The sequence below is a fragment of the Pseudomonas sp. 22515 genome (genome assembly GCF_052044625.1).
Taxonomy (GTDB): Bacteria; Pseudomonadota; Gammaproteobacteria; order Pseudomonadales; family Pseudomonadaceae; genus Aquipseudomonas; species Aquipseudomonas alloputida.
On sequence record NZ_JBQENN010000014.1, the window covers coordinates 22,938 to 76,938 of the forward strand.

Genomic DNA, 54,001 nt, shown 5'->3' on the forward strand with positions numbered 1-54,001 from the left:
CGCGAAGAGGCCCTGACAGGCTAGACGCGAAACTGCTCCATCAGCGCCTGCTGCTGGTTGGCCAGCCGGTTCAGGGCTTGGCTGATGCGTGCTGATTCATCGGCCTGCCCGGCCAGCGATTCTGTCACGTCTCGAATGCCGGCCACGTTACGGTTCACTTCCTCGGCTACCGCGCTCTGCTCTTCCGCCGCCGAGGCTATCTGCAGGTTCATGTCGCTGATCACCGCCACGGCCTCGCCAATACGCTGCAGTGCCGGTAATGCCTGCTCCATGCGTGCGGCGCTGTCCTGGGCCTGGCGTTGGCCTGCATGCATGGCCCCCACCACGTCCTGGGTGCCTTGCTGAAGGCCTTCGATGACCTGGCGAATTTCCTCTACCGAAACCTGCGTGCGCTGGGCCAGGCCGCGCACCTCATCGGCAACCACGGCGAAGCCACGCCCGGCTTCGCCTGCGCGGGCCGCTTCGATGGCGGCATTCAGTGCCAGCAGGTTGGTTTGCTCGGCAATGGTGCGGATCACTTCAAGCACCGAGCCGATTTGCCCGCTGCGGTCTTCCAGTGCACGGGCCTCGTCCATGGCAGTGTTCATGCCGGCGGCCAGGCGGTCGATGCCCTGGCGCGTGCTGTCCACCAGTTGCAAGCCTTCCTGGCTGGCCTGATCCGCAGCGCGTGCGGCCTGGGCCGCCTGCGAGGCGTTGTGGGCGACATCCAGAGCGGTGGCGCTCATTTCATTGGCCGCTGTGGCCACCTGTTCGATTTCGCGATGCTGTTGCTGCATGCCGTTGCTGGTCTGGCTGGCGATGGCGGCCGATTGGTCGGCGGTGTCGCGGGCCTCCTGCAGCGACCCTTTGACCTGGGCAATGACCGGTTGCAACTTGTCGAGGAAGCGGTTGAACCAGCCGGTGAGCAGGCCCAGTTCATCCTGGCGGGCGTAGTCCAGGCGACGGGTAAGGTCGCCTTCGCCACTGGCAATGTCTTCCAGGCGTGCCGCCACGGCCAGGATTGGCCGGCTAACGCCGCGAGCGGTCAGCCACACCAGCAGCAACCCCACGATTGCCGTGCCAAGGCCTATCAGCAGGCTGGTGAGGTTGGCATTCTGGTTATGGGCATCAAGGCGCTGGTTGAGGGCTACGGCAGGGGCCTGCAGCACGCTTTCCGGCACTTCCAGCCATACCTGCCACGGGGCTGTGTCAGGGATTGGCGTGAAGGGGTGGGCCACGCGCAGCAGACCGTCGGCTACCGCATTTGCCATGGGCTTGCCGAGCGTGCTGTCGTCGCGACTGTTGCCCGCCAGCAGGCCGGCGGCGGTGGCGATACTCACCTGGCCCTGGCCGTCGAACAGGTCGCGGCGGCCGTCCACACTCAGTTGCTGCAGGTTGGCCAGGCCGATGTCCAGGCCGACCACGCCGACTACCTTGCCGTGTTCCAGCAATGGCAGAGCGATGCTGGTCATCAGCACCTGACGGCCGTTGACCTCGTCGAGGTACGGTTCGAGCATGCAGGTCCTGGCGGTGTCCTGCGGGCAGGTCAGCCAGCGGTTCTTCGCCGCGCCGTTGCTGCCGATGCTGATGTCGCCGAGCATCGTTTCCGGCATGGCTTCAAGTTCCAGGGTGCCGGGGCTTGGTTGGGACCAGTACAGCGAGAAACGCCCGCTCTCATTGCTGCCCAAGGCGTCCTGCCCGAGGTAGTGGCTGTCCTGCTGGTCCAGGGCATTGGGTTGGAACACCAGGTAAAGGCCAATCACATCCGGGTTGCCGGCCAGGCTGGCACGCGCCTGGCGGGTCAGTTCGGCGCGCAGGTCGCTACCACCACGGTCTTTCAGCACCTGTACCAGGCGGGCAAAGCCATTGCCGTACTGGTAGGCGTCCATGAAGTAGCGCTGGATACGCAAGGCCTGGGTTTCGGCGTGGGCCTGCAGGCGCTGGCGGGCGCTGTCTTCGAGCATGGCAGTGTTGGCCTGGTTGACCAGGGCGGCGCTGCGATGGGCCTGGGTCAGCGAGGTGGCTACCAGCAAGGCGACAATGGCCAGCAGGCACAGGCCGGCGAGGAGTGTGATCTTCCACTGGATGGAGAGGCGACGCAGCGGCATGAGGGCTTTCCTTTTCAAACAAATGCAACGCCCGCGATCAGGCGCGGGCGTTGTTGGCAGCGTGGGTCATTCGGCGACGTAGTTGGGCGGTGCCGCGCGGAAGGCTTTGGTCAGCCAGCCCAGGTAGACCAGCCCGAGCGCAGCCCAGATGCCGCCAAACATCAGCGAATGTGCGTTCAGGTCCAGCCACAGCGAGACGATGATGCAGAAGCCGATGGTAGGCAGAACCAGGTACTTAAACTGGTTGCTCAGGCCTTTGCGATTGCCTTCACGCAGGTAGCAGTGGTTGATGACCGACAGGTTGACGAAGCTGAACGCGACCAGGGCGCCGAAGTTGATGATGGAAGTGGCGGTAACCAGGTCGAAGAAGATCGCCGATAGCGAAATCAGCCCTACGACTGCAATGTTCAGCACTGGCGTCTTGTAGCGCGAATGCAGGCGGGCGAAGACGCTGGCCGGGATCACGTTGTCGCGGCCCATTACATACAGCAGGCGTGACACGCTGGTTTGCGAGGCCAGGCCCGAGGCGATGGTGTTGATCACGGTGCAGGCAATGAAGATCGACTGGAAGAGCTTGCCGCCAACGTACAGGGCAATTTCCGGCAGGGCTGCTTCATGGTCGTGGAAGCGGGCCATGGTCGGGAAGTAGGCCTGGATGAAGTACGACACGGTGATGAACACCACGCCGCCAATCAGTGCGGTGAGGAAGATTGCCCGGGGAATGGTCTTGGCCGGATCGCGGGTTTCCTCGGACAGGCAGGTGACCGCATCAAAGCCCAGGAACGAGAAGCACAGGATGGTTGCACCGGCGGCCAGGGCACTGAACTGGGTCTGGCTGTCGGCGAACGGTATCAGGCTCCAGGTGGTACCCAGCCCTTCGCCCTGGTCCAGGCCGCGCACGCACAGGTAGATGAACACGGCGATGATCGCCACCTGTACACCCACGAACAGCAGGTTGAAGTGGGCCACCAGGTTTACGCTGCGCATGTTGATCAGGCTGATCAGGGTGACGAAGCCGGCGACCCACATCCACTCAGGTACTTCCGGGAACATGGCCGAAAGGTACAGCTTGGCCAGTAGCGCGTTGACCATCGGCAGCAGCAGGTAGTCCAGCAGTGAAGACCAGCCCACCAGGAAGCCCACGTGCGGGTTGATCGCGCGCTGGGTGTAGGTGTAGGCCGAGCCCGACTGCGGGAAGCGTTTTACCAGGGTGCCATAGCTCACCGCGGTGAACAGGATGCCGGCCAATGCCAGGATGTAGGCGCTGGGTACATGGCCAGCGGTGATCCCGCTGACGATGCCGAAGGTGTCGAACACGGTCATCGGGGTCAGGTAAGCCAGGCCGATGATGATCACGTGCCAGAGGCGCAGGGTTTTGCGAAGTTGGCCGTTGCCGGAAGCGCTGTGGTCAGGCTGCATGCTGGCATGGCTCCTGCTGCTGAGCGTAAACGACGGGCACGGTGTATTGCGCATGCGGCAAGGGCGAGCGGGTGGGCTCCATATTGTTCACCTTTTATGTTGGAGCGGCGGAAGGCGCGGTGGGGCGCGCAAAGTGGTGAAAATAAAAAACGATGGGTAGGTGGGTGTCAAGTTAAACATGACAAGATGTTGCAAAATTGAAATATTTATCGATTAAATACGGGATTTGTTCGGTTGTTGCGCGTTTTTTTGCGATTCTGATCAATTTGAGTGTTCGTAAAAATTAACGAGTCCTTTGCTTGTTTCACCTGGCTGTCGGATGTGTCCGAAAAATGGCATTTCTCGAGCTGGGCCAGCGCTCGGCCCAATCGGGGGTGGTACTCTTCGATTTCTGCGTGGCCTCTGGCCGCCTTCGAAGCCCTTACGGACAGCAATCGGTTCTATTCATGAAGAAATCAGTTGGCATCCTTTCCGGCCTGGCTATCGCCATTGCCGTCGCAACCACCGCAGGCGCCTGGTACACCGGCAAGCAGCTGCCGGCAGAGCTGGACAACGCCCTTGCACGCAGCAACGCCGAACTCAAAAAGGCCCTGGTCAGTACCGGTGGTAGCATGAGCATCGAGCGTGTGTCGCTGGAGCAGCATCTCTTCAGCAGCACTGCCCAGTACCGGCTCAAGGCTCGCGACATCAACGTGGGGCAGGGCGAGGTGATCAATTTTGACGTGGGCGTGACCGACCAGATCGAGCACGGCCCGTTTCCCTGGTCGAGGGTCAGGGCACTGAAGCTGATGCCGGTAATGGCGGTCAGCAACAGCACGCTGCAGAAGGATGAAGCCGTCGCGCCATTGTTCGCCGCTGCGGGTGAAAAGGCCCCGATCAGCGCACAGACCAGCCTGGGTTACGGCGGCAGTGTGGTCAGCCAGGTTCAGCTGGCGCCGCTCAAGTTTGACGAAGCGGATGGCAACACCTTCGACTTCTCGGGTATGCAGTTCGAAGTCAGTGGGGACAAGGAGGGCAAGGCCTCCAAGTTCCGCGGCCAGGCCGACAGGCTGGTGATGAAGCGTGTGCATGACGACCAGCCGCCGGCCACGTTCGAGCTCAAAGGGCTGACGTTTGGCGGTAACCTCGCAGCCACCGCGCACGATGCCATCTATGTCGGTAACGTCGATCTGGCGTTGGCTGAAGCCAAGGTCACACTTGGGCCGAAACAGCAGGTGCTGTTGATCAAGGGCCTGGAACAGAGCGCCTTGCAAACCCTTGAAGGCACGGACACCGTAGGTGGCCGCGCGGCGTACAAGGTCGGCGACATCAGCTGGGATGGCCGCGCGGTAGGCAAGGCGCAGATGGCGGTGAGCGTGACTTCGGTAAACGCCCCGGCGCTGCAGGCCTTGTCGAAGTGGTACCAGTCGCACTTGCCGGAGTTCGAGGCCGCCAGTGCGGCTGGCCAGCCGGTGCCGCAGATCCAGATGGACGACGCCGAAAAGGCCCGCTTCCAGGGTGACTTGCAGAAATTGCTGGCCGCCAAGCCCAAGCTGGCGGTGGAAAACCTGTCGTTCAAGACCGCCAATGGCGAGAGCCGCTTCAACCTGTCGATGGACCTCGCCGCGCCGGCCAGCTTCGACCTGCCGCCGGATCAGCTGAGCAAGCAGATCATCACGGAGGTGAAAGGCAAGCTGTCACTGTCCAAGCCGATGATCGGTGACCTGGCGACCTTGCAGGCCTTGCTGGATGGCCAGACCGATGCGCAAGCGATTGCCATGCAGTCGAGCCAGGCGGGGGAGATGGTCGGTATGATGGCGCTGCAGAGCGGCATGGCCACCGTGCAGGGCGATGATGTGGTCAGCAGCCTGCACTATGCCGATGGCATGGTCGATTTCAATGGCCGAAAAATGACCGTGGAAGAATTTGCCATGTTCATGGCGGCGCATCTGGGGGGCCTGTCGCCGCAGGGGTGATGGTTTCTCCTGTTGCGGCCTCTTCGCGGGTGAACCCGCTCCTACCAGGATTTCACAGTGTAGGAGCGGGTTTGCCCGCGAAGAGGTCAGCACAGGCAACACAAAAACCCCTTTAGTAATCGCTGGATTGTCTGTAGCCTTCGGCCTCCGATAATAATCCGCGCCCGCAGAGGGCCGTGGCGGTCACCCTGCCGTCCGGCACCCTTAGCCGATCTGCCAGGGCCGGGTGGTACACTCGATTTGACGCGCAAGCGCGCCTGCAGGTCCAGCGATCATGACCCAGATTTCCGAACGCCTTTTGGTTCAGGCCCACCTCGACGCCAAGCAGCCCAACCCGCTGACAGCCGAGCAGGAGGCCGAATACCGTGCGGCCATCGCTGCCGAGCTCAAAGCCCAGAATGCCGTGCTGGTTGCCCATTACTACTGCGACCCGGTCATCCAGGCGCTGGCTGAAGAAACCGGCGGCTGCGTGTCCGACTCGTTGGAAATGGCCCGTTTCGGCAAGAACCACCCGGCCGAAACGGTCATCGTGGCCGGTGTGCGCTTCATGGGCGAGACGGCAAAAATCCTCACCCCGGAAAAGCGCGTGCTAATGCCGACACTGGAGGCCACTTGCTCGCTCGACCTGGGCTGCCCGGTAGAAGAGTTCTCGGCCTTCTGCGACCAGCACCCTGAACGCACCGTGGTGGTCTACGCCAACACGTCCGCAGCGGTAAAGGCGCGCGCCGATTGGGTGGTGACTTCGAGCTGCGCGCTGGAAATTGTCGAAAGCCTGATGGACAACGGCGAAACCATCATCTGGGGCCCGGACCAGCACCTGGGCCGTTACATCCAGAAGCAGACCGGTGCCGACATGCTGCTGTGGGACGGTGCCTGCATCGTTCACGAAGAGTTCAAGTCGCGCCAGTTGGCTGACATGAAGGCGCTGTACCCGGATGCTGCGATCCTGGTGCACCCCGAGTCGCCGGAAGCGGTGATCGAGTTGGCCGACGCGGTGGGTTCCACCAGCCAGCTGATCAAGGCTGCCCAGACCCTGCCGAACAAAACCTTCATCGTCGCCACCGACCGCGGCATCTTCTACAAGATGCAGCAGCTGTGCCCGGACAAGGAATTCGTCGAAGCCCCCACCGCCGGCAACGGCGCGGCATGCCGCAGCTGTGCGCACTGCCCGTGGATGGCGATGAACACCCTGGAGCGGGTGCTGGATTGCCTGCGTAATGGCACCAACGAGATTTTTGTTGACCCGGCGCTGGTACCCAAGGCGATCAAACCGCTTAATCGCATGCTGGACTTTACCCAGGCGGCGCGGCTGAAGCTTTCCGGTAACGCTTGAGGTTGCCGGGGCCGCTTTGCGCCCCAATCGCGACACAAGGCCGCTCCCACAGGGATCGCGCCAGCTTTTAGAAATTGAGCAAGACAGTTGCTCCCGCATGACCCTGCATACGCCGATCATTGTGGGAGCGGCCTTGTGTCGCGATTGGGGCGCAACGCGCCCCCAAAATCCTCAGCGCCCCATCATTTCCTGAACCATGCGCCGTTGCTCCATGATCTCGCGCTGGCGCTGGTCAATCTGTGAGGCCAGCGGGAAATTCCCACCCGCCCGGCGCTTGGCGTAATCCAGCTGCTGGATTGCCTGATCAAAGTCGCCGACCAGCGTGAAGTACTCGGCACGCGCCCGGTGCAAGCCAATGGTATTGCCCGACAAGCCACGCACCTCGGCCATGTCGTACCACACATCCGGGTCATCCGGCCGACTCTTCACCAGCTCGTTCAACACCTTCTCGGCCTCAGCCGGCTTGTTCTGTTTCACCAGCAGGTCGGCACGCACCTGTTTCAACGGGTAGTTGCCCGGGTACAGCCCCTGCATCCGTTCGGCGCGCTGCTGGGCGTCGGCAAGACGGTTGTTGGTGATGTCCAGGTCGATCTGCGCCAGGTTGTAGGTGATGTCGTTGGGCGCCTTGGCCAGCAGCGGCTTGAGCATTTCACGGGCCTCGTTCAATTGCCCGCCCTTGATCTGTGCCAAGGCCAGGCCATAACGTGCGGCATCCAGTTTTGGGTCTTCGTCCAGCTGGGCGCGGAAGCGCTTGGCGGCAAGCCCCGGCGTGCCTTCGTAGGTCAGTGCCACCCGGGCGCGGATCAGCTGGTAGCGCATGCTGTCTTCAATACCACCCTGGGGCGCCTGGTCGGCGCGGTTACGGGTGTCGGCAATACGTGATTCGGTCACCGGGTGGGTCAGCAGGAACTCCGGCGGTTTGGCGTCATAGCGATACTGGCGTGCCAGGCGCTCGAACATGGTCGGCATGTTGCGCGGATCGTAGCCGGCCTTTTCCAGGTTCTGGATACCGATGCGGTCGGCTTCCTGTTCATTCTGGCGCGAGAAGCGCCGTTGCTCCTGAATGGCCGCCGCCTGGGTGCCGGCAATCATGCCGATGCCCGCATCGCCGGCGCCACCTGCGGCCAGCACGATGCCGGCCAGCAGCGCCGCCATCATCGGCAACTGCATACGCTGCTGGGCCTCGACACCCCGCGCGAAGTGGCGTTGCGACAAGTGCGCCAGTTCGTGGGCCAGTACCGAGGCATATTCACCCTCGGTCTGAGCGTTGAGGAACAGCCCGCCGTTGACCCCGACAATGCCACCCGGGGCGGCAAAGGCGTTCAGCTCGCGGCTGTCGATCAGGATGAACTCCAGGCGCCGGTCCTGCAGCTGGCTGGTTTCGGCCAGCTTGTACACGCTGGTTTCGACGTAGTCCTTGAGCTGTGGGTCGTTGAGCTGATTGACCTGGCCGCGCAGCAGGCTGAGCCAGGCGCGGCCCAGTTGGTGCTCCTGTTGCGGCGAGACGATCGCAGAACTGGCATCACCCAGTGATGGCAGGTCGTCAGCATGGCCGGGAAGGGCCATCAGGCAGGCCAGCGTCAGCAGGGTAGGGCGCAGTAGATTCATGCATGAAGCTCGCGTCGGATCAAAGATACCTACTGTAGCGGGCTCACACGTTGGCGACCAGTGGCGCTATCCTAGCCAGCCATGCCAAGAAGCACCCTGGCGATGCCTTTGGAGACCCTGCGATGAGTAACACCCTGACCTGCGACGCCGAACTGGACGCCAGCGGGCTGAATTGCCCTTTGCCACTGCTCAAGGCCAAGATGGAGCTCAATCGCCTGGCCAGTGGCGCGGTGCTCAAGGTTATCGCCACGGACGCAGGCTCCCAGCGCGACTTCCGCACTTTCGCCCAGTTGGCCGGTCATACCCTGCTGCAAGAAACGGCCGAGGCCGGTACCTATACTTACTGGCTGCGCAAGGCCTGAGTCTTTTCCAAGGATCGTCAATGTTCAAAGTGCTTCGCGACTGGGTGCAGCGCTACTTCTCCGATGAGGAAGCGGTGGTGCTGGCGGTCCTGTTGTTCCTGGCTTTTACCGCCGTGCTCACCCTGGGCGGCATGCTCGCGCCGGTGCTGGCGGGCATGGTGCTGGCGTTTCTGATGCAGGGGCTGGTCAACGCCCTGGAGCGCGTGCGCGTACCTACACGGCTGGCGGTGATGCTGGTGTTCGCCTTGTTCATGGGCGCACTGGCGGTGTTCATGCTGGTGCTGGTACCGCTGCTGTGGCACCAGCTGATCACGCTGTTCAACGAGCTGCCGGGCATGCTCGGCAAGTGGCAGTCGTTGTTGTTGCTGCTGCCGGAGCGCTATCCGCACCTGGTGTCGGACGAGCAGGTGTTGCATGCCATCGAATCGGTGCGCGGTGAAATTGGCAAGTTTGGTCAATGGGCGCTGACCTTCTCGTTGTCCAGCCTGCCACTGCTGGTCAATGCCATGATCTATCTGGTGCTGGTGCCGATTCTGGTGTTCTTCTTCCTGAAGGATCGCGAACTCATTGGCCGCTGGGTCAGTGGCTACCTGCCGCGCCAGCGCACCTTGCTGAACCGGGTGGGCAGCGAGATGAACCGGCAGATCGCCAACTACATCCGCGGCAAGGGTATCGAGATTCTGATCTGCGGCATTGCCACTTACATCGCCTTCATCAGCCTGGGGCTCAATTACGCAGCGCTATTGGCGTTGCTGGTGGGGTTGTCGGTGGTGGTGCCTTACGTGGGCGCGGTGGTCGTGACCGTGCCGGTGACCCTGATTGCGTTGTTCCAGTGGGGCTGGGGCGACCAGTTCATCTACCTGATGACGGTGTACGCGATCATCCAGGCGCTGGATGGCAACGTGCTGGTACCGCTGCTGTTCTCCGAGGCGGTGAGCCTGCACCCTGTGGCGATTATTTGTGCAGTGCTGCTGTTTGGCGGGCTATGGGGGTTCTGGGGGATATTTTTCGCCATCCCGCTGGCGACGCTGATCAAGGCCGTGCTGGATGCGTGGCCCAAGCAGGAGCCTAGCGTTTCACCGATGCTTTGAATGTCATTGGGGCCGCTCTGCGGCCCTTCGCGGGCACGCCCGCTCCCACTGGGCCCTGCACAATTCCTGTGGGAGCGGGCGTGCTCGCGAAGGGCTGCAAGGCAGCCCCATTCAATTTCAAGCCTTGTTCAAGGTCTGAGCAGCAGCCAGAACTGCATCCACATGCCCGGGCACTTTCACGCCACGCCATTCCTGGCGCAGCACCCCGTCCTTGTCGATCAGGAAGGTGCTGCGGTCAACGCCCATGTACTCCTTGCCATACAGCTTCTTCAGCTTGATCACGTCGAACAGCTGGCACAGGGCCTCGTCCTTGTCGCTGATCAGCTCGAACGGGAAGCCTTGCTTGGCCTTGAAGTTCTCGTGCGACTTGATGCCATCACGCGACACACCGAATACCACGGTATTGGCCGCGGCGAAGGCGTCGTGCTGGTCGCGGAAGCCCTGGCCCTCGGTGGTGCAGCCTGGGGTGCTGTCCTTGGGGTAGAAGTACACCACCACCTGCTGGCCCTTTAGTTCGGCAAGGCTGACGGTTTGCCCGCTGGTGGCCTGGGCCTGGAAGTCGGCGACAGGTTGGTCGAGTGCTACAGCCATGATCGGTTTCCTTACATTGGGTTCTGGGGACGCCATGGCTCGATCAGTGCGTCGAGGTTCAGGGCATCGGCAAAGTCCAGGAACTGGTCGCGTAGCCAGCTGATCTGCGTGCCGGCCGGCAGAATCACGGTGAACTGGGCGTTGAGCATGCTGCTACCGGTTTGCGGCGCCAGGTAGGTGTCGCAGGTCATGGCTTCCAGCTCGACGCGGTGGTCAAGGAAGAACTGGCACAGCTCGTTGATGATGTCCGGGCGGTAGGCAGCGCTGACGTAGGCTACATACGGAAGGGCCTGCGGGCGCACTTCCTGGTCCGCGCTGCGGACCACGTCGAGGGTCAGGCCGTGCTTCTTGCCCAAGCCTGGCAGGGTGGACTCGAGACGTGCCAGGGCGTCCCAGCTGCCGCCCACCTGCAGCACCAGGGCGCTGGTCTCGCCGTGGCGGCTCAGGCGCGAGGTGACCACCGCGCAGCGGTTTTCGAAGGCAGCGCGGCTGAGGACGTTGGCCAGCTCCATGGGGTTCGGGCCCAGGGCACTGATGACAAGGAATTGTTCGCGGACGGTGGGGGTGGACATGCAGCATTCCTAAAGCGATGAGCGGTCGGCACAGGACGGGCAAAAGCCTCCTGTCGGCAGGGCCCGGGGCTCGCATGCGAGGTCTTGGACGCTGGCGGGGAGCAAGGTCGACGGCCCGGCGGGCCGCGCTGCACCGATCAAAGGGCCAAGGGTAGCGAAATAAGCCGCCGAGGGGAATGCTCCACCCGCCTGCTTCGCTTGTGCAAGGTCGATGCCCCCAGTACCATTACCGCTCTCTTTTTCCGGCAGGAGCAGTTACATGATTGCGGGCAGTATGGTGGCATTGGTCACACCCATGGATGCACAAGGGCGTGTTGACTGGGGCAGCCTCGACAAACTTGTAGACTTCCACCTGGAAAACGGCACCCATGCGATCGTCGCTGTCGGCACCACCGGTGAGTCGGCCACGCTGGATGTCGAAGAACACATCCTGGTCATCAAGCACGTGGTCGAGCGCGTCAAACGCAGCGCCAAACCGATTCCGGTCATCGCCGGCACCGGTGCCAACTCCACCGCCGAAGCCGTGCACCTGACCCAGAACGCCAAGAATGCTGGCGCCGACGCCTGCCTGCTGGTTGTGCCGTACTACAACAAGCCAACGCAAGAAGGCCTGTACCAGCACTTCAAGCACATTGCCGAAGCCGTCGACATCCCGCAGATCCTCTACAACGTTCCCGGCCGTACCTCCTGCGACATGCAGGCCGAGACCGTGATCCGCCTGTCGACCGTGCCGAACATCATCGGCATCAAGGAAGCCACGGGCGACCTGGCCCGCGCCAAGGCCATTCTCGATGGCGTCAGCAAGGACTTCATCGTCATGTCCGGCGACGACCCGACTGCCGTCGAGCTGATCCTGATGGGCGGCAAGGGCAACATCTCCGTCACCGCCAACGTCGCTCCGCGCGAAATGGCGGACCTGTGCGAGGCCGCCCTTGAGGGCAATGCCGAGAAGGCCCGCGCAATCAACGAAAAACTCATGCCGCTGCACAAAGACCTGTTCTGCGAGTCCAACCCGATCCCGGTGAAATGGGCGCTCGTCGAAATGGGCCTGATGCAAAAAGGTATTCGCCTGCCACTGACCTGGCTGAGCGAAGGCTGCCACGAAAAAGTCCGTACTGCCTTGCGCCAGTCCGGCGTACTGGTTTAAGAGGAAGTACACCGCATGAAGCGACTGGCTGGTCTTTCCGCCCTTGCCCTGATTATCTCCACCACCAGTGGGTGTGGCTGGCTGTGGGGCGAGGATGGCTATTTCCGCGACCGCGGCAGTGACTACCTGCAGGCGCACCCGACCGCGCCGATGCAGCTGCCGCCGGACGCCAGCAACGTCAAACGCCTTGACCCGCTGCTGCCGATTCCGCGTAACGTCGCTGACGATACCGTCAAGGGTGAGTTTGAAGTGCCTCGCCCGCAACCGTTGACGGGCGGTGCCGCCCAGGTCACCGACTACAGCCTGCAGCGCAGCGGCAGCAGCCGTTGGGTGCTGGCCCAGCATTCGCCAGCCGAAGTGTGGCCGGTAGCCCGGCAGTTCTTCGAGGATAACGGCTTCCGCATTGCTGAAGAGCGCCCGCAGACGGGTGAGTTCAACACCACCTGGCAGCGTTTCGACGAACTGTCGGCATCGCTTGGCCAGCGTCTGGCCAGCACTGCCAGCAGCGGCGACAGCGAGGTGCGTGTCCGTGTGCGCATGGAGCCTGGCGTGCAGCGCAACACCTCCGAAGTGTATGTGGTCAGCGTCGAGCGCCCGGCCGGCAGCACTGCCGAGCCTGCGTTCCCGTCCAGCTCCAGCAATACCGGCACCGATGCCCTGCTGGTCGACGAAATGCTTGCCAGCATGAACCGCAGCGCCGAGAAGGGCGGTTCGGTGTCGCTGCTGGCCGCGCGCGATTTCGACGCCCCAAGCCGCGTCAGCCTGAGCGAAGACGGCAGCGGCAACCCGGTGCTGTACCTGGGCTCCGACCTGGACCGCGCCTGGTCTGGCGTGGGTCGTGCGCTGGAGCAGGGCGGCGAATGGCGTGTTGAGGACATCAACCGCAGCCTGGGTCTGTATTACATCAACCTGTCCGAAAAGCCTGACGACAAGCAGAACCAGCCTGGCTTCTTCAGCCGCCTGTTCGGCAGCGAGCCGACCAAGGAAGAGCGTGAAGCCCGTGCCGAGCGTTACCAGGTTCGCCTGAGCAAGGTGGGTGAGAGCGTGCAGGTCACGGTCGAGAAAAACATCAACACCGTGGCTCCGGCCGATGTCGCCCGCCGTGTGCTGAGCGCCATTCAGGACCACCTGGGCTAAGTGCGCTTCGCGGTAATCGGAAGCGGCAGCCAAGGGAACGGCACGCTGATCGCCAGTGGTGACACGTTCATCCTGGTCGATTGCGGCTTTTCCCTGCGTGAAACCGAGCGGCGCCTGGCGCTGCTCGGGGTTTCTGCCGCTCAGCTCAGTGCAGTGCTGGTCACCCACGAACATGCCGACCACGTGCATGGGGTCGGCTTGCTGTCACGGCGCTACAATGTACCGGTCTACCTCAGCCAAGGGACTTTGCGCGGCATGCGCAAGCCGGTGGAGGTGGCCGGTTTTCTCGCGTGTGGCCAAAGCCTGCGTATCGGCAGCCTGGAAGTAACCGCAGCGCGGGTCGAGCACGACGCCTACGAGCCGTTGCAGTACGTGGTCAGCGACGGCAAGCGGCGCTTTGGCATGCTGACCGACCTGGGCTCTTACGACGCGCTGTTGCTGGAGCGTTACCAGGGCCTGGATGCACTGCTGATCGAGGCTAACCACTGCCGCGACCTGCTGGCACGTGGTCACTACCCGGCTTTTCTGAAGCAGCGGGTGGGTGGCATGCAAGGGCATTTGAACAACCACCAGGCTGCGCGCCTGGTGCACGAGTTGGGCTGGAGCAACCTGCAACACCTGGTGCTGGCCCACCTCAGCAGCAAGAACAACCTGCCACACTTGGCCCGCCAGTGTTTTGTCGACACCCTTGGGTGCGACCCGGACTGGCTCCAGGTGGCGAATCAGGAACACGGGCTCGACTGGCGCGAAATCGCCTAGCCCAACACCTCAAGCAAGCGGAGCCCAATCATGGAAAAACGCGAAGAACTTTACCGCGGCAAGGCCAAATCGGTTTACAAGACCGACGACGCCGACCGCTTGATCCTGCTGTTCCGTAACGACACTTCGGCGTTCGACGGCAAGCGTATCGAACAACTCGACCGCAAAGGCATGGTGAACAACAAGTTCAACGCCTTCATCATGCAGAAACTGGAAGAAGCCGGCGTGCCGACCCAGTTCGACAAGCTGCTTGGCGACAACGAGTGCCTGGTGAAGAAGCTGGACATGATTCCGGTCGAGTGCGTGGTGCGCAACTACGCTGCCGGCAGCCTGGTCAAGCGCCTGGGCGTGGAGGAGGGCATCAAGCTGGAGCCGTCCACCTTCGAGCTGTTCCTGAAGAACGACGAGAAGGGCGACCCCTTCATCAACGAATCCCACGTTGTCGCGTTCGGCTGGGGCACCGCCGAGCAACTGGTAGAAATGAAGAAGCTGTCGTTGAAGGTCAACGAAGTGCTGAGCAAGCTGTTCGATGACGCCGGCCTGCTGCTGGTCGACTTCAAGCTGGAGTTCGGCGTATTCCACGGCCAGATCGTGCTGGGCGACGAGTTCAGCCCGGACGGCTGCCGCCTGTGGGACAAAGAAACCCGCAAGAAGATGGACAAGGACCGCTTCCGTCAGGGCCTGGGCGACGTGATCGAAGCCTACGAAGAAGTTGCCAAGCGCCTGGGCGTGCCGCTGTAAGCGACGCGTTCACGCAAGCGCCTGATACCACGTGGTTTTTTTGAAAAAAAGATTTGCGTTTTAAAAGAACGCTGGTATGATGCGCGGCATTGGAGAGATGCCGGAGTGGTCGAACGGGACGGATTCGAAATCCGTTGTACTGGCAACAGTACCTAGGGTTCAAATCCCTATCTCTCCGCCATACAAGATCAAGCCCCTGGAAGCGAAAGCTTTCGGGGGCTTTTTCGTTGCGCCTTACTTTTTCATCATCCCCAACTCAGCATCATCCAACAGCGCCTTGGCCATCGCGCTCAGGTAATGCGAGGCCCAGATCAGTTTCTGGTCGCCGTCCATCAGGCCGGTGATGATCAGGTCGCGCACGTAACCCATCAGTTCGGACGCCTGTTCGCGGGCGTCCTGGCAGGGGATGCCGGGTTCGATGCGGAACAGCGGGTGGGTGTTGTTTTCGCCTTGGTAGAAGCAGGTCTTGCCGACTGTGGTGGGTTCTGTTGTGTTGTCGGTGGGCATTGTTTTGTTTCCCTGGATTCTGGGTTGCCTGGGCTGGCCTCTTCGCGGGCACGCCCGCTCCNGCGGGCGTGCCCGCGAAGAGGCCTGACCTGCTAATGCAAGGTGTGAGGCTCTGTGGGTAAATGCGGCCGCATCTGCAACTGCATCAACGCCGACTCGACCAGCCCCTGTACCGCTTCCATTTCATGGATCACGGCCTGCATCACGATCGAGCTGTGGGCGGTGGGTTTGAGTTGCACGGATTGGCGGGCCACGGACAGGGCGCAGAGTACGTATTCTGAGGACTGGACCAGGGTGTCTTGCAGGATCTGGGTGGGATGGGGGGAGTAGGGTGGATCGGGGACTGTCTTGCGCATGTAAGCTCCTTGGGTAGTGGAGCCGCCTGGCAACGCTGTCAAACGAATGGAGGCAGCTATACATGGGTTGACAGACCGGTACCCAAGGACCCGGCGCACACGAATGTGCCCCATGCACAGCTGCCATCAAGCGCTGCAACGGAAACTTGAGTAGTCGGCCTGTCAAAGCCGGTCGCTGATTTCACAACGACGAGCCGAGACTAGAGCGCGACCGAATCCGTCGCAACCGTTTGAGCGGGTTGGCAGTATGTTTGGGAAACGCCCTACAAGGAAGGGGATAATTCTGAGTAGAAGTTGTAGGACGGATTTCTACTAATCAATCAGACAGGCTTCCTGCAACATTTTGTCTTGAACTGACAATGGCACCTTGGGCTACAATGCGGCGCTCTGATACGCCTCTCACGCCCAGGCCACACGCCGTAATGATTACGCGCGCTGGGCGATGAACTCTTCCTGACATGGATTCGTTGGATGCTTTGCGCCGTACTGGTCTCCCCCTGCGCCCCTCGCTGGACGGCTGAATTGTCGTCTGCGGCCAGTGCTGCACAATTTCTGAAAACCCCGCACAAACTCGAATGCTGCCGCCAACCATTGGCTGCGGTACGCGGCTGTGCGCCCCACCGAAAATGGAGTGCTCCACTTGCGTAAGAAATTCGTCGCGTCCCTTCTGGCGGTCGCCATCGCCTCTACCACGGCCTGTGCACAGCTCGGGATCAGCAAAGAGCAAGCGGGCACCGTGATCGGTGGCCTGGCCGGTGTGGCCATCGGCTCGACCATGGGCAGTGGCAACGGCAAGATCGCCGCCGCGCTGATCGCAGGTGGCATTGGCGCCTACGTGGGCAACCGCATCGGCCACATGCTCGATGAAAAGGACCAGCAAGCCCTGGCGCTGCGTACGCAGGAAGTGCTGAGCCAGCAGCAAACTACTGCCAGTGCCCAGCCAGTGACCTGGAAGTCCGACCATTCCGGCGCCACCGCGCAGATCGTGCCGGGCAAGGAATACACCAAGACCAAGCAGGTCGAGGTCAAGCGCGCGCCGAAGATCCAGGCGGTGCCGTCGATGAAGCTGATCAACGAGCCGTATGTGACCATCAGCGACAACCTCAACGTGCGCGCCGCGCCTAACCAGGCTGGCGAGAAAGTCGGCAGCCTGAAGAACCACACCGAATTCACCGCCGTGGGCTCCACCGGTGACTGGATTCTGGTCGGCCGCAAGGGTGTGACCGTGGGCTATGTGCACAAGAACTACGTCGAGCCCAAGGCGCAAGCGGTTGCCAAGCGTGTAACGCCAGCCGTCAACCTGGACGAGCTGGACGTTGCCGCCAGCAAGGAAACCCAAGGCTTCGACCTGGACTCGGTGCAGTCGCTGCCGACCCAGACAGTTGCCGCCGAAGCGGCCTGCCGCCCGGTCACCGTCAGCCTGAAATCGCAAAGCGGCCAGACCGAACAAGAGCAGAACACCTTCTGCAAACAAGCCAACGGCACCTGGGAACTGATCTGAGGAACTCCATGAAAAAGCACGCGCTCGCGCTGGCTGTGATCGGCGCTTGTGGTCTGGTACCGCAGGCGTTCGCCCACGAGCTGGCCTTTTCCAAGAAAGACAACATCAAGGTCGAAGTGCCCGGGGATGCCACCACCTGGTGCAAACCCCAGGTCGACCTGACCATCACCCGCCCGGCCTGGGATAACCAGGAACTGCTGTCAGGCCTGCTGACCAAGCTGCCGTTCGTGTTCGCCAAGGACTGCTCGACTGCCAAGGTGAGCTGGAAGGCGGTCGATGCCAAGGGCAACCTGTACGCCAGCGGCTCGGGCAATGCCAGCAACCTGGGGCTGGTAACTCTGGCTGCTGCGCCTGCCACTGCCGCCCCGGCGCCGGCTGCAGCAGTTGCCCCCGCTCCGGCACCTGCACAGCCAGAAGCACCGGCTGCTGCTGCACCGACACCGGCACCTGCTCCGGCCCCAGCCCCAGCCCCTGCTGCTGCAGCGGCGCCGGCAGTGGTCGAAGCCGCACCTGCGCAGGCAAAACCCGCTCCGGCCCCCGCGCCCGCGCCAGCCGTAGCCGCAGAGCCAGCTCCAACCCCCGAAGCCCCTGCAGCAGCCCCTGTTGTGCCGCCCGCTCCGGCACCTGCCACAGCAGTCGCCGCAGCCCCCACTTCGGACTTCGGTCGCTCGGTGGTCCTGGAAAACCGCAACCTGATGCAGGTAACGGACGGCACCGGCTGCAAATGGGTGCTCAGTACCTCGATCATCGGCGATGGCGATACCCTGTCGTTCGGCACCACCCCGGCCATGCCGTGCCCAGCGTCCGGCTTTGGTGAAGGCAGCTTCGACAAAATCAGCTGGAAGGCTGTGGGTACCTACCGGGGTGATAACTGGACCCGCGTTTATGCTCACCCGAGTGGTTTGATCTTCAACAAGCACCTTGAGCCTGCGGTAAAGGGCAAGGCCGTTTCTTATCTCACGCCGCAAGCTGACCAGGCCGCGTTCCTGGTCGGCGAGATCCCAGGCCGGCAGATGAAGGTGTACCTGACGTTCACCCGCTCCAGCTACGGCGTGCTCCGCCCGTTCGGCAGCGACCCTTACTACGTCGCGGTCACCCCGGACGAGTCGTTTGCCCTGGACGCGACCAAGTACAAGGAAGCTGCGCTGGAAATCTTCGACCTGATCAAGACCACCTCGCCGACCACCACCGATGTGGCCAACCTGTTCATCGTCAAAGACCTGTCGGCGATCTCGAACAACATCTGGGGCAACGACGCGCAGAAAATCACCCGCAACCGCATCGGCATCAACCGCCAAGGCCTGTTCTTCGATGTGCGCGACGGAGCCAACTGGGCGGTACAGCGCGAGCAGCAGCGTGTGCGTGAGCAGCGTCAGCGCCAACAGGAACTGGCCCGCGTGCACACCCGTGTGCTGGAACGTTACCAGCAGTTGCAGGACGGCATGAGCGACTTCAAGGGGCGCGAAACCGAGGCGTTGGCGCAGATGGCCGGTATCAAGGTGCGCTTCGCTTCGCCACTGGAGCAGCAAAACCCTGCGACCTCGGCCAGCGTAGTGCCGATGATGGTGCACGTTACCGGCAAGAAAGGTGACTTCTACAGCATCGACTTCCCGAGCAACGGCCGCCTGGTTGCGGACGAGGAATACAGCGAAGGCTGGTACGTGACCCAGGTGGCCAACGCCACGCCGTACTACCCGCTGGACGACGGCCGCGCCGTGCCTACCTACCGTGCCTACAGCGCCGGTGAGCCGGAGGCCTGCAAACAGGACCACTGTGCCGACCGCGTGTCGTTCGGCGCCGTGCTGGCCAAGGAATTCCCCAACGCCGGTATCGATTTCAGCTGGACCCCCGAGGTCTCCCAACAGTACGTGAACGACTGGAACAACGCTTCCGCCATGGTCCAGTGAGGCAAACACCATGATCAAACAGATGAACAAGAAGCAGCTGCTGATTGGCGGTGTGGCCGCAGCGGTGCTGGTGCTCGGTGGTGGCTATGCGATGGTCGCCAGCTCGGGCAAGAAGGCTGCGCTGGCCTACTACGACGACTTCAAGGAGCGCTATTTCCTTGAGGATGTGCTGTCTGAGGGGGACATTTCCTACTCGGCGTTTTCCGGCAACCTGACGGTAGCCGACCCGGAGATCCGCGTGGCGGCGGCGCAGACCAATGGCGCCCAGCAGTTCATGCGCGGCCTGTCGGGCTTGATGGAGTCCGTACAGGGTGGTTCGGCTGAGGAAGGCCTGGCGGGCTGGGCCAAGTACCAGCTCAATGTCAGCCGCAATGTGGCCGGGGTGTACCTGAAGGCTGATGCGCTGAAGCTGGCCCATGACGGAGACAGCAAGGATGGCAGCATTCATATCCAGTTGCTGGGCATGCAGATGGCCAACCCTTACTTTGCCAGCAAGGGGGCTGAAGTCGTGCTGGTGGCGGATGTCAGCGACGAAGTCCAGCCACGTGCCGAGCTGGCCGCCAATGGTCGGGCCGTCCCGTCGAACTTCACCTGGGGCGCCAACATGGCGGTGCGCCAGCCAGTAACCGGCGCGTTTCTGGTCAGCAGTACCGGTGACTTTGGTACCACGGTCGACCTGGACTTCACCATCAAGCGCTCCAGCGATGGCGAAGGCTCGATGGCGTTCGTGGTCACCCACCGCAACGACGGCTCCAAGGTGGGGGAGATCGTGCGCAAGGCCGACTTCCAGTCGCTGCCGGAACTGGACGATGTCGAAACCCAGCTCAAGAGTGCCCTGAGCGCGATGCTGATTGGCGCGTACAGCCCGTACACCGGCCAGGCGGTGTTGGCTGAAGCGGTGAGCGGCTTTGCCCGCAAGGCCAAGGTCGAGAACTACTCGGTGAGCTACAGTGGCTTCAAATCGCTGAAAGAGGCTTTCAGCGATTACCAGCAGCAAGTCCCCAAGGCGAAGTTCGCAGCCTTCTGCCAGGAGGTTGGGCTGTCGTCGTGGAGCAGTGACTTTGGCGCCAAGGCCAAGAACCACAGCGACTCGGAATGCGCCATCGGGCAGAAGCTGGTCGAAGAAGGCAGTTTCGAAGAGCAGTACACCTTCAAGGAAGGCAAGAGCCTGTTTGCGGCGTTGTTCGTGAGCAAGGCGTATCAGCTGGAAACCAATTGATTGGGTAATGGCTGAGTGAACAAGCCCCCGGGAACCCTGAGTTGCCGGGGGCTTTTTTTGCTGTCAGGTGTGCCCGGACACTGTCGGGCTTGGGATCAGCGCATCGCCGCCAGTTTGATGCCGAATCCCACCAGGCAAGCCCCCGCCAGCCGCTCGAACATATTGGCAATTCGCGGGTTGGCGCGCATGCGCTCGGCCAGTTGATGGGTCAGCACCACGGCAATCAGCCCATACAGGAAGGTCACCACCGCCACGGTCGCCGCCATGAAACCGAACGTCACCAGCCCTTGGTGCTTCACCGGGTCGACGAACAGCGGGAAAAACGCCATGTAGAACATGATCGCCTTGGGGTTCAGCAGGGTGATCATCATGGTCTGGCGCAGGTACTGGCCGTTGTCCATGCGGCAGGTGTGTGCTGCACCACCGGGTTTGCTCAGCAGCATGCGCAGGCCCAGGTAGGCCAGGTATGCAGCCCCCGCCCACTGCACCATATGAAAGGCGGCAGGGTAGGTGGCCAGCAGGGTGGCGACGCCGGCTACCGCCAGCCACAGCAGCACCTGGTCACCCACGATAACGCCACAGGTCGCGGCCAGGCCTGCCTTGATACCGCCCTTGCCGGTGGCGGTGATCAGGGCGAAATTGCCCGGGCCGGGGATGGCCAGAAGAATAAGGAAGGCGATGACGAATGCGCCGTAGTCGGTGACGCCAAGCATGGTGAGTTCCTGTTGGGCATTGCGAAGGCAGTGCGCTGAACTATCGTCGCCAACGGCGCGCTTTTCAACCTGTTGTTGCACAGTTGCAAAGAACCTGTGCCAAGTGCGGCTTGGATCCAATGCCTGGAGTCTGTATGATTCCGCGGCCATCAGACGATGGTCGAAGATGATTCATTTAAAGGACTGAGTAATGAAAAAGCTGTTCAAGGCCACCGTTGCCGTTGCCGTCGTTTCGGGTGTTGCCCTGCTGTCGGGTTGCACTGGCCAAGTTTACAACCAACCGAAAAACTGCACCTACGACTACCTGTTCCACCCTTCGGTTTCCATCTCCAAGATCATCGGTGGCTGCGGCCCAATCGATAAACTGCCTCAGCAGCAGTAATCTTGGCGGTACCCTGATCGCGACGCTTGCGGCGTGATCCAAGGCCCCCGGTCATGCACATGGCCGGGGGTTTTTGTTTTTGACGTGACAAACTGCCGCTGGGGCAACCGGTCGCCTTGACGCGTCTGCCTGCAATTTGTTTGTGCTGGCATTTCAGATACAATCGGAAAAACGATTCAGCCTTGTCGGTCAATTCGACCAAAGGCCGAGCCGTTTTCTAGTTCTCTGGCTGCTGAACAATGATCAACAAAAAGCCTGCGCTGAAGAACACGCTTTACCGGGGCCAGCCACAGGCCCTCACTCTGTTCTCCTGACTGGAATTGATCAATGTTCAAGAAAGCTGGCAAGACCTTGCTGGGTCTGGCGGTCGCTGCAAGCGTCATGCAAGCGCACGCTGCAGAAACCAAGAAAGTAGACGTGCTGCTGGTCGGCGGCGGCATCATGAGCTCCACCTTGGCCGTGTGGCTGCACGAGCTGGAGCCAAGCTGGTCGATGGAAATGGTCGAGCGCCTGGATGGCGTGGCCGAAGAAAGCTCCAACGGCTGGAACAACGCCGGTACCGGCCACTCCGCGCTGGCCGAGCTGAACTACACCCCGGAAGACAAGGACGGCAACGTCAACATCTCCAAGGCCATCGAAATCAACGAAGCCTTCCAGATTTCCCGCCAGTTCTGGTCGTGGCAGGTACGCCAGGGCGTGCTGAAGAACCCGCACTCGTTCATCAACACCACCCCGCACATGAGCTTCGTGTGGGGCGATGACAACATCAAGTTCCTCAAGAAACGCTACGACGCACTGCAGACCAGCCCGCTGTTCCGTCCGATGCAGTACTCCGAGGACCACGCGCAGATCGCCAAGTGGGTCCCGCTGATGATGGAAGGCCGCGACCCGAATCAGAAGCTGGCCGTGACCTGGACGCCGATCGGCACCGACGTGAACTTTGGCGAGATCACCCGCCAGTTCGTTGGCCACCTGCAGACCCAGAAAGGCTTCGACCTGAAGCTGTCCAGCGAAGTGCAGGACATCAGCCGCAACAAGGACGGCTCCTGGCACGTCGAGTACAAGAACCTGAAGGACGGTACCGAGTCGGCCACCGACGCCAAGTTCCTGTTCATCGGTGCCGGCGGCGGCGCGCTGAAGCTGCTGCAGAAGTCGGGTATTCCGGAAGCCAAGGAATACGCAGGCTTCCCGGTGGGCGGCTCGTTCCTGGTGACCGAGAACCCGACCGTGGCCATGCAGCACATGGCCAAGGCCTACGGCATTGCCTCGACCGGTGCGCCACCCATGTCGGTCCCGCACCTGGACACCCGCGTGCTGGACGGCAAGCGCGTCATCCTGTTTGGCCCGTTCGCTACCTTCTCGACCAAGTTCCTGAAGAACGGTTCTTACCTGGACCTGCTGAGCAGCACCACCACCCACAACGTGTGGCCGATGACCAAGGTGGGTGTCGACCAGTATCCGCTGGTCGAGTACCTCGCTGGCCAGTTGATGCTGTCTGACGATGACCGCTTCGAAGCCCTGCGCACCTACTTCCCGAATGCCAAGAAGGAAGACTGGCGCCTGTGGCAGGCCGGCCAGCGTGTGCAGATCATCAAGCGTGATGCCGACAAGGGCGGCGTGCTGAAGCTGGGTACCGAAGTGGTGGCTTCCGAAGACCGCACCATCGCGGGTCTGCTGGGTGCCTCGCCAGGTGCTTCGACCGCTGCGCCGATCATGCTGAACGTGCTGGAAACCGTGTTCAAGGACAAGGTCGCTACCCCGGAGTGGCAGGCCAAGATCAAGGAAATCGTGCCGAGCTACGGCACCAAGCTGAACGATTCGGCAGCGGCCACCCAGAAAGAGTGGAACTACACCGCTGAAGTGCTGCAACTGGGTAAACCGCCGGTGATCGACGCCAGCGTTGAATTCGGTGGCGCGGCAAGCAAGCCGGTTGAGAGCAAGCCTGAGAACGACATGGCGCTGTAACCGGCCATTGTTGTGAAAGAAAGCCACGGGGGAGACCTCGTGGCTTTTTTGTTGCCAAGCACAGCGCAACCCTCAGGCTTATCGCCATCCCTGGTAGGAGCGGGTTCACCCGCGAAGAGGCCTGCACAGGTATCACTGCTGGCGCAGGATGCACTCCAGCAGCCCGGGAAACCGCTCGCCCAGCATCTCGCTACGCAGCGAATTCATATGGGTAGTCCCCACATTGCGGGTTTGCACCAGCCCTGCATCACGCAACACACGGAAGTGGTGGGACATGCTCGACTTCGGCCGACCTCCATCCAGCTCGCCACAGCTGGCCTCGGCCACGCCGGCCAGGTGGCGGACGATTTCCAGGCGTACGGGGTCGCTGAGCGCATAGAGCAGGCGTTCAAGGATGAGGTCGTCGGGGTTGGGATGTTTATAGGCTCGCATGGTTGACATGATAACGGGGGTTTCATTAATTGCCATAGTTCGATTATGATCGAACAACAGTATTCAAATGAACCCGGAGTTTCCCATGTCCGCACTGTTCGAACCCTACACCCTCAAAGACGTCACCCTGCGTAACCGGATTGCCATTCCGCCGATGTGCCAGTACATGGCCGAAGACGGCATGATCAACGACTGGCACCACGTTCACCTGGCCGGCTTGGCCCGTGGTGGTGCCGGCTTGCTGGTGGTCGAGGCCACTGCTGTGGCGCCGGAAGGGCGTATCACCCCCGGTTGCGCCGGTATCTGGAGCGATGCCCACGCTCAGGCGTTCGTACCGGTGGTGCAGGCCATCAAGGCTGCCGGCTCCGTGCCGGGTATCCAGATCGCCCACGCCGGGCGCAAGGCCAGCGCCAACCGCCCGTGGGAGGGTGATGACCACATTGCCGCCGACGACGCGCGCGGCTGGGAGACCATTGCCCCGTCTGCCATTGCCGTTGGCGCGCACCTGCCGAAAGTGCCACGCGAAATGACGCTGGACGATATCGCCCGGGTCAAGCAGGACTTCGTCGATGCCGCCCGCCGTGCGCGTGATGCCGGCTTCGAGTGGATAGAACTGCACTTTGCCCATGGCTACCTGGGCCAGAGCTTCTTCTCCGAGCACTCCAACAAGCGCACCGATGCCTACGGTGGCAGCTTCGACAACCGCAGTCGCTTCCTGCTGGAAACACTGGCCGCCGTGCGCGAAGTGTGGCCGGAGAACCTGCCGCTGACGGCGCGCTTTGGTGTGTTGGAATACGATGGCCGCGATGAGCAGACCCTGGAAGAGTCGATCGAACTGGCCCGTCGCTTCAAGGCCGGTGGGCTCGACCTGCTGAGCGTGAGTGTCGGCTTCACCATTCCCGACACCCACATCCCCTGGGGGCCAGCGTTCATGGGGCCGATTGCCGAGCGCGTGCGCCGCGAAGCGAAGCTGCCCGTGACGTCGGCGTGGGGCTTTGGTACGCCGCAGTTGGCGGAGGCCGCATTGCAGGCCAACCAGCTGGATCTGGTTTCGGTAGGGCGCGCGCACCTGGCCGACCCGCACTGGGCTTACTTTGCGGCCAAGGAGCTGGGGGTGGAAAAAGCGTCCTGGACCTTGCCAGCGCCTTATGCGCACTGGCTCGAGCGTTATCGCTGAGGCTTGGAGGGGCTGCTTTGCAGCCCATTCGCGGGCAAGCCCGCACCCACAGAGACACCACAGGTGTCAGATACTGCACCCTCTCTGTGGGAGTGGGCTTGCCCGCGAATGTGCCGGTAGAGGCTAAAACCGGTCCAGTCGGTATGCGCCCATCTCAGGCCCACCAGCCTGCTCAGCCAACCGCCCCACCCATTCCGCCGTCACCGCCGCCTGGGTCAACCCCAGGTGCTGATGCCCAAACGCCAACAGCACCCGCCCATCGCACACCCTGTCGATCACGGGCAATGAGTCCGGTAACGAAGGCCTGAAACCCATCCACGGCGTTGCCCCTTCGGCGCTCAAGTCGTGCCGGAACAAGCCCTTGCTCAACCGGTGCAACTGCCATGCCCGCTGCATGCTCGGCGGTGCCTGCAGCCCGGCAAACTCCACTGTGCCCGCCAGGCGCAAGCCTTCGGCCATGGGCGTCATGATGAATTTGCGCTCAAGCGAGGTGACTGCAAACGGCAGGCGCTGGTGCTCACCCGGCAACATCAGGTGGTAGCCGCGTTCGGTATCCAGCGGCACCCGCGTGCCTGTCAGCGCGGCAGTCAGTTTTGCAGAATGGGCGCCACAGCTGACAAGCACCTGGCGGGCATTGAGCATGCCTTGGTCGCTGGCAAGGCTCACGCCGGCACTGTGCAACTGCCCGCCATCGACCTGCGCCTGGACAAAGCGCACCCCACTGGCCTTGGCCGCTTCGAACAATTCGCACACCACCCGATAAGGGTCGATGAAGTGCCCGGTGCACGGGAAGAACAGGCCGCCTAACAGTGACGGGCTGAGTTGCGGCGCCGCTTCGCGCACGGTTTCGGCCGTCCAGAAATCCACCGGCACCGCCTGCTGTTGCATGCGTGTGCGCAACGCCTCCAACGCCTGGCGTGACTCAGGCTTCTCGAACACCAGCAACGAACCATCCTCTTGAAACAACTCGCTGCGCCCGATCGAGCCCAACAGCCGTTGCCAGGCGCCCAGGCTGCCTTCGTTCAGCGTGCGGATGCCCGCCACGCTGCGCTGGAACGGCGCCGGGCGCAGGTTGAGCAGCAGCCGGGTGAACCACGGCATGGCCTTGGGCAGGTATTTCCAGTCCAGGCGCAGCGGGCCCATCGGGTCGAGCAGCATGCGAGGCAGGCGCTTGAGGATCGACAGGTCGGCAATCGGGAACACTTGCTCGGTTGCCAGGTGCCCGGCATTGCCGAAGGACGCGCCAAGGCCGGGTGCCTGGCGGTCGACCAGGGTTACCCGACGGCCCTGGCGGGCCAGTTGCAAGGCACAGGCGACGCCGACGATGCCTGCGCCGACCACGGCAATATCGGTTTCAGCGGTTTCGAGCATGCTCAGCCTTCCCGTTTGCCATCTAGCAGGCGCCGCAGTTGCAGCGGGTTGCAGTGTTTCAATGCCTGCGGCAGCAGCGCATCGGGGACGTCCTGATAGCAAACCGGGCGCAGGAAACGCAGGATCGCCGCGGTGCCCACCGAGGTGGTGCGGGCATCGGAAGTGGCCGGGAACGGCCCGCCGTGGACCATGGCATCGCACACCTCGACGCCGGTCGGCCAGCCATTGACCAGAATGCGCCCGGCCTTGCGCTCAAGGGTGGGGAGCAGGGCGCGAGCGCTGTCGATGTCGGCCTCGTCCAGTTGCAGGGTGGCGGTCAGCTGACCTTCCAGGTGTTCGGCTACCTGGCGGACCTGCTCATCGTCGGTGCAGGCAACGACCAGCGACGCTGCACCGAACACTTCAGCCTGCAACGCCGGGTCGGCGAGAAACGCTTCGGCCTGGGTCACGAACAACTGTGCCTGGCACTGGTTGGGGCCCTGATCGGTTTGGCCACTGGCGATGGTTTGGGCACAGGAGTTGTCTGCCAGGGCTGCGATACCGGCCTGGTAGGCACTGAAAATGCCGGGGGTGAGCATGGTTTGGGCGGGGGCCTGCTGCACGTAACCGGCGGCTGCAGTGATGAACCGCTGCAGTGCCGGCCCCTGCCGGGCGATTACCAGGCCAGGGTTGGTGCAGAACTGGCCGGCGCCCTGGGTCAGCGAGGCGACGAAACCTTGTGCCAGTGCTTCGGCACGGGCTTGCAGGGCGGCGTCGAACAGGAACACCGGGTTGATCGAACTCATTTCGGCATACACCGGGATGGGCTCCGGGCGCGCCTGGGCGGCTTGGCACAGCGCCATGCCACCGCTGCGCGAGCCGGTGAAACCAACGGCCTTGATACGCGGGTCGCTGACCAGGGCAATGCCCACTTCGCGGCCCGAGCCATAAAGCAGCGAGAACACACCGTTCGGTAACGCGCACTGCTTCACTGCTTGCGCCACTGCCTGGCCGACCAGCTCACTGGTGCCGGGGTGGGCACTGTGGGCCTTGACCACCACGGGGCAGCCAGCGGCCAATGCCGACGCGGTGTCACCACCGGCTACCGAGAAGGCCAGCGGGAAATTGCTGGCGCCGAACACGGCGACTGGCCCCAGGGCCACCTGGCGCTGGCGCAGATCAGCGCGGGGGAGGGGCTGGCGCTGAGGCAGGGCGCTGTCGACCCGCACGCCCAGCCATTCGCCGGCGCGCACTACACGGGCAAAGGTGCGTAGCTGGGTGCAGGTACGACTACGCTCGCCCTGAATGCGTGCCTTGGGCAGGCCGGTTTCGGCCATGGCACGGTCGATCAGGGCATCGCCGAGGGCCTCGATCTGTGTGGCGATGGCTTCAAGGAAGTCTGCTCGTTGTTCGAGCGAGGTTTCGCGGTAGGCGTCGAATGCCGCCCAGGCCAGCGCGCAGGCCTGGGCCACGTGTTCGCCGGTGCCGCCGAGGTAGGCCGGCTCCAACGTCTGACCGGTGGCTGGGTCGATGGCACGGATGGCTTCGCGGCTGCCGGTTACCGGCCTCTGGCCGATCAGCAGGTTGCCTGTGAGGGGCATGTAGCCTCCTTGGATATCTAATGCAGATGCATGGGGGGGATTACGACCCCTGTAGGAGCGGGTTCACCCGCGAACACCGGCGAAGCCGGTGCCATGCACCGGGTCGCCTGATTCGCGGGCACGCCCGCCCTCACAGGGAGAGCAGTGGCTGCTCAGGCGATGTTCTGCTCGGCCGACCAGCTGGCATACCAGCTGCGGAACAGCGCGTACTGCTGTTCGGCATAGTTGCGCTGAGCGTCGGTCAGTACGTCGGTCTCGTTGAAGTGCAGGCTGTACTCGGTGTCGCCGTTGAGCACCATCAAGTGCTTGTAATACAACACCAGGTCGCAGCCCTCGTCGAACGACGACAGTACCGCCAGCGCCGCTTCCAGCTCGCGCGCCAGGCGCCGGGCACGGGCGTCGCCTTTGGCGGCCTGTTTGCTCAGGCTCACCAGTTGCAGCACTTCGCGCGGCAGCGCGTTGCCGATGCCGGTGATGGCGCCGGTGGCGTTGCAGTTGACGAAGCCATGCACCACCTGGGTGTCGACACCGACCATCAGGGTGACATCGTCATCCTTGGAGGTGATGTGCTCGGCGGCGTAGCGCAGGTCGGCGCCACCGCCGAACTCCTTGAAACCGATCAGGTTGGGGAACGCGCTACGCAGTTCGAAGAACAGGTCGGCGCGGGTGGCAAAACCGTAGTAGGGGCTGTTGTAGATCACCGCCGGCAGCTTCGGCGCGGCAGCCAAGATGGCCGAGAAGTGATGCTTCTGGGCGATCAGCGAGGCGCCGCGGCTGAGCACGCGAGGGATGACCATCAGGCCGGCGGCACCGACCTTGGCGGCGTGGGCGGCATGCGACACTGCCTCACGGGTGTTGACTGCGCCCGTGCCGACGATGGTCGGGATACCGGCCGCCACCAGGCGCGCCACGCCTTCCTGGCGCTCGGCCTCGGTCAGCAGCGGCCAGTCACCCATCGAGCCGCAGTACACCACCGCGCTCATGCCGGCTTCGATCAGTTCGCGGCCCTTGCGCACCAAGGCGTCGAAGTCCGGCTTGCGCTCGGCGGTGCATGGGGTCATCAGGGCGGGCATGGTGCCGGTGAAAATGTTGTTGGTCATTGTTGTTACTCCTGGCGAAATTGGGTTTGGTCAAAAGGCCGGGGGCTCAGATGCCCCAGGCGAACGGGTCCTGTTCGTCGATCAGCAGGGTGCTGTCGGCGGTCATGTGGGCGCGGCCGGTGATGAACGGTCGAATACGCTCACCGTCACGCTCGTAACGGCCGTGAAACTGGCTGCCGGTGATGCTGGCCTGCACCCAGGTCTGGCCTTCGGCAAGCGTGCCGTCGGCGGCCAGGCAGGCCAGCTTGGCGCTGGTGCCTGTGCCGCATGGGGAGCGGTCGTAGGCCTTGCCGGGGCACATCACGAAGTTGCGGCTGTCGGCGTTGGCGTCGTCGGCGAACAGCTCGACATGGTCGATGGGCGCGCCGTTTTCGCCGGTGATGCCTTGGGCTTCGAGCGCCTTGAGCATGGCCCAGGTGTACTCGGTCAACACCTCGCGGTTATCCAGCTCGATGCGCTGGCCGTGTTCGGCAACGAGGAAGAACCAGTTGCCGCCCCAGGCGATGTCGCCGTGCACCACGCCATGGCCGGGCACATTCACCGCCACATGCTGGCGGTAGCGGTAGGAGGGCACGTTGCCGATGGTGATGGCGCCGTCGTCATGCAGGGTGGCGCTGACCTGGCCGACCGGGGTGTCGATCTTGTGCACACCCGGTGCGATCAGGCCCAGGTGCTGTAGCGAGGCGACCAGGCCGATGGTGCCGTGACCGCACATGTTCAGGTAGCCGGCGTTGTTGAAGAAGATCACCCCGCAGGTGGCGTCGGCCGACACTGGCGGGCAGTACAGTGCGCCAACCAGCACATCGTTGCCGCGTGGCTCCAGCAGGCAGGCGCGGCGCCACCGGTCGTGCAGCTCGCGCAGTTCGTCGCGCTGTTCGGCCATGCTGCGGCCGTGCAGTTGCGGAAAGCCCTTCATCACCAGGCGGGTTGGTTCGCCGCCAGTGTGGGAGTCGATGACGTGAATCTGTTTCATGGGCTTGTCCCTTGCGTAAAAGATCAGGAAGCGACGGCAGCAGGGCGGCCGGTATAGGTTTCAGCGCAGGCTTCGCTTTCGTCCTCGCCTTCCAGGCGCACCAGGTGGGCAGGCACGCCAGTGGCCGCGCCCCAGTAGTAGATGCCCAGCGCGCAGGCCGCCACGACCACGGTGTCGAATGGGTGGCCGATGACGCCCAAGCCGCCGAAGCTGCCCAGCCACGACAGCAGGATGGTCAGCGCATAGAACCCGATCAGCCACGCCGACGAGCGAACTTGCTGAGCCAGCGACAGGTGCTGGGTGGGTACGAAACGGCTGCACAACAGGTACAGCACGAACATCACGATCTGCAGGGCCAGCAGCCACGACACGGTGTTCCAGCCCGACCAGTACACGATCAGCGCGGCGATGATGAACGACAGCGGGCCGAGCACAGCCATGCCCTTGACCCGGAACGGGCGCGGCATGTGTGGTGCATTGCGGCGCAGGGCGGCGACGCTGACCGGGGCCACGGCGTAGCTCAGTACCAGAGCGGCGGATACCACGTTGATCAGCGCTTCCCACGACGGGAAGGGCAGGGTCCAGAACACCGACAGGCCAAATGTCAGCCACAGGGCCGGGCGCGGGATGCCGGACTCTGCATCGATGCGGGTGAAGTACTTGAAGAAGGTGCCGGTCTGCGCCCAGCCATAGATCACGCGCGGGGTGGCGTTCATGTAGATGTTGCCGCAGCCGCTTGGCGAGATTACTGCGTCGGCCACCACCAGGTAGGCGAGCCAGCCCACACCCAGGGCCAGGGCGATGTCACGGTAGGGCAGGGCCAGTTCCTTGGTCACGCTGGCCCAGCCGTTGGCCAACATTTCGGTCGGCACGCTGCCGAGGAAGGCCAGTTGCAGCAAAGCGTAGATCGCGGTGGACAGCAACACCGAAAGAATCAGCGCAATCGGGATGGTGCGCTGCGGGTTCTTGACCTCGCTGGCCACCGAAATGATCGGCGTCAGGCCCAGGTAGGCGAAGATGATGCCGCCGGCGGATACGGCCATTTCCACCCCGGACAGGCCGAACGGGGCAAAGCCCTGGACCTCGAAGTTTTCTGGCTTGAAGAAGGTGAACAGCACGCCGATCACCAGCAGCGGCACGATGAACTTGAACACGCTGACCAGGTTGTTGGCCTTGGCGAAGGTTTTCACGCTGCGGTAGTTGAGGAAGAAGAACAGCCCCAACAGGGCGAACTGCACCAGCCAGCCGAGCACGGTTGGGTCGCTGGAGCCGGCCTTGGTCAGCCCGGGGAACCAGGCGGCGGCGTATTGGCGTGAGGCGACCACTTCGATGGCGATCAGGCTGGAAAAGGCGATCAGGGTGATGAAACCCATCAGGTAGCCGAGCAGTGGGCCGTGCGAGTAAACCGGGTAGCGCACCACGCCGCCGGCACGTGGCAGGGCGGCGCCCAGCTCGCAGTAGACGATACCCAGCAGCAGTACGGCGAACCCGCCGAGAAACCAGGAGAGGATGCCGGCCGGGCCGGCGATGGCCGACACGTGGCTGGCGGCGAACAGCCAGCCGGAGCCGAAAATGGCCCCTAGGCCGATGAAGGTGAGGTCCAGCAGTGATAACTGTTTTTTGAATTTGCCTGACATGGGTTCGCCTTTTTGTTGGTTATTGGATAGGCAGGTCTGATGTCACGAGATGCGGCTTTTTGGGCCGCGCTCTTGTAGGACTTGGGCGGCTTGCGTGGGGCATAGAGTGAACCGGTCGGGGCGGCGGTTCTTGATGGTTTTCTGCAAGGGGGATGACGAAATCGGCACAGTTGCAGAAAAACAGTGGTAAGGCGCAAAGCGGGGGGATAGGCTCAAAGCCATACCGGATAAGGGTTTGAGAGATGCAGTGCTAGTGCCGGCCCTTTCGCGGGTGAACCCGCGCCCACAGGCACCGCACAGGATTCNCACCCGCGAAGAGGCCGGCCCAGCCAGCAGAGAACCGACAGATGACCGACGCCCCCCTGGCAACCCTCTACCAGTCCCTCGACCAGCACCGCCCCGCCACCCTCGAGGCCCTGCTCGCCGGTGTATCGCTGTTGCTGCCGATGCTCGACGCCATCCCCAACGCCGCGATCTTCATCAAGGACCCGGCCGCCCGCTACGTGCTGGCCAACAACACCTTGGTCCAGCGCTGCGGCCTCAAGCGCTTGCAACCGCTGCTGGGCAAGACCAGCGCCGAAGTGTTCCCGGCACAGCTGGGCCCCGGGTACACCGAGCAGGACCGCCGGGTGCTCAAGGAAGGGATGGTGCTGGAGGACCAACTGGAGCTGCACCTGTACGGCAGCCGTGAACCCGGCTGGTGCCTGACCCACAAGCGCCCGCTGTACAACCAGGCGGGCGAGATCATCGGCCTGGTTGGTATTTCGGTCGACCTGCAGTCAGCCGCCGACAGCCACCCCGCTTACCAGCGCCTGGCCGCAGTGGACGAGCACATTCGCCAGCATTTTCACCAGCCGATCAGCATGGGCGAGCTGACCCGCATCGCCGGTATTTCCGTGGCCCAGCTGGAGCGCTATTGCAAGCGGGTGTTCCACCTCACGCCCCGGCAGATGATCCACAAGGCGCGCCTGGAGCATGCCCATCGCCTGCTGCATTCGGACCTGCCGATCACTGAAGTGGCGATGCGCTGCGGCTACACCGACCACAGCGCCTTCAGCCGCCAGTTCAAGCAACTGACCGGCTTTACGCCGCGCCAGTATCGCCAGGCTACCGCCGATCAGGTGGCCTGAAACAACCCCCGGGCCTCGGCAAAGCATTGCTCGGCAATCGCCGAGCGCGGCTCGCTGCGGCGCAGCAGCAGGCCGACCGGGCTGTGGATGGCGGCGTCGGCCACCGGTACGATGCGCAGGTGCTCGCTGAGGTCTTCCAGGCCGCAGTCCAGTGGCATGATCGCGCAGCATAGGCCGGTGTTGATGGCCTGGATAAGCTGGAAGCTCGAGTCGCTCTCAAGCACCGCATTGGGCTCCAGGCCACGGCTGCGGAAGCTCAGGTCCAGCGACTGGCGGTAGTGCATGCCTTTGCTCAGCAGCCCCAGCGGAATATCGCCAAGCTCGTCCCAGCGCAGCCGGTCGCTGGCGAACTGGAAGTGCCGTGTATCGTGCAGCAGGCCCATGGTGGTGGTGCCGAGTTCGATCACTTCGAAGAAGCTGGTGTTGACCTGGTCCAGGTAGCAGATACCCAGGTCGAGCTGGTTGCGGCTGAGGCCGTCGATGACCTGTTCCGAACTCAGCGAGCTGAGCTGAAAGTGCAGTTCGGGGTATTTTTCGCGCAGGGGCAGCAGCAGGTGCATGGGGTTGAAACTGGCCAGCGGCACCGTGCCCAGGCGCAGGCTGCCGACCACCTGGCCACGGCAACTGGCAGCCTCGGCCTGCAGGCCGTCATGGGCGGCGAGCAGGGTACGGGCCCAGGCCAGGATGCGCTCGCCGGCCTCGGTGAAACCTTCGAAGCGCTGGCCCCGCTTGACCAGCACCAGGTCCAGTTCGTCTTCCAGGTTGCGCAGGCGCATGGACAGCGTCGGTTGGGTGATATGGCACAGCGCCGCCGCCTGGCCGAAGTGGCGGGTCTGGTCGAGGGCGATGAGGAACTTGAGCTGCTTGATGTCCATGGAAGTGCCTGGCGTCTGGTTATGCAGACCTTAACCCACGTCTGCGATAGATGTCATTGATCGGCCGGTACGTCATATCGATTGGACGCCTCGGGGGGTATGCCTCTAGCGTGGTGAAAATGCCCTTCAAGGAGCTTCACCGTGCGCGTCCAACTTGATGCGGTCTTCGTACCGCTGAACATCGCCGTGCTGACTGTCAGCGACACCCGTACCTACGACAACGATACTTCCGGCGCGCTGCTGGCCAACCGCTTGGTCGAGGTCGGTCACCGGCTGGTGGCGCGAGCGCTGCTCAAGGACGACCTGTACAAGATCCGCGCTCAGGTGGCCAGCTGGATTGCCGATGAACAGGTGCAGGTGGTGCTGATCACCGGCGGGACCGGCTTTACCGGGCGCGACAGCACACCCGAAGCGGTCGAGTGCCTGCTGGACAAGCGTATCGATGGGTTTGGCGAGTTGTTCCGGGCATTGTCGATTCTCGATATTGGCAGCTCGACCGTGCAGAGCCGGGCGTTGGCCGGTTTGTCCAACCGCACGTTGGTGTGCTGCCTGCCGGGCTCGACCGGAGCCTGCCGCACCGCCTGGGAAGGGATTCTGGCCGAGCAGCTGGATGCACGGCACCGGCCATGCAACTTCGTCAAACACCTGTTGCCGATCGAGGCCTGCGCAAGCCGGGGCTAAGGGTTACCGGGGGGGCGGGCCCTGTGCTGTCCCTTGTAGGCGCGGGTTTACCCGCGAAAAGGCCAGAACAGGCAACCCCCCGGTCAGCTCAACACATATCCCACCGGCAACAAGGCGGGAGGCAGTTGCTGTTCCCCTAGCCCGGCCAGCACATCGCGCTCCACAGTCCGCACCATGGCATCGGTCGGCAGATCGTTCTCATCGCGCCCGAACGGGTCTTCCAGCTCGTTGCCGATCGCATCCAGCCCGAAGAACGTGTACCCCACGATGGTGGTGAACAGCGGTGCCAGCCAGCCCAGTGGCTCGGCCAGGGCAAACGGCAGCAGCAGGCAGAAAATGTAAATAGTACGGTGCAGCAGCAGCGTGTAGGGGAACGGCAAGGGTGTGCCCTTGATCCGCTCACAGGTGGCCTGCACTTCGGTCAGGCCCACCAGGCGCTGCTCCAGCAGGGTGTAGCGCCATTCGCTGATCTGTTGCTGTGCGGCCAACCGTGAACAGTGTTCGCCGATTTCACGCAGGATGCCGTCGCACACATTGTGCGGGCTGATCGCATCGGCCCTGGCCAGCCACGGCCTGGCAGCTGCCCGTTCGTCCTCGTTACGCAGCCGGGCATTGAGTGCATGGGCGAAACCACACAGGTTGCGCAGCAGTTCGGCGCGCAGTGTTTCGTCGGTAATCGCCACGCTTTCCCGCACGAACGAGCGGGTTTCGATAATCAGTTTGCCCCAGGCCTTGCGCCCCTCCCACCAACGGTCGTAGCACGCATTGTTGCGAAAGCTCATGAAGATCGACAGCGACAGGCCCAGCAAGGTGAATGGCGTGGCGCTGACCGGGTAGAAATACGTCGGGAAATGCCGCTCGACCAGCACGATCAGCGCGGCCAGCAGTGTCACCATCAGACAGCGCAGGGCAATGCGTTTGACGATCGACCCCTTGAGGGTGAACAGCACGCGCAATACATCGGTGGAGGGGGGGACGATCATGGAAATCCAGAGACGGCTGCTCAGCCGCCGGTCATGTTCATGAAGCGCAGGATCTGCACATCGCCACCGACTTCGAAATGATGGCGATAGGGCTTGAGGTGCAGCGAGTCGCGAATGGCCTTTTCCAGGCGTTCGGGGTTGCCAGGGTGCGCGCGCAGCACGTGCTTGAGGTCTACCGAGTGTTCGTTGCCCAGGCACAGCAGCAGGCGGCCTTCGACGGTAAGGCGCACGCGGTTGCAGGTGGCGCAGAAGTTGTGGCTGTGCGGGGAAATGAAGCCGACCCGGGTGTTCGCGGCTTCGGCCAGGCGCCAGTAGCGGGCCGGCCCCATGGACGACTCGGTCGATTCGACCAGCGTGAACTGCTCGGCCAGGCGTGCCCGTACTTCATCGCTGGAGCAGAACGATTCGCCACGTTCATGCTCGCTTATTACCCCCAGCGGCATTTCCTCGATGAAGGTGATGTCCAGCTCGCGTTCGATGGCAAAGCGCACCAGATCGACCAGTTCATGGTCGTTGCGGCCTTTGAGTACCACGCAGTTGAGCTTGGTGCGTCTGAAACCGGCCTGGCGTGCGGCGTCGATGCCGGCGATTACCTGGGCTAGGTCGCCGGTGCGGGTCAGCTGCTTGAAACGGTCGGCATCCAGGCTATCCAGGCTGATGTTCAGGCGTGTCACCCCGGCGTCGAACAGCGGCTGAGCCAGGCGCCCGAGTTGCGAGCCGTTGCTGGTCAGGCACAGCTCGCGCAGGCCGGGCAGGGCGGCGATGCGCCCGCACAGGTCGACGATGCCCTGGCGTACCAGTGGCTCGCCACCCGTCAGGCGAATCTTTCGGGTGCCCAGCGCGACGAAGCGTTCGGCCACCTGGAACAGTTCTTCGAGGCTGAGGATTTGCTGGCGCGGCAGAAACTGCATGTCTTCGGCCATGCAGTACACGCAACGGAAGTCACAGCGGTCGGTGACCGACATCCGCAGGTAGTCGATTTTCCGGTTGAAGCCGTCGATCAGGGCCCGGCTGTTCTGTTCCACGTTCGCACTCGAATGGGTTGGGACATGACTCCAAGCTATAACCTGGCCGCAAGGCCGTCAAATTGCTTTGCCTGACCGGTTGATCGATGGCCTCTATCGCCTGGGACAGCCTCTGGCAGCCATGATCGAAACCGCTTATCACGCCGTAAGATCTTTCGATTGGACGCCCCTTCCCACGCTCCATAGGCTGGAAAAAAGCATCGAAGCGTGAGGATTCATCGCATGAGCCAGGACGAACACATCAGGGACTACAAGGGCGCCGCTGCCGGCTGGGGGGCGCTCAAAAGCGTGACCAAGAGCTGGCTGGGCAGCGACAACGCCTTCAAGAACCTGCGGGCCATGCTCAAGACCAACCAGAACGGCGGTTTCGACTGCCCCGGCTGTGCCTGGGGCGAGTCGCCGGAAAGCGACATGGTCAAGTTCTGCGAAAACGGCGCCAAGGCGGTCAACTGGGAAGCCACCGGCCGCTCGGTCGACCCGGCTTTCTTCGCCAAATACAGCGTCAGCGCGCTGAAGGAGCAGACCGACTACTGGCTTGAATACCAGGGCCGCCTCACCCACCCGATGCGCTACGACGCCGCCACCGACCACTATGTCGAAACCACCTGGCAGGAGGCCTTCGAGCTGGTCGCCAGGCACCTGCGTGCGCTGCAGTCGCCGGATGAAGCCGAATTCTACACCTCGGGCCGGGCCAGCAACGAAGCGGCGTTCCTTTACCAGCTGTTCGTGCGTGCCTACGGCACCAACAACTTCCCGGATTGCTCGAACATGTGCCACGAAGCCAGCGGCGCGGGCATGTCGGAAACCCTCGGGGTGGGCAAGGGCACCGTGGTGTTCCACGATCTGGAGCTGGCCGACGCGATATTCGTCATCGGGCAGAACCCCGGCACCAACCACCCGCGCATGCTCGAACCCCTGCGCGAAGCGGTCAAGCGTGGCGCCCAGGTCGTCTGCTTCAACCCGCTGAAAGAGCGTGGCCTTGAGCGCTTCCAGCACCCGCAGCACCCGTTCGAAATGCTCAGCAACGGCTCCGAGCCGACCTCCAGTGCCTACTTCCGCCCGGCCTTGGGTGGGGACATGGCGGCAATGCGCGGTATTGCCAAGTACTTGTTGCAATGGGAGCGCGAGGCGCAGGCCAAGGGCGAGCCGGCGGTGTTCGACCATGCCTTCATCGCCGAGCACACCAGCGGCGTCGACGATTACCTGGCGGCGGTGGACGCCACGTCCTGGGAGCACATCGTCAAACAGTCGGGCTTGACCCTGGCCGAGATCGAGCTAGCCGCCCGCATGTACCGCAAGGCCGAGCGGGTCATCATGTGCTGGGCCATGGGCGTCACCCAGCACCGCCATTCGGTGCCGACCGTGCAGGAAATCGTCAACCTGCAGCTGCTGCGTGGCAACGTCGGCAAGCCCGGCGCAGGCCTGTCGCCGGTGCGTGGCCACAGTAACGTGCAGGGTGACCGTACCATGGGCATTGACGAGAAACCCTCGGCGGCGCTACTCGATGCCATCGAACAACGTTTCCAGTTCAGTGTGCCGCGTACCCATGGGCACAACGCAGTGTTGGCGATCAAGGCTATGGAAGAGGGGCGGGCCAAGGTGTTCATTGGCCTGGGCGGCAACTTTGCCCAAGCCACCCCGGACACCGCGCGCACCCACGCGGCGCTGCAGAACTGCGCGTTGACCGTGCAGATTTCCACCAAGCTCAACCGCTCGCACCTGGTCACCGGCCGCGATGCGCTGATCCTGCCGTGCCTGGGCCGTACCGAAATCGACCTGCAGGCCGAAGGGCCGCAAGGCGTGACCGTGGAGGACACCTTCAGCATGGTGCACATCTCCAATGGCCAGTTGCGCCCGCGCTCGCCGCATATGCGCTCGGAACCGTGGATCATTGCCGGCATGGCCAAGGCCACGCTGGGCAACCAGCCGATCGACTGGGAGCACGCGGTGGCGGATTACAACCGCATTCGCGACATGATCGCTGACGTGATTCCGGGCTTTACCGGTTTCAATGAACGCTTGAACAGCCCCGGCGGGTTCCACCTTGGCAACAATGCCGCCGATCGCAACTTCCGCACGGCCACGGGCAAAGCCCGCTTCATGCCCCACGCGCTGCCCGAGGAACTGGTCAACGCCAAGGTACTGGCCCGTGGTGACAAGCCCGACCTGATTTTGCAGACCCTGCGTTCGCACGACCAGTACAACACCACCCTGTATGGCCTGGACGACCGTTACCGTGGGGTGTTCGGCCTGCGTGAGGTGGTGTTCGTCAATGAGGCGGACATCCGTCGCCTGGGCTTCGAACCGGGTGAGCAGGTAGACCTTGTGTCGTTGTGGGAGGATGGCGTGGAGCGGCGGGTGTCCGGGTTCCGCCTGGTGGCGTATGACGTGCCTGAGGGGCAGGCGGCGGCGTATTACCCGGAAACCAACCCGTTGGTACCGCTTGATAGTTATGGCGAGGGGACCTATACCCCGACCTCGAAATTCGTGGCGATCAAGGTCGTGAAAGCCAAGGCGGGGAACCGCATTGCGGCGGTGCTGGCCTCGGATTGATGGGGTGCCTGTGCTGGCCTCTTCGCGGGTGAACCCGCTCCTACGGGACCTCACAGCGCTTGAGGTTGAGGTGATCCTGTGGGTTTGCCCGCGAAGAATCCAGCACCAGTCAGGCGCGATGCACCGGGTAAGCCGTGGTGTACTTCATCTGCTCCATGGCAAAACTGGAGGTGATGTTCGATAGCCCATCGGTACGGGTAATCAGCTTTTTGTAGAACCGGTCATACGCCGCAATATCACCCACCACCACCCGCAGCATGTAGTCCCAGTCCCCGGACATGCGGTAGCACTCCATCACTTCCTCGAACCCGGTCACCGTCGCAGCAAACTGCTCCAGCCATGCGCTGTCGTGGCGCTGGGTCTTGAGCTGGACGAACACGGTAAGCCCCAACCCCAGCCGTTCGGGGTCCAGCAGGGCGACGCGGCCGAGGATGTAGCCGTCTTCCTCCAGGCGCTTGACCCGCTTCCAGCACGGTGTGGTGGACAGGTTGACGGCCTCGGCCAGGTCCTTCAGCGAGATCGAGGCATCACGCTGTAGCAGGGTAAGAATGTGCTGGTCGAAACTGTCCATATCGCGCGCTGGCCGTGCAGAAAAATATTTCACAGATTACCCCAAGGCCAGATGATTTGGGTTGTGCGATAGTTGCAGCTTTCATTCTGCCAATGGGCCTGACCATGTCCGACAAGCCGCGCAATTTCGCCACCCGTACCATTCACGCCGGCGAGCAGTTCAGCGTTGCCGATAACGCCATTTTTCCGGCCATCGTCACCGCCAGTTCGTTCACCAAGCGCAGCCTGGACGATAAACCGGAATATTCCTACAGCCGCGTCGGCAACCCCACCCGGCATGCCTACGAAACCTGTGTCGCTGCCTTGGAAGAAGGCGTGGGCGCTGTGGCCTGCGCCTCGGGGGTCAATGCCACCGCAACCGTGCTTGAGCTGCTGCCCAAGGATGCCCACGTGGTGGTGATGAATGGCGTGTACGGTGGCACGTTCCGCATCATGGAAGATTACCGCAGCCGCACCTCGGGGCTGACCACCACCTATGTCGATCTCAACGACCTTGAAGCCGTAGCGGCTGCGATCAAGCCGGAAACCCAGCTGATCTGGATCGAGTCGCCGACCAACCCGTTGCTGCACCTGGTCGACATCAAGGCGGTGTGCGACCTGGCCAAGGCCAAGGGCATCCTCACCTGCATCGACAACACCTTCTGCTCGCCGTGGAACCAGCGCCCGATCACCCTGGGCGTGGACCTGGTGATGCACTCGGCCAGCAAGTACATTGGCGGCCACTCCGACCTCACCGGCGGTGTGGTGGTGGCGGCCAATGATGCGTTGCTGGCGCGCCTGCGCCGTATCAGCATGGCGATAGGGGCGGTGCAGGGGCCGTTCGACTGCTACCTGGCCCTGCGCGGTCTGAAGACCCTGGATGTGCGCATGGAGCGCCAGTGTGCCAATGCCCTACAGGTGGCGCGCTTCCTGGAAGGTCACGCGCAGGTCGAGCAGGTGTATTACCCAGGGCTGGAAAGCCACCCTCAGCATGAGCTGTGCAAACGCCAGATGCGCAGTGGCGGGGCGGTGGTGGCGATGAAAGTGAAAGGCGACCGCGCCGCGCTCAACCGCCTGGTGGAGGCGCTGCAGATCTTTGTGCTGGCCGACTCGCTGGGCGGGGTGGAGAGCATGATCAACCACTCCTGGAGCATGTCGCACTGCTCGCTGAGCCCAGAGCAGAAAGGGGTGATGGGGATCAGCGAGAACCTGCTGCGGTTGTCGGTAGGTATCGAGGATTACCGTGACCTGGTCGAGGACCTGGATGGGGCGTTGAAAGCGCTGGTTGCTGTGTAGGGCTGCAGGCCTCTTCGCGGGCTCGCCCGCGCCTGCAGGTGGTAGGAGCGGGTTTACCCGCGAATACGGTGGCGGCGAGAGCGGTGAACGGCCAGGGACATTGGCCAGCAGGTCCGGCCCTTTCGCGGGTGAACCCGCTCCTACGACGGTCTGCGCATCGGTGTAGGAGCGGGCTTGCCCGCGAAGAGGCCGGTGGATTCAATAAATGCCTGTCAGGATTTGGGCGGATGAATGATCCGTTCGATCTTGTCCTTGATCAGCAACCTTTCCTTGCGCAGGCGGTTGACGGCCTCGTCGTTGGTGCCGTTGCCTTCGGCGGCTACCACCTCCTTGTCCTTGGCGTTGTACTCCTTGTGCAGTTTGTGCAGGTCCTGATCCTTCTCTATGAGTGCCTGGAATGCATCAGCGGTAACGTGCAGGTCAGCGAGCAGATCGTGCGGAACTGGCATTTCTTCACCTCTGTCAGGGTTGTCGGTAAGGTCCTGACCATTGAGGATAGCTGTCTTTGCGCAGGCTTGTGACGGCGGTTCAGGCTGAATGGCAGCTGAATGGTTTTGAGATAATTGGTAAAAGACGCACCCTCACGAAATTGTTACCGACTTTTTCACAAAAAATTGATGACGTGCTTTCTAGAGTTCGCCCAACTTTCCCACAGTGCCATTTGGCCTGGGGGTGATAATCACTCTTGATTGCGAACGCTAATGCTCAACTTCAAATCCCTGCGGACTGAATGGGTCACGCTGCTGGCCAGTCTTTACCTGCTGATCGGCTTCAACATGTTCCTCTGGGAGCATCTGCAAGCGGCGGTTCCTGCCGGCCTGTCGGGGTTGTGGCTGAGTCTGGCGTTTGCTGTGCTGATGCTGTTCGCCTTCAATCTCATACTCACGTTACTTGCCTTCCGGTATGTATTGAAGCCGGTACTTATTGTGTTGTTCATCAGTGGCGCGGGCGTGGCTTACTTCATGAACCAGTACGGCGTACTTATTGACGCCGCGATGTTCCGCAATATGGCCGAGACCAATGTTGCGGAAGTGCGCGACTTGATGTCGTTCAAGTTTGCCGCGTATATCCTGCTGCTGGGCGTGCTGCCATCGGTGCTGCTGTGGAAGGCGCAGATCGCCTACCGCCCCTGGCACCGCGAGTTGCTGGGCAAGTTGGTGGTCAGTGGTGCCTGTGTGGTGACCATTGGCTCGGTCGCGTTGGTCAATTATCAAGGGCTGTCGTCGCTGTTCCGCAATCACCATGAATTGCGCCTGATGCTCACCCCCAGCAATATCGTCGGGGCCTCCATTGGTTATGTCAGCGAGCGTGTCGGTACGGCTTCGCGCCCGTTCCAGCATTATGGCGAAGATGCCAAGCGTGATGCGGCCTGGCAAAAACATGAGCGCAAGTCGCTGACCGTGCTGGTGGTCGGGGAAAGTGCCAGGGCAGACCATTTCGGCGTGCTGGGCTATGACCGCGATACCACGCCCAATCTCGCCAAAGAGCAAGGCCTGCTGGCGTTTTCCGACGTGCACTCGTGTGGTACGGAAACAGCGGTTTCAGTGCCTTGCATGTTCTCGGGCATGAAGCGCAGGGATTACGATGCCCGCGTAGCGAAGAACCGCGAAGGGCTGTTGGACATCCTCCAGCGTGCCGGCCTGGCCGTGCAGTGGCGTGACAACCAGTCGGGCTGCAAAGGCACCTGCGATCGCGTGCAGTTCATCGACGTCAGCAACCTCAAGGACCCGCAGCTGTGCGCCGATGGTGAATGCCATGACCAGATCCTGCTGCAAGGCCTGGACGCGTTGATCGACAACCTCGACAAGGACACCGTGCTGGTGCTGCACCAGATGGGCAGCCACGGCCCCGAGTACTTCAAGCGCTACCCCAGTGATGGCGAGCGCTTCACACCGGTGTGCCAGAGCAACGCGTTGAACCAGTGCAGCAAGGAGCAAATCATCAACGGATACGACAACACCCTGGCCTATACCGACAAGGTGCTGGCCTCGCTGATCGATACCCTGCGCAGCAAACAAGACAAGGTCGACACGGCGATGATCTACCTGTCCGACCACGGCGAGTCGCTGGGCGAGTACAACCTGTTCCTGCACGGCACGCCCTACGCCATCGCTCCCGAGCCGCAGAAGCACGTGCCGCTGCTGACCTGGTTCTCCGACAGCTACAAGGAGGACTTCGGCGTCGATACCGACTGCCTGGCACGGCTCAGCGATGCCCCGCTGTCCCAGGACAACCTGTTCCACTCGATGCTTGGCCTGTTGCAGGTGCATACCGAGCTCTACCAACAGTCGCTGGACATGTTCGCCAGTTGCCGGCCCTGGCTGGCGGCCAAGCGCTGAAGCCCTGTGGGAGCGGGCAAGCCCGCGAACCCGGGCAAGCCCGGGTCTTACACCGTATTGCCTTCATTCGCGGGTGCGCCGGCTTCCTCAGGGTGGACTGCCCCCGAAAAGCGGGACAGTTTCACCCGCAGTGCCCGCGCCGTATATACTGCGCGCCAATGTTAGTGGGAGAGCCTTGTGGCCATCGAAATTCACTGGATCCGTGACGACCAGAGCCTGGCCGAACACTGCCGCGACTGGCACCAGCTGCCCTTCGTCGCCGTCGACACCGAATTCATGCGGGTCGACACCTTCTACCCGAAAGCCGGGCTGATTCAGATCGGCGACGGCCAACGCGCCTTTCTGATCGACCCGCTGCTGATCGGCAACTGGCAACCCTTGGCCGACCTGCTGGAAGACAGCGGTGTGGTCAAGGTGCTGCACGCCTGCAGCGAAGACCTTGAAGTGCTGCTGCGCCTGACCGGCAAGCTGCCTCAGCCGCTGTTCGACACTCAGCTGGCCGCCGGTTACCTGAACCTGGGCTTCTCCATGGGCTATTCGCGGCTGGTGCAGGAAGTGCTGGGCATCGAATTGCCCAAAGGCGAAACCCGCTCCGACTGGCTGCAACGCCCGCTCTCGGAAACCCAGGTCAGCTACGCTGCCGAAGATGCCGTGCACCTGGCCGAGCTGTTCACCGTGCTGCGCCCGCGGCTGAGTGACGACAAGTATGCCTGGGTGCTGGAAGACGGCGCCGAGTTGGTGGCTGCGTTGCGCCGTGAAGTCGAGCCTGAAAGCCTGTACCGCGACGTCAAGCTGGCCTGGAAGCTGGCGCCTCAACAACTGGCAGTGCTACGTGAGCTGTGCGCCTGGCGCGAGCGCGAAGCGCGCAACCGCGATGTGCCGCGTAATCGTATCCTCAAGGAGCACTCGCTCTGGCCCATGGCCAAAAGCCAGCCGAACAACCTGTCGGCCCTGGCCAAGATCGACGAGATGCACCCACGCACCATTCGTCAGGACGGCGAGTGCCTCATCCAGCTGATCAAGCGCGCCGCCAGCCTGCCTGCCGAGCAATGGCCGGCGCCCTTGCCCGAGCCGCTGCCGATCGAGGCTGCGGGCCTTCTCAAGCAGCTGCGTGCCATCGGCCAGGCCGAAGGCGAGCGCCTGGGGATTGCGCCCGAGTTGATGCTGCGCAAGAAAGCCCTGGAGGCGCTGCTCAAGAGCGGATACCCCAATGGCCCTTATCAACTGCCCGATTCGCTGCGCGGCTGGCGCCGTGAGCGCATGGGCCAGGCCCTGCTGGACAACCTGGCAGGTGCCGGAGAAACCCGATGAAACGTATTTGCTCGATCTACAAGAGCCCACGCAAGAACGAAATGTACCTGTACGTACTCAAGGCTGACGGCCTGGAGCGCGTGCCTGAAGGCCTGCTGCCGTTCTTCGGCACCCCCGTGCACGCTTTCGACCTGGTGCTCAGCCCTGAGCGCAAGCTGGCCCGCGAGGACATCACCAAGGTGCTGGAGAACCTCGAAAGCCAAGGCTACCACCTGCAGATGCCGCCGCTGGAAGATGAGTACATCGAGCACCTGCCCGAAGAGCTGCTGCGCCGAAACGACCCCGTCTGACCATGCGTGTACTGATCGCTGAGCATGACCATGCTCGATACGCCGAGCTTTTGCGCGCCGCCGCGCCAGAACTGGAAGTGCTGACCAGCGGCGACTCTGCCGAACTGGCCCGCCAGGCACCGCAGTGTCCGGTGTGGCTGGGCCAGCCGGACTTGCTGGCCAGTCTGCTGCGCCAAGGCCACAAGCCTGGCTGGATACAGTCGACATGGGCCGGTATCACGCCGTTGCTGGCCGACGGCCTGCCGCGTGATTACCGCCTGAGCCGCGCAGTAGGCATCTTCGGGCAGGTGATGGCCGAGTACATGCTCACCTATATGCTAGGCCATGAGCGTGAGGTGCTGTCGCGCCTGGTCAGCCAGGTCGAGCGGCGGTGGGATGACCGCCCGGGGCGCAGCCTGGAAGGGCGCAAGGTCCTCATTGTGGGTGTAGGCGACATAGGTCAGCGTGTGGCCGAGTTCCTGCAGCCGTTTGGTGTGGCGCTGTACGGCGTTGCCAGGAGCGCCCGTGAGCAGGCGCCGTTCGTCGAGGTGGCGGCGCTGGCCGACCTGCCGCGCATGGTCGGCCAGGTCGACTACGTGCTGAACCTGCTGCCGGATACCCCGGCGACTCATGACCTGTATGACGCCGCGCTGTTCAAGTGCTTCCAGCCCTCGGCCTTGTTCATCAATGCCGGACGTGGTGTGGCGGTGGTCGATGCCGACCTGGTCGAGGCGTTGAAAGAGGGCCATCTGGCCGGTGCCGTGATCGATGTGTGCCGCCAGGAGCCGCTGCCCAAGCAACACCCGTTCTGGACCGCCTGGGGCTTGCTGCTGACCGGGCACAGCTCGGCGCCCACCTCCCCGACAGCGATGGTGCGCTTGTTTGTCGAGAATGTGCGGGCTTATGAAGCGGGGCAGGGGTTGCGGGGCGAAGTCGATTTCGCCCGGGGCTACTGATTGCTGTGGCCCGTACCGGCCTCTTCGCCTGAAAACCCCTCCAGCACAGGGTGGTGATATCCCCGTAGGAGCGGGCTTGCCCGCGAAGAGGCCAGCACGGCCAACACAAACCTTACAGGCTGAAATCGCCTTCAGCAGCCAGCTCGCTCAGCGGCTTGCGCGGGCTCGGCACTTCACGCGCCTGCAGGGCTTCATCCAGGCTGGCCTTGTCCCCCAGCTTGCCGATCGCCACCATGGCATGCAGTGCGTAACCATCGGGAATCTTCAGTTCCTGACGTGCCAGGTCCTGATCGAAGCCGGCCATGCCATGGGTATGCCAGCCGCTGATGCTGGCCTGCAGGGCCAGGTGCCCCCAGGCAGAGCCCGTGTCGAAGGTGTGCCACAGGGCCGGTTTTTCTTCCGTAGCGCCCGGGGCCGCGAAGGTAGTCTTCGAAATGACCAGCACCAGCGCCGACGCTTGTTGCGCCCAGCTGCGATTGAATGGCACCAGCAGGCTCAGGTAACGCTCCCAGTTCGGCGTGTCGCGGCGGGCATAAAGGAAGCGCCAAGGCTGCGAATTATAGGCCGACGGTGCCCAGCGGGCGGCCTCGAGGAAGCTCAGCAGGGTTTCTTCGCTGATCGGCTCGGCGGTGAAGGCGCGTGGTGACCAGCGGTTGATGAACTGCTCGTTGATGGCGTAATCGGCAATGCGGGGGTTGGCGCTCATGGCGGCTCCTGCAAACGGACGGGAAAAGCGCACGCTACTGCGTGCCGTCGCGACTGACAAGCGGTCTGGCTTTGCCGAAGGCCAGGCTCTAGACTGGCGCCGCCGCGCGCCGTGGCCCCCAAGATGAAGGCAGGAACCCTGTGTGATGATCGCTGAAAACGCGCCGTTCTGGCGGCGCAAGACCCTCGAACAACTCAGCCAGCAAGAGTGGGAGTCGCTGTGCGATGGCTGCGGCCTGTGCTGCCTGCAAAAGCTCGAGGACGAAGACGACAACAGCGTCTATTACACGCGCATCGCCTGCAAACTGCTGGACCTGGATACGTGCCAGTGCAGCGACTACCCCAACCGCTTCGCCCACGTGCCAGACTGCATCCAGCTGACCCCGGGCAAGGCCGACCAGTTCAAGTGGCTGCCGAGTACCTGCGGTTACCGTCTGGTCAGTGAGGGCAAGGACTTGCCGGCTTGGCATCACCTGGTCTGTGGCGACCGGCAACAGGTTCATGAACAGCGCATTTCCCAGTCGGGGCGTATGCTCAGTGAACACGATGTGCACGAAGACGACTGGGAAGACCACCTGATCTTTCGCGCCAGCTGACCGGCGCGGCCCGCTGCCTCGGGGAAACAAGGAGTTTCTGTATGCGTTGCCAGCTGTTGTTGCTGTTGGGCCTGATGGCCAGTTCGCCGGCCTGGGCGAAAAAGGTCGACCTCGACTACCAGGTGCGCCTGCTGCCTGCCAGTGGCCAGGCCGAGGTCCGCGTTACATTGGCTGAAGGCAGCGCCGTGCGCAGCCTGGACTTCGACCTGGGCAAGGCTGGGGCCTACAGCGGCTTCCAGGCCGATGGGCAATGGCAGCTGAAGGGGCGGCGTGGTATCTGGCAGCCAGCGGCCGGCAAGACCAGCCTCAGCTACCGTGTGCAGCTGGACCAGAAGCTGGCCAGCGGCGCCTATTCATCACGCATCACCCCACACTGGGCGCTGTTCCTCGGCGACCAGCTGATACCCCCTGCGCGCCTCGACCAGCAGGATGGTACCGAGCTGGTGGCGCGCCTGGCTTTCGACCTGCCCGAGGGCTGGAAGAGCATCGAAACGTCCTGGCCGCGTATCGGCAAGGGGAAGTTTCGCATCGACAACGTGTCGCGCTTGTTCGATCGCCCGACCGGCTGGATGCTTGCCGGCGACCTGGGCAGCCGCCGCGCTCGCCTGGGCGAGACCGAAGTGACCGTGGCCGCGCCGGTGGGGCAGGGCATGCGGCGCATGGACAGCCTGACCTTGCTCACATTCGTCTGGCCACACCTACAAGCTGTGTTCCCGCGTAACCCGCCCAAGCTGCTGTTGGTCGGGGCGCGTGACGGCATGTGGCGAGGGGCTATGGCTGCGCAGGGCTCGTTGTACCTGAACAGTGCCCGGCCCATGGTCAGCGAAAACGGCAATAGCCCGTTGCTGCGCGAATTGGTGCAACTGTTCGCGCAGATTCACGGGCGTGACGGCAGTGACTGGCTGGTAGAGAGCCTGACCGATTATTACGCCAACGAGTTGCTACGCCGCTCGGGCGGGATGAGTGATGACCGTTACCAGGTCTGGCAGGCGCGTCTGAGCAAGCAGGGCGCCAAGGTCAACCGGCTCAAGGGTGAACGCGCAAGCCCGGCCCAGGTGGCCCGCGGCGTGATGCTGTTGCAGGCGCTGGACAAGGAAATCCGCATTCACACCCAGGCCAAACGTTCGTTGGACGATGTGGTGCGGGGGCTGATGCGCCTGCCCAGCGTCAGTACCGAAGACTTTGTGCAGATCAGCGAGAACGTGCTGGGGCGGCGTTCCGATGTGCTGCAGAGCAAGGTGCTGCACTAGGCATCCCTGCGCCTGACAATCGGCAGGACGGCATCGTCTGCAAGTCGCATTTCAAGCGTATCAAGTCGTACCTGGAATACACCGCCGAGCAGAAACTCAGCATTGTTCACGGGGCGAAACCGAGGTTGGGGAGCGTGCAGCCAACCATCGTCGGCAGCGTTGATCGCGACAACCCATGGTTTGTCGAGGCAATGTTCGGCCCGGTTTCGGTGCTGTTCTGACGGAGCTCAGCACTCGGTCGCCCTGTGTTGGCAGGTCTGTCCTGCCGCCGCAGTGGCGGCCTTTCTATTTGAACTTGGGCCCCGAACGGGTATTCAGCCCCTTGGCCATGCGGTCATACAGCACCACATTCACCGTCGCTGCCAGGTTCATGCAGCCCTCAGTCGGGATGTAGATAGTCTCTTCACACCATCCCCGCACGTCTTCGCTCAACGAGCCATCCTCTGGCCCGAAGATGTAAATGGCCCGGTCCGGATGGGTGTAATCCGGCAATGGCCGCGCACCCTCCACCAGTTCTACCGCCACTGGCGTGCAGCCCAGCGGGATAATGCGCTGCAGGTCGTCGATGCCGATCAACGGGATGTCGTAGTGCACGCGCTTGGTGTCGGTGACGAAGTCACGCGCGCGTTCATAGCGTTTGCCCGTGTAGAACACCGAATTGACGCCATAGCAGCCCGCTGCGCGCATCACAGAGCCGACGTTTTCTGCCGACTTGGGGTTGAACAGGCCGATGCAGCTGTATCGTTTGTTTGCCACGTACCGGGGCCCTTCGCGAAAAAAAGCGCGATTATACGGGCTGCCCGGTAGCAGCGGGGGGCGAATCGATGGTCAGTCTTTCTTCAGCATGCCCGCCAGCCCGGCAAACGGGTTGTGCGTAGCCTTGGCAATGCTCGGGGTGCTGGTGGAGCCTTCGCTGAAGTACTGCTGGTCGGTGTAGCGCGAGTGTTCGTTGTCGTGGCAGTACAGGCACAGCAGCTCCCAGTTGGAGCCGTCCTGAGGATTGTTGTCGTGGTTGTGGTCACGGTGATGCACGGTCAGCTCGCTCAGGCGCTTGCCGGCGAACTCGCGGGCGCAGCGGCCGCATACGTGCGGGTACATTCTCAGGGCCTTGTCGCGGTAGCCCATTTCCTTGTCGCGCTTGGCATCAGCCAGGATGCGGTCGAGGCGCGCGGTGGCGGCGGCAGAAGAGGTGGAGCTCATGGTGTTTCCTTTGTTCTGATCAGGCAAGTGACGGTTATGCCATTGAGTCTAGCGCGCTTGCAGGTCAGGCGGACAGGCGAAAGCGTTGATTTAGGCGTAGCCTGTAGAAAGGTTCCCGACAGGAGGTTGCTGATGTTTCACGCGATCCTCGCCGCGCTGTTGATGGCTGGCCTGCCCTTGGCAGAAGCTGCCAGCACGCCACCCAGGCTCACGCCGCCAGTACCCGGCGCGCCCGGTACGCCGACGCCTACGCCATACCCGCAGATTACCCCGAGTACGCCGCCCAAGGCTTATGACAGCCAGCCGGGGGCGCCCTTGTTGCCGCCGATGCCAGTGCCCGGCCCGCCGAAGGATCAGCCATTGCCCGGGTTGCGGCAGGACCCGCCGAAGCCGGTTGTGGAGGATGATTGACGGGCGGGAGCTGAGGGCGTCTGGGGCTGCTTTGCAGCCCATCGCGACACAAGGCCGCTCCCACAGGTTGGACTGGATTCCGCGCTGTGGACTGCACCTCAGAAGATGGACAGATGTCCAACATCTGGGGTGCAGCCCACTGTCCTGTGGGAGCGGCCTTGTGTCGCGAAAGGGGCGCAACGCGCCCCCCGCTCTCTCAAAGGATACCCAGCTCGCCAAACACGAACGCATACTCCAGGGCCACATCCTTCAACCCTTGGTACCGCCCGCTCATCCCGCCATGCCCAGCCCCCATCTCGGTCTTGAGCAGCAGCAGGTTGCTGTCGGTCTTGAGTGTGCGCAACTTCGCCACCCATTTGGCCGCCTCCCAATACTGCACGCGGCTGTCGTTGTAGCCCGCCACCACCAGCATCGCCGGGTAGGCCTGCGCTTTCAGGTTCTCGTACGGCGCATAAGCCTTGATCCGTTCATACACCTCCGGCTCCTCAGGGTTGCCCCATTCATCGTACTCGGTCACGGTCAGCGGCAGCTCCGGGTCGAGCATGGTGTTGAGCACGTCGACGAAGGGCACTTCGGCAATGGCGCAGCGGAACAGCTCAGGGCGCAGGTTGAGCACCGCGCCGATCAGCAGGCCGCCAGCGCTGCCACCACTGATGGCCAGGCGGTCGGCGGCCGTCACGCCCTGGCTGATCAGGTGCTCGGCGCAGGCGATGAAGTCGCTGAACGTGTTGTGCTTGTACTCCTGCTTGCCGGCACGGTACCAGGCCTCCCCCAGTTCGCCACCACCTCGCACATGGGCGATGGCAAAGGCCACGCCGCGCTCCAGCAGGCTCAGGCGCGCATGTGAGAACCAGGGGTCGAGGCTTTCGCCATAGGCACCATAGCCGTACAGGTACAGTGGCACGGTCTTGCCCAGGTCCTGGCGGCGGCGTACCAGGCTGATCGGCACCTGGGTGCCGTCCGCTGCGGTTGCCCACAGGCGCTCACTGACATAGTCATCGGCATCGAATGCACCGAGCACCGGGGTTTGCTTGAGCACCACCTGGGCGCCCGTGGGCAACGTCAGTTGGCGCACCTGGGCCGAGCGGTTGAGCGCTTCGTAGCGCAAGCGTATGCGAGTGCTGGCAAATTCCAGGCTGTCCTGCACGTACAGGCTGTAGGCGGCGTCTGGCAGTTCGACGCGGTAGGCCGGCAAGCCCTGCGGGCGTACTTCGATGATCGGCAGGCCGCCTTCGCGCAGGCTCAGGGTGAGGGCACCGGCGTTCAGGCTGAGGCCTTCGAGCATGACCGCGTCGCGGTGCGCCACCAGCACCTGCCACTGTTCGCGGCTTGGCACTGGCGCGACTGGCGCGTGGTACAGGGCGAAGTTGATGCCATCCTGGTTGGTGCGGATGAACCAGCGCCACTGGCCGTCGAGTTGGCCGTGGTCGGGGAAGTATTCGTGGCCTTCGACGCGCGGCGCCAGGCAGGTGAACGGCGCCTGCGGGGTTTCGGCGTCCAGCACCCAGGCCTCGCTGGTGGTCTTGCTGTTCAGCAGCAGCACCAGCTGACGCTCGGAACTGGTGCGGTAGCAGTGCAGGAAGAAACGCCCGTCTGGCTCTTCGAACACGGTGTGCGCGGCGTCGGTGCCCAAGGTGTGGCGACGCAGGCGCCATGGGCGGTGGGTGTCGTCCAGCTCAGCGAAGAATAGCGTCTGGCTGTCGTTGGCCCAGGTCAGGCTACCGTCGCAGTCGTCGAAGGGCAGGGTAGTGACACGGCCACTGGCCAGGTCTTTGACGTACAGGGTATAGATTTCGTCGCCGCTGGTGTCGAGGCTATAGGCCAGCAGGCGGTGGTCGGGGCTGATGTTGAACGCGCCGAGGGAGAGGAAACCGCCGTTGGCCAGGACGTTGGGGTCGAGCAGCAGTTGCTCCTGGCTTTCATCGACGGTGTTCGAGTCGTCGGCCGGGCGTGGGCAGCGGTAGTGACGCGGGTATTCGTCGCCGGCGGTGGTGCGGGTGTAGTACAGGTAGGGGCCCCAGGGCGCCGGCAACGAGAGGTCGGTCTCCAGGATGCGGCCTTTGATCTCTTCGAACAGTTGCTCACGCAACGGTGCCTGGTCGGCCAGGCAGGCTTCCTGGTAGGCGTTTTCAGCGTGCAGGTAAGCGAGTACCTCGGGGGTATCGCGCTGTTGCAACCAGGCATACGGGTCGGTGGCCTGGTCGGCTTGGGCAATCGGGGGTTGGGGCTTGGCTGGCATTGAAGATCTCTTGATTGGGGTTGCCTGTGCCGGCCTCTTCGCGGGTAANGGGATCGCACCGAGGTAGGAGCGGGTTTACCCGCGAAGAGGCCGGCACAGGCAAACACTGTCTGCGCCCGGAAAAGTGTTTATCATAGGCATCTCTTTGCCTGGCTTGCACGAACACCATGACCGAGAACGACTACACCTTCGCCTGGGGCTTGTACGCAGTAGCCGCCTTAGGGTGCCTGCTGGTGGGCTTCAAGCTCACCGGCTGGATGTGGCGCTGGCTGCGCGAACCGCTACGGGTGGTGCTGGCGGTGCTGCTGCTGACCCCGACCATCGTCGACCCGGTCAAGGACAGCTTCGCCCCTGCAATCGCCATCACTGCGCTGGATGTCGCTTTCAAGGTCGGCAACAACGCCTGGCGCGCTGTGTCCGACTTCGCCATGTATGGCATGATCGCCTTCGGCCTGTACTTCCTCTTCGTGCTGATGCGCTGGCCGCTGGAAAAGCGCGCGCACGCACGCCGTGAGCAGGCCGAAGCCGCTGCCAGGCGTCAGCGGGCCGAGGATGACCAGCTCGGCACCCAGGCGCCGCTGGCTGCCGAGCGCAGCGACCGTTACCGTGACGACTTGCCGCCAGCCGCTACGCGTGGCGCAGGCCGGGTCGAGCCTCGTCTGTAAACGGAGACACGCCTATGTGCGAACTGCTGGGCATGAGTGCCAACGTCCCTACCGACATTGTTTTCAGCTTCACCGGCCTGATGCAGCGGGGCGGGCGTACCGGCCCGCACCGTGACGGCTGGGGGATAGGCTTTTACGAAGGCCGCGGCCTGCGCCTGTTCCAGGACCCGGCCGCGAGCAGCGAGTCGGAAGTAGCCAACCTCGTGCAGCGCTACCCGATCAAAAGCGAAGTGGTGATCGGTCATATCCGTCAGGCCAACGTCGGCAGGGTGTGCCTGTCCAACACCCACCCGTTCGTACGGGAAATGTGGGGCCGCAACTGGTGCTTCGCGCACAATGGCCAACTGGGTGACTTCAAGGGCCTGGCCAGTTTTTACCGGCCAGTGGGCGACACCGACAGCGAAGCGGCCTTCTGCGACCTGCTCAACCGCATCCGCAGCGCTTTCCCCGAACCGGTGCCGGTGGAACAGCTGCTGCCCGTGTTGGTCGAAGCCTGTGCCGGCTACCGTGGTCAGGGCGTGTTCAACTGCATGCTCAGCGACGGCGACTGGCTGTTCTGCTTTTGCTCGACCAAGCTGGTGCACATTACCCGCCGTGCGCCATTTGGTGCCGCACGGTTGAAGGATGTCGACCTGATCGTCGATTTTCATACCGAAACCACCCCCAACGACGTGGTCACGGTGATTGCCACCGAGGCCCTGACCGAGAACGAGACCTGGCACCGCTACGCGCCGGGTCAGTGGGCCCTGTGGCGGCACGGCGAGTGCGTGGCGCACGGCCAGAGCTAAGGACGCTGCATGTTCAGAAGTTACCTGCGATTGCTGTTGTTCACCTTCGGCCTGCTGGCCGGTATCCAGGTCCCGGGGCTGGTCAAGGACTACAGCCAGCGGGTCGAGGCGCACCTGTTCGAATCGCGCGAGGCGCTCGATGGGTTCCGGCAAACGGCCGAGCGCTTTTTCAAGGGCGACTTGCAGGCGCTGCTGCAGCACTACCGCAGCAGCGACGACCCGGTGTTCAACAGTGATGCCAACAGCATCGAAAGCCTGATGATCCGCAACGAACTGCTGGAAAACGAATGGCAGGTGCTGCAAGGGTCATGGGCTGAGCGTACCTGGCATGTGCTGGTACAGGCCGACCCGCAGTTGCGTGAAGAAACCCTCAATGGCTACAGCTACCAGATTCTGCTGGTGCCCGAGGCGATTGGCTGGGGTGTGGGTGCCGGTTTTGTGCTGGCCTTTGTGGTCGAAAGCGTGTTGTTGGGGATTGGCTGGCTGATCCTGGGCGGGCGGCGCAGGGTGGTGAAAGAGAGCTGGCGCTAAGTTCTGCTGTACCTGTACCGGCCCTTT

Annotated in this window: 52 protein-coding genes, 1 tRNA gene and 1 pseudogene; 30 read left to right on the plus strand and 24 right to left on the minus strand. The window is 62.9% G+C overall.

The genetic code is table 11. The features are described 5' to 3' along the window. Positions 1–20: 20 nt before the first annotated feature. The 3 genes and pseudogenes from ACTJJN_RS14635 to ACTJJN_RS14645 form a co-directional block, all read right to left on the minus strand. A complete protein-coding gene (locus ACTJJN_RS14635) occupies positions 21–776 on the minus strand; it encodes a methyl-accepting chemotaxis protein (RefSeq protein ID WP_370688784.1) in 756 nt (251 codons plus the stop codon). A gap of 102 nt (positions 777–878) precedes the next feature. Then, positions 879–2,087, minus strand: a pseudogene (mcpU, locus tag ACTJJN_RS14640) (methyl-accepting chemotaxis protein McpU); the annotation flags it as partial. 66 nt (positions 2,088–2,153) lie between these two features. Continuing rightward, positions 2,154–3,506, minus strand: a complete 1,353-nt coding sequence (locus ACTJJN_RS14645) for an APC family permease (protein ID WP_014862073.1) — start codon at positions 3,504–3,506, stop codon at positions 2,154–2,156. Between the two features lie 446 nt (positions 3,507–3,952). Between ACTJJN_RS14645 and ACTJJN_RS14650 the strand changes: the two genes are divergently transcribed. Further along, positions 3,953–5,461: a YdgA family protein gene (locus ACTJJN_RS14650; RefSeq protein ID WP_440781358.1), complete on the plus strand. Its 1,509-nt coding sequence runs from the start codon at positions 3,953–3,955 to the stop codon at positions 5,459–5,461. A gap of 274 nt (positions 5,462–5,735) precedes the next feature. After that, positions 5,736–6,794 (plus strand): quinolinate synthase NadA, encoded by a 1,059-nt coding sequence (nadA, locus tag ACTJJN_RS14655; protein WP_003254747.1) that lies wholly within the window; start codon positions 5,736–5,738, stop codon positions 6,792–6,794. Between the two features lie 171 nt (positions 6,795–6,965). Here nadA and ACTJJN_RS14660 read toward each other — a convergent pair whose 3' ends face one another. Beyond that, positions 6,966–8,402, minus strand: a complete 1,437-nt coding sequence (locus tag ACTJJN_RS14660; protein WP_003254746.1) for a M48 family metalloprotease — start codon at positions 8,400–8,402, stop codon at positions 6,966–6,968. 122 nt (positions 8,403–8,524) lie between these two features. Here ACTJJN_RS14660 and ACTJJN_RS14665 point away from each other — a divergent pair, with 122 nt between their 5' ends. Continuing rightward, a complete protein-coding gene (locus tag ACTJJN_RS14665) occupies positions 8,525–8,764 on the plus strand; it encodes a sulfurtransferase TusA family protein (RefSeq protein ID WP_003254745.1) in 240 nt (79 codons plus the stop codon). Between the two features lie 20 nt (positions 8,765–8,784). Continuing rightward, positions 8,785–9,855, plus strand: coding sequence for an AI-2E family transporter (locus ACTJJN_RS14670; protein ID WP_003254744.1), 1,071 nt, complete (start codon positions 8,785–8,787; stop codon positions 9,853–9,855). Positions 9,856–9,972: 117 nt separating this feature from the next. Here the strand turns inward: ACTJJN_RS14670 and ACTJJN_RS14675 are convergent, their stop codons facing one another. Both ACTJJN_RS14675 and ACTJJN_RS14680 read right to left on the minus strand, forming a co-directional pair. After that, positions 9,973–10,446 carry a peroxiredoxin gene (locus tag ACTJJN_RS14675; protein ID WP_014755600.1) on the minus strand — a complete coding sequence of 158 codons (474 nt, stop codon included), beginning with the start codon at positions 10,444–10,446 and terminating at the stop codon, positions 9,973–9,975. An 11-nt stretch (positions 10,447–10,457) separates the two neighbouring features. After that, positions 10,458–11,018, minus strand: coding sequence for a glycine cleavage system protein R (locus ACTJJN_RS14680; RefSeq protein WP_003254741.1), 561 nt, complete (start codon positions 11,016–11,018; stop codon positions 10,458–10,460). A 259-nt stretch (positions 11,019–11,277) separates the two neighbouring features. Here ACTJJN_RS14680 and dapA point away from each other — a divergent pair, with 259 nt between their 5' ends. From dapA to ACTJJN_RS14705, 5 genes are all read left to right on the plus strand, one after another. After that, positions 11,278–12,165, plus strand: coding sequence for a 4-hydroxy-tetrahydrodipicolinate synthase (gene dapA / locus ACTJJN_RS14685; protein ID WP_003254739.1), 888 nt, complete (start codon positions 11,278–11,280; stop codon positions 12,163–12,165). A 15-nt stretch (positions 12,166–12,180) separates the two neighbouring features. Beyond that, positions 12,181–13,302 carry an outer membrane protein assembly factor BamC gene (gene bamC, locus ACTJJN_RS14690; RefSeq protein WP_003254738.1) on the plus strand — a complete coding sequence of 374 codons (1,122 nt, stop codon included), beginning with the start codon at positions 12,181–12,183 and terminating at the stop codon, positions 13,300–13,302. Further along, positions 13,303–14,061 carry an MBL fold metallo-hydrolase gene (locus ACTJJN_RS14695; RefSeq protein ID WP_088513439.1) on the plus strand — a complete coding sequence of 253 codons (759 nt, stop codon included), beginning with the start codon at positions 13,303–13,305 and terminating at the stop codon, positions 14,059–14,061. 30 nt (positions 14,062–14,091) lie between these two features. Beyond that, a complete protein-coding gene (gene purC, locus ACTJJN_RS14700) occupies positions 14,092–14,802 on the plus strand; it encodes a phosphoribosylaminoimidazolesuccinocarboxamide synthase (protein ID WP_003254733.1) in 711 nt (236 codons plus the stop codon). Positions 14,803–14,893: 91 nt separating this feature from the next. Then, positions 14,894–14,983 (plus strand) — tRNA-Ser (locus tag ACTJJN_RS14705). 53 nt (positions 14,984–15,036) lie between these two features. On the opposite strand, the gene ACTJJN_RS14710 is transcribed toward ACTJJN_RS14705, so the two are convergent. Beyond that, positions 15,037–15,309, minus strand: coding sequence for a DUF3077 domain-containing protein (locus tag ACTJJN_RS14710; RefSeq protein WP_012051485.1), 273 nt, complete (start codon positions 15,307–15,309; stop codon positions 15,037–15,039). 92 nt (positions 15,310–15,401) lie between these two features. Continuing rightward, the gene (locus ACTJJN_RS14715) at positions 15,402–15,665 is read right to left on the minus strand and encodes a hypothetical protein (RefSeq protein ID WP_440781359.1); all 264 of its coding nucleotides are present in this window, start codon (positions 15,663–15,665) and stop codon (positions 15,402–15,404) included. A 640-nt stretch (positions 15,666–16,305) separates the two neighbouring features. On the opposite strand from ACTJJN_RS14715, the gene ACTJJN_RS14720 reads away from it, so the two are divergent. Genes ACTJJN_RS14720 through ACTJJN_RS14730 form a run of 3 tightly spaced genes read left to right on the plus strand, consistent with a single transcriptional unit; the run spans position 16,306 to position 20,292 of the window. Then, positions 16,306–17,166, plus strand: coding sequence for an SH3 domain-containing protein (locus ACTJJN_RS14720; protein ID WP_003254727.1), 861 nt, complete (start codon positions 16,306–16,308; stop codon positions 17,164–17,166). Between the two features lie 8 nt (positions 17,167–17,174). Continuing rightward, positions 17,175–19,073, plus strand: a complete 1,899-nt coding sequence (locus ACTJJN_RS14725) for a hypothetical protein (protein WP_440781360.1) — start codon at positions 17,175–17,177, stop codon at positions 19,071–19,073. 10 nt (positions 19,074–19,083) lie between these two features. Continuing rightward, positions 19,084–20,292, plus strand: a complete 1,209-nt coding sequence (locus tag ACTJJN_RS14730; RefSeq protein ID WP_440781361.1) for a hypothetical protein — start codon at positions 19,084–19,086, stop codon at positions 20,290–20,292. 95 nt (positions 20,293–20,387) lie between these two features. Here the strand turns inward: ACTJJN_RS14730 and ACTJJN_RS14735 are convergent, their stop codons facing one another. Next, positions 20,388–21,005 (minus strand): LysE family transporter, encoded by a 618-nt coding sequence (locus ACTJJN_RS14735; protein WP_003254721.1) that lies wholly within the window; start codon positions 21,003–21,005, stop codon positions 20,388–20,390. A 190-nt stretch (positions 21,006–21,195) separates the two neighbouring features. Between ACTJJN_RS14735 and ACTJJN_RS14740 the strand changes: the two genes are divergently transcribed. Then, positions 21,196–21,387 (plus strand): YhfL family protein, encoded by a 192-nt coding sequence (locus ACTJJN_RS14740; RefSeq protein WP_003254720.1) that lies wholly within the window; start codon positions 21,196–21,198, stop codon positions 21,385–21,387. A 327-nt stretch (positions 21,388–21,714) separates the two neighbouring features. Next, positions 21,715–23,352 (plus strand): malate dehydrogenase (quinone), encoded by a 1,638-nt coding sequence (mqo, locus tag ACTJJN_RS14745; RefSeq protein WP_440781362.1) that lies wholly within the window; start codon positions 21,715–21,717, stop codon positions 23,350–23,352. A gap of 132 nt (positions 23,353–23,484) precedes the next feature. Here the strand turns inward: mqo and ACTJJN_RS14750 are convergent, their stop codons facing one another. Then, complete coding sequence (locus tag ACTJJN_RS14750; protein WP_003254716.1) at positions 23,485–23,820, minus strand: ArsR/SmtB family transcription factor; 336 nt, start codon at positions 23,818–23,820, stop codon at positions 23,485–23,487. A gap of 49 nt (positions 23,821–23,869) precedes the next feature. Here ACTJJN_RS14750 and xenA point away from each other — a divergent pair, with 49 nt between their 5' ends. Next, on the plus strand, positions 23,870–24,961 hold the full coding sequence (gene xenA, locus ACTJJN_RS14755; RefSeq protein WP_440781363.1) for a xenobiotic reductase XenA: 1,092 nt from the start codon (positions 23,870–23,872) through the stop codon (positions 24,959–24,961). A gap of 123 nt (positions 24,962–25,084) precedes the next feature. On the opposite strand, the gene ACTJJN_RS14760 is transcribed toward xenA, so the two are convergent. The 5 genes from ACTJJN_RS14760 to ACTJJN_RS14780 all read right to left on the minus strand — a co-directional run bounded on the left by ACTJJN_RS14760 (position 25,085) and on the right by ACTJJN_RS14780 (position 31,622). Beyond that, positions 25,085–26,332, minus strand: coding sequence for an NAD(P)/FAD-dependent oxidoreductase (locus ACTJJN_RS14760; protein WP_392494131.1), 1,248 nt, complete (start codon positions 26,330–26,332; stop codon positions 25,085–25,087). Positions 26,333–26,334: 2 nt separating this feature from the next. Continuing rightward, positions 26,335–27,912: an aldehyde dehydrogenase (NADP(+)) gene (locus tag ACTJJN_RS14765; RefSeq protein WP_440781364.1), complete on the minus strand. Its 1,578-nt coding sequence runs from the start codon at positions 27,910–27,912 to the stop codon at positions 26,335–26,337. Positions 27,913–28,064: 152 nt separating this feature from the next. Beyond that, the gene (locus ACTJJN_RS14770) at positions 28,065–29,012 is read right to left on the minus strand and encodes a dihydrodipicolinate synthase family protein (protein WP_003254709.1); all 948 of its coding nucleotides are present in this window, start codon (positions 29,010–29,012) and stop codon (positions 28,065–28,067) included. A 46-nt stretch (positions 29,013–29,058) separates the two neighbouring features. After that, on the minus strand, positions 29,059–29,985 hold the full coding sequence (locus ACTJJN_RS14775; protein ID WP_440781365.1) for a 4-hydroxyproline epimerase: 927 nt from the start codon (positions 29,983–29,985) through the stop codon (positions 29,059–29,061). A gap of 23 nt (positions 29,986–30,008) precedes the next feature. After that, positions 30,009–31,622 (minus strand): APC family permease, encoded by a 1,614-nt coding sequence (locus tag ACTJJN_RS14780; RefSeq protein ID WP_012051492.1) that lies wholly within the window; start codon positions 31,620–31,622, stop codon positions 30,009–30,011. Between the two features lie 347 nt (positions 31,623–31,969). On the opposite strand from ACTJJN_RS14780, the gene ACTJJN_RS14785 reads away from it, so the two are divergent. Further along, positions 31,970–32,752, plus strand: coding sequence for an AraC family transcriptional regulator (locus ACTJJN_RS14785; RefSeq protein ID WP_088513426.1), 783 nt, complete (start codon positions 31,970–31,972; stop codon positions 32,750–32,752). Here ACTJJN_RS14785 and ACTJJN_RS14790 read toward each other — a convergent pair. Beyond that, positions 32,740–33,627 (minus strand): LysR family transcriptional regulator, encoded by an 888-nt coding sequence (locus ACTJJN_RS14790; protein ID WP_012051494.1) that lies wholly within the window; start codon positions 33,625–33,627, stop codon positions 32,740–32,742. The two genes, ACTJJN_RS14785 and ACTJJN_RS14790, sit on opposite strands and share 13 nt — an antisense overlap. Before the next feature lie 141 nt (positions 33,628–33,768). Between ACTJJN_RS14790 and moaB the strand changes: the two genes are divergently transcribed. Continuing rightward, a complete protein-coding gene (gene moaB, locus ACTJJN_RS14795; RefSeq protein ID WP_088513425.1) occupies positions 33,769–34,308 on the plus strand; it encodes a molybdenum cofactor biosynthesis protein B in 540 nt (179 codons plus the stop codon). A gap of 83 nt (positions 34,309–34,391) precedes the next feature. On the opposite strand, the gene ACTJJN_RS14800 is transcribed toward moaB, so the two are convergent. Together ACTJJN_RS14800 and moaA are read right to left on the minus strand one after the other, a co-directional pair. Then, a complete protein-coding gene (locus ACTJJN_RS14800; protein WP_014755676.1) occupies positions 34,392–35,291 on the minus strand; it encodes a bestrophin family protein in 900 nt (299 codons plus the stop codon). 20 nt (positions 35,292–35,311) lie between these two features. Continuing rightward, positions 35,312–36,316 (minus strand): GTP 3',8-cyclase MoaA, encoded by a 1,005-nt coding sequence (gene moaA / locus ACTJJN_RS14805; protein ID WP_012051497.1) that lies wholly within the window; start codon positions 36,314–36,316, stop codon positions 35,312–35,314. 222 nt (positions 36,317–36,538) lie between these two features. Here moaA and ACTJJN_RS14810 point away from each other — a divergent pair, with 222 nt between their 5' ends. Next, entirely contained in the window at positions 36,539–38,869 is a 2,331-nt protein-coding gene (locus ACTJJN_RS14810) for an FdhF/YdeP family oxidoreductase (RefSeq protein WP_014755678.1), read from the plus strand. Positions 38,870–38,978: 109 nt separating this feature from the next. Here ACTJJN_RS14810 and ACTJJN_RS14815 read toward each other — a convergent pair whose 3' ends face one another. Continuing rightward, a complete protein-coding gene (locus ACTJJN_RS14815) occupies positions 38,979–39,440 on the minus strand; it encodes an Lrp/AsnC family transcriptional regulator (protein ID WP_003254691.1) in 462 nt (153 codons plus the stop codon). Positions 39,441–39,532: 92 nt separating this feature from the next. On the opposite strand from ACTJJN_RS14815, the gene ACTJJN_RS14820 reads away from it, so the two are divergent. Next, a complete protein-coding gene (locus tag ACTJJN_RS14820; RefSeq protein WP_012051500.1) occupies positions 39,533–40,714 on the plus strand; it encodes a trans-sulfuration enzyme family protein in 1,182 nt (393 codons plus the stop codon). 212 nt (positions 40,715–40,926) lie between these two features. Here ACTJJN_RS14820 and ACTJJN_RS14825 read toward each other — a convergent pair whose 3' ends face one another. Then, on the minus strand, positions 40,927–41,163 hold the full coding sequence (locus ACTJJN_RS14825) for a YdcH family protein (protein WP_003254689.1): 237 nt from the start codon (positions 41,161–41,163) through the stop codon (positions 40,927–40,929). 252 nt (positions 41,164–41,415) lie between these two features. Here ACTJJN_RS14825 and ACTJJN_RS14830 point away from each other — a divergent pair, with 252 nt between their 5' ends. The 4 genes from ACTJJN_RS14830 (at position 41,416) to ACTJJN_RS14845 (ending at position 45,589) form a co-directional block, all read left to right on the plus strand. Beyond that, the gene (locus ACTJJN_RS14830; RefSeq protein WP_012051501.1) at positions 41,416–43,053 is read left to right on the plus strand and encodes a phosphoethanolamine transferase; all 1,638 of its coding nucleotides are present in this window, start codon (positions 41,416–41,418) and stop codon (positions 43,051–43,053) included. A 177-nt stretch (positions 43,054–43,230) separates the two neighbouring features. Further along, complete coding sequence (gene rnd / locus ACTJJN_RS14835) at positions 43,231–44,364, plus strand: ribonuclease D (protein WP_003254685.1); 1,134 nt, start codon at positions 43,231–43,233, stop codon at positions 44,362–44,364. Then, positions 44,361–44,654 (plus strand): YcgL domain-containing protein, encoded by a 294-nt coding sequence (locus tag ACTJJN_RS14840; RefSeq protein ID WP_003254683.1) that lies wholly within the window; start codon positions 44,361–44,363, stop codon positions 44,652–44,654. Before rnd ends, ACTJJN_RS14840 begins: the two co-directional genes overlap by 4 nt. Positions 44,655–44,656: 2 nt before the next feature. Beyond that, complete coding sequence (locus tag ACTJJN_RS14845) at positions 44,657–45,589, plus strand: D-2-hydroxyacid dehydrogenase (protein WP_440781367.1); 933 nt, start codon at positions 44,657–44,659, stop codon at positions 45,587–45,589. Positions 45,590–45,701: 112 nt separating this feature from the next. Here ACTJJN_RS14845 and ACTJJN_RS14850 read toward each other — a convergent pair whose 3' ends face one another. Beyond that, a complete protein-coding gene (locus ACTJJN_RS14850; protein ID WP_014755682.1) occupies positions 45,702–46,295 on the minus strand; it encodes a nitroreductase family protein in 594 nt (197 codons plus the stop codon). Positions 46,296–46,440: 145 nt separating this feature from the next. Here ACTJJN_RS14850 and ACTJJN_RS14855 point away from each other — a divergent pair, with 145 nt between their 5' ends. From ACTJJN_RS14855 to ACTJJN_RS14865, 3 genes are read left to right on the plus strand one after another with little or no spacing between them, the layout of a single operon-like run. Continuing rightward, positions 46,441–46,890: a YcgN family cysteine cluster protein gene (locus ACTJJN_RS14855; RefSeq protein ID WP_004575890.1), complete on the plus strand. Its 450-nt coding sequence runs from the start codon at positions 46,441–46,443 to the stop codon at positions 46,888–46,890. Positions 46,891–46,931: 41 nt separating this feature from the next. After that, positions 46,932–48,140, plus strand: coding sequence for a hypothetical protein (locus tag ACTJJN_RS14860; RefSeq protein WP_440781368.1), 1,209 nt, complete (start codon positions 46,932–46,934; stop codon positions 48,138–48,140). A gap of 2 nt (positions 48,141–48,142) precedes the next feature. Further along, a complete protein-coding gene (locus tag ACTJJN_RS14865; RefSeq protein ID WP_440091376.1) occupies positions 48,143–48,361 on the plus strand; it encodes an aldehyde dehydrogenase family protein in 219 nt (72 codons plus the stop codon). Positions 48,362–48,425: 64 nt separating this feature from the next. Here the strand turns inward: ACTJJN_RS14865 and ACTJJN_RS14870 are convergent, their stop codons facing one another. Beyond that, positions 48,426–48,896, minus strand: coding sequence for an RNA methyltransferase (locus ACTJJN_RS14870; protein WP_010955253.1), 471 nt, complete (start codon positions 48,894–48,896; stop codon positions 48,426–48,428). A gap of 72 nt (positions 48,897–48,968) precedes the next feature. After that, a complete protein-coding gene (locus ACTJJN_RS14875; RefSeq protein ID WP_003254676.1) occupies positions 48,969–49,340 on the minus strand; it encodes a YajD family HNH nuclease in 372 nt (123 codons plus the stop codon). A gap of 132 nt (positions 49,341–49,472) precedes the next feature. Between ACTJJN_RS14875 and ACTJJN_RS14880 the strand changes: the two genes are divergently transcribed. After that, positions 49,473–49,751 carry a hypothetical protein gene (locus ACTJJN_RS14880; protein ID WP_003254675.1) on the plus strand — a complete coding sequence of 93 codons (279 nt, stop codon included), beginning with the start codon at positions 49,473–49,475 and terminating at the stop codon, positions 49,749–49,751. A gap of 196 nt (positions 49,752–49,947) precedes the next feature. Here the strand turns inward: ACTJJN_RS14880 and ACTJJN_RS14885 are convergent, their stop codons facing one another. After that, positions 49,948–51,990 (minus strand): S9 family peptidase, encoded by a 2,043-nt coding sequence (locus ACTJJN_RS14885; protein WP_088513422.1) that lies wholly within the window; start codon positions 51,988–51,990, stop codon positions 49,948–49,950. A 167-nt stretch (positions 51,991–52,157) separates the two neighbouring features. Between ACTJJN_RS14885 and ACTJJN_RS14890 the strand changes: the two genes are divergently transcribed. The 3 genes from ACTJJN_RS14890 to ACTJJN_RS14900 are packed head-to-tail and all read left to right on the plus strand — an operon-like array spanning position 52,158 to position 53,974. Continuing rightward, a complete protein-coding gene (locus ACTJJN_RS14890) occupies positions 52,158–52,655 on the plus strand; it encodes a hypothetical protein (protein ID WP_012051505.1) in 498 nt (165 codons plus the stop codon). 14 nt (positions 52,656–52,669) lie between these two features. Then, positions 52,670–53,443: a class II glutamine amidotransferase gene (locus ACTJJN_RS14895; RefSeq protein WP_003254671.1), complete on the plus strand. Its 774-nt coding sequence runs from the start codon at positions 52,670–52,672 to the stop codon at positions 53,441–53,443. 9 nt (positions 53,444–53,452) lie between these two features. Then, positions 53,453–53,974, plus strand: a complete 522-nt coding sequence (locus ACTJJN_RS14900) for a DUF2937 family protein (protein WP_012051506.1) — start codon at positions 53,453–53,455, stop codon at positions 53,972–53,974. Positions 53,975–54,001: the final 27 nt, after the last annotated feature.

What these genes read in the sequence shown, in the direction of transcription:
- ACTJJN_RS14670 (WP_003254744.1), top strand. Translation starts at nt 8,785, where the DNA reads ATGTTCAAAGTGCTTCGCGACTGGGTGCAGCGCTACTTCTCCGATGAG.
- ACTJJN_RS14855 (WP_004575890.1), top strand. Translation starts at nt 46,441, where the DNA reads ATGATCGCTGAAAACGCGCCGTTCTGGCGGCGCAAGACCCTCGAACAA.
- ACTJJN_RS14810 (WP_014755678.1), top strand. Translation starts at nt 36,539, where the DNA reads ATGAGCCAGGACGAACACATCAGGGACTACAAGGGCGCCGCTGCCGGC.
- ACTJJN_RS14790 (WP_012051494.1), bottom strand. Translation starts at nt 33,627, where the DNA reads ATGGACATCAAGCAGCTCAAGTTCCTCATCGCCCTCGACCAGACCCGC.
- ACTJJN_RS14900 (WP_012051506.1), top strand. Translation starts at nt 53,453, where the DNA reads ATGTTCAGAAGTTACCTGCGATTGCTGTTGTTCACCTTCGGCCTGCTG.
- ACTJJN_RS14710 (WP_012051485.1), bottom strand. Translation starts at nt 15,309, where the DNA reads ATGCCCACCGACAACACAACAGAACCCACCACAGTCGGCAAGACCTGC.
- ACTJJN_RS14665 (WP_003254745.1), top strand. Translation starts at nt 8,525, where the DNA reads ATGAGTAACACCCTGACCTGCGACGCCGAACTGGACGCCAGCGGGCTG.
- ACTJJN_RS14875 (WP_003254676.1), bottom strand. Translation starts at nt 49,340, where the DNA reads ATGAGCTCCACCTCTTCTGCCGCCGCCACCGCGCGCCTCGACCGCATC.
- ACTJJN_RS14780 (WP_012051492.1), bottom strand. Translation starts at nt 31,622, where the DNA reads ATGTCAGGCAAATTCAAAAAACAGTTATCACTGCTGGACCTCACCTTC.
- nadA (WP_003254747.1), top strand. Translation starts at nt 5,736, where the DNA reads ATGACCCAGATTTCCGAACGCCTTTTGGTTCAGGCCCACCTCGACGCC.
- ACTJJN_RS14645 (WP_014862073.1), bottom strand. Translation starts at nt 3,506, where the DNA reads ATGCAGCCTGACCACAGCGCTTCCGGCAACGGCCAACTTCGCAAAACC.
- ACTJJN_RS14660 (WP_003254746.1), bottom strand. Translation starts at nt 8,402, where the DNA reads ATGAATCTACTGCGCCCTACCCTGCTGACGCTGGCCTGCCTGATGGCC.
- ACTJJN_RS14880 (WP_003254675.1), top strand. Translation starts at nt 49,473, where the DNA reads ATGTTTCACGCGATCCTCGCCGCGCTGTTGATGGCTGGCCTGCCCTTG.
- ACTJJN_RS14850 (WP_014755682.1), bottom strand. Translation starts at nt 46,295, where the DNA reads ATGAGCGCCAACCCCCGCATTGCCGATTACGCCATCAACGAGCAGTTC.
- ACTJJN_RS14895 (WP_003254671.1), top strand. Translation starts at nt 52,670, where the DNA reads ATGTGCGAACTGCTGGGCATGAGTGCCAACGTCCCTACCGACATTGTT.
- ACTJJN_RS14730 (WP_440781361.1), top strand. Translation starts at nt 19,084, where the DNA reads ATGATCAAACAGATGAACAAGAAGCAGCTGCTGATTGGCGGTGTGGCC.
- ACTJJN_RS14775 (WP_440781365.1), bottom strand. Translation starts at nt 29,985, where the DNA reads ATGAAACAGATTCACGTCATCGACTCCCACACTGGCGGCGAACCAACC.
- ACTJJN_RS14890 (WP_012051505.1), top strand. Translation starts at nt 52,158, where the DNA reads ATGACCGAGAACGACTACACCTTCGCCTGGGGCTTGTACGCAGTAGCC.
- xenA (WP_440781363.1), top strand. Translation starts at nt 23,870, where the DNA reads ATGTCCGCACTGTTCGAACCCTACACCCTCAAAGACGTCACCCTGCGT.
- ACTJJN_RS14815 (WP_003254691.1), bottom strand. Translation starts at nt 39,440, where the DNA reads ATGGACAGTTTCGACCAGCACATTCTTACCCTGCTACAGCGTGATGCC.
- ACTJJN_RS14800 (WP_014755676.1), bottom strand. Translation starts at nt 35,291, where the DNA reads ATGATCGTCCCCCCCTCCACCGATGTATTGCGCGTGCTGTTCACCCTC.
- ACTJJN_RS14820 (WP_012051500.1), top strand. Translation starts at nt 39,533, where the DNA reads ATGGGCCTGACCATGTCCGACAAGCCGCGCAATTTCGCCACCCGTACC.
- ACTJJN_RS14750 (WP_003254716.1), bottom strand. Translation starts at nt 23,820, where the DNA reads ATGGCAATTAATGAAACCCCCGTTATCATGTCAACCATGCGAGCCTAT.
- ACTJJN_RS14635 (WP_370688784.1), bottom strand. Translation starts at nt 776, where the DNA reads ATGCAGCAACAGCATCGCGAAATCGAACAGGTGGCCACAGCGGCCAAT.
- ACTJJN_RS14650 (WP_440781358.1), top strand. Translation starts at nt 3,953, where the DNA reads ATGAAGAAATCAGTTGGCATCCTTTCCGGCCTGGCTATCGCCATTGCC.
- ACTJJN_RS14830 (WP_012051501.1), top strand. Translation starts at nt 41,416, where the DNA reads ATGCTCAACTTCAAATCCCTGCGGACTGAATGGGTCACGCTGCTGGCC.
- ACTJJN_RS14740 (WP_003254720.1), top strand. Translation starts at nt 21,196, where the DNA reads ATGAAAAAGCTGTTCAAGGCCACCGTTGCCGTTGCCGTCGTTTCGGGT.
- mqo (WP_440781362.1), top strand. Translation starts at nt 21,715, where the DNA reads ATGTTCAAGAAAGCTGGCAAGACCTTGCTGGGTCTGGCGGTCGCTGCA.
- ACTJJN_RS14765 (WP_440781364.1), bottom strand. Translation starts at nt 27,912, where the DNA reads ATGCCCCTCACAGGCAACCTGCTGATCGGCCAGAGGCCGGTAACCGGC.
- ACTJJN_RS14675 (WP_014755600.1), bottom strand. Translation starts at nt 10,446, where the DNA reads ATGGCTGTAGCACTCGACCAACCTGTCGCCGACTTCCAGGCCCAGGCC.
- ACTJJN_RS14735 (WP_003254721.1), bottom strand. Translation starts at nt 21,005, where the DNA reads ATGCTTGGCGTCACCGACTACGGCGCATTCGTCATCGCCTTCCTTATT.
- ACTJJN_RS14825 (WP_003254689.1), bottom strand. Translation starts at nt 41,163, where the DNA reads ATGCCAGTTCCGCACGATCTGCTCGCTGACCTGCACGTTACCGCTGAT.
- bamC (WP_003254738.1), top strand. Translation starts at nt 12,181, where the DNA reads ATGAAGCGACTGGCTGGTCTTTCCGCCCTTGCCCTGATTATCTCCACC.
- ACTJJN_RS14760 (WP_392494131.1), bottom strand. Translation starts at nt 26,332, where the DNA reads ATGCTCGAAACCGCTGAAACCGATATTGCCGTGGTCGGCGCAGGCATC.
- ACTJJN_RS14715 (WP_440781359.1), bottom strand. Translation starts at nt 15,665, where the DNA reads ATGCGCAAGACAGTCCCCGATCCACCCTACTCCCCCCATCCCACCCAG.
- ACTJJN_RS14860 (WP_440781368.1), top strand. Translation starts at nt 46,932, where the DNA reads ATGCGTTGCCAGCTGTTGTTGCTGTTGGGCCTGATGGCCAGTTCGCCG.
- dapA (WP_003254739.1), top strand. Translation starts at nt 11,278, where the DNA reads ATGATTGCGGGCAGTATGGTGGCATTGGTCACACCCATGGATGCACAA.
- ACTJJN_RS14840 (WP_003254683.1), top strand. Translation starts at nt 44,361, where the DNA reads ATGAAACGTATTTGCTCGATCTACAAGAGCCCACGCAAGAACGAAATG.
- purC (WP_003254733.1), top strand. Translation starts at nt 14,092, where the DNA reads ATGGAAAAACGCGAAGAACTTTACCGCGGCAAGGCCAAATCGGTTTAC.
- ACTJJN_RS14770 (WP_003254709.1), bottom strand. Translation starts at nt 29,012, where the DNA reads ATGACCAACAACATTTTCACCGGCACCATGCCCGCCCTGATGACCCCA.
- ACTJJN_RS14680 (WP_003254741.1), bottom strand. Translation starts at nt 11,018, where the DNA reads ATGTCCACCCCCACCGTCCGCGAACAATTCCTTGTCATCAGTGCCCTG.
- ACTJJN_RS14885 (WP_088513422.1), bottom strand. Translation starts at nt 51,990, where the DNA reads ATGCCAGCCAAGCCCCAACCCCCGATTGCCCAAGCCGACCAGGCCACC.
- ACTJJN_RS14845 (WP_440781367.1), top strand. Translation starts at nt 44,657, where the DNA reads ATGCGTGTACTGATCGCTGAGCATGACCATGCTCGATACGCCGAGCTT.
- ACTJJN_RS14725 (WP_440781360.1), top strand. Translation starts at nt 17,175, where the DNA reads ATGAAAAAGCACGCGCTCGCGCTGGCTGTGATCGGCGCTTGTGGTCTG.
- ACTJJN_RS14785 (WP_088513426.1), top strand. Translation starts at nt 31,970, where the DNA reads ATGACCGACGCCCCCCTGGCAACCCTCTACCAGTCCCTCGACCAGCAC.